Source organism: Modestobacter muralis, from assembly GCF_010682105.1.
Classification (GTDB): Bacteria; Actinomycetota; Actinomycetes; order Mycobacteriales; family Geodermatophilaceae; genus Modestobacter; species Modestobacter muralis.
In genome coordinates this window covers 57,114-112,473 of sequence record NZ_JAAGWH010000007.1, presented here as the reverse complement: position 1 = coordinate 112,473, position 55,360 = coordinate 57,114, and the positions used below count along the sequence as shown (strand labels likewise).

The following is a 55,360-nucleotide window of genomic DNA, read 5'->3' as shown; positions in this document are numbered from 1 at the left end:
GCCCGCCACAATGGCCGCGTGCACAGAGGCAGAAGCGTGGACCCCGGTATCGCTCGTTCCTGGCTGCTGGTCAACGGCGCCCGCACCGAGCTCTTCGACGACGCACACGCGTCGCGGGCCGACCAGATCGTGCTCGACATCGAGGACGCGGTGGACCCGGCGCGCAAGCCCGACGCCCGCGCCGAGGTCGCGGAGTACCTGACCAGCGGTGACAAGCGCGCCTGGGTCCGGATCAACGACCGCTCCACGGAGTTCTGGTCCGGCGACGTCGACGCGCTCAAGGGCCTGCCCGGCCTGGCCGGCGTCATGCTCGCCAAGACCGAGGCCGCCGAGCACGTCACGGAGACCTACGACCGGCTCGGCGGCGACACCCCGGTGCTGGCCCTGGTCGAGTCCGCGCTCGGCATCGAGGAGGCGGTGAACATCGCCCGCGCCCGCGGGGCCTTCCGCCTCGCCTTCGGCAGCGGTGACTACCGCCGCGACACCGGCACCAGCGCCGACGACCTGGCCATGGCCTACCCCCGCTCCCGCCTGGTCGTCGCCAGCCGGGTCGGTGGCCTGCCCGGGCCGATCGACGGCCCCACGGTGGGCACCAGCCACCCGATCCTGCGCGAGCAGTCGGCGCTGACGGTCTCCCTGGGCCTCACCGGCAAGCTGTGCCTCCAGCTCGACCAGCTGCCGGTCATCAACGAGGTCATCAGCCCGGCCCCGTCCGACGTGGCCTGGGCCCGCGACTTCCTGGCCGACTTCGACGCCCGCGGCCAGGTCATCCGGGACGGCAGCGACCTGCCCCGCCTGGGCCGCGCCCGCAAGATCGAGAAGCTCGCCACGGCGTTCGGCGTCCAGCCCTCCTAGGCGTCCACCACGACGACCCGTTCCCCTCGGGGGAACGGGCCGTCGTCGGTCTCAGGGGTCGAGCCGGCCGATCACGGCGGTGCCGTCGAGGTCGTCGTCGGTGACCACCCGCGCGGCCAGCCCGGCGGCGGCGACCAGCGCCTGCGTCCCCGGTGCCTGCCGGCGGCTGGTCTCGATCAGCAGCGACCCGCCGGGCGCCAGCCAGCGCCGCACCCCCGCGGCGACCCGGCGGTGGACGTCGAGCCCGTCGGCGCCGCCGTCCAGCGCCGCCCGCGCCTCGTGGTCGCGGGCCTCCGGCGGCATCAGCGCGATCGCGTCGGTCGGCACGTAGGGCGCGTTGACCACCAGCACGTCGACCCGGCCGGCCAGCCCGGCCGGCAGCGGCGCGAACAGGTCGCCCTCGTGCACCGTGCCCCGCCCGGCCAGGTTGCGCCGGGCGCAGCGGACGGCGGCCGGGTCGACGTCCGCGGCATGCAGCTCGACCGGCCCCAGCGCGGTGGCGACCGCCGCCCCCACCGCGCCGACGCCGCAGCACAGGTCCAGCACGACGGCGCCCGGCCGGGCTCCCTGCACCGCCGCGCGCACCAGCAGCTCGGTGCGCCGCCGCGGCACGAAGACACCGGGCTCGACGGCGAACCGCTGCCCGCAGAACTCCGCCCACCCGAGCACCTGCTCCAGCGGCTCCCCGGCGACCCGCCGCGCGACCAGCCCGTCGAGCACGGCGGCGGTCGGTGCAGCAGCCAGCAGCAGTTCCGCCTCGTCCTCGGCGAACACGCACCCGGCGGCACGCAGCCGGGCGACGACGGCCGGATCGGGTGGACTCATCACCGTGGAGTGTGCCGCCTCGCCGACGGAACGGTTCCGGACCCCTACAGTGCGGCGACGAGAGCGGGGAGGACGGGCATGGACCGGCGGACCGACGACTTCGCGGCCTTCGTCGCCGACTGCGAGCCGCAGCTGCGGGGCACCGCGCTGCTGCTGACCGGCGACCCCGAGCAGGCCGACGACCTCGTGGTGACGGCGCTGGCCCGCACCCACCGCCGCTGGCGCCGGCTGGGCTCCCCCGCGGACGCCCTGGCCGACACCCGCGGGGCACTCGTGGAGGGCGCGCTGGGCCGCACGGAGCCCTCGGTCGCGGGCGGCTCGATCGGCACCCTGCCGGGCCCGGACGACGACCGGACGGACGGCGGGCGACTCGACCCCGGCGACCGGCGCTGGCTGGCGGCGCTGGCCGCCCTCGGCCCGACGGCCCGGGTGGTCGTCGTCCTGCGGCTGGTCGAGGGACTGGACGAGGAGTCGGTGGCGACGCTGCTGGACCGCTCCCCGCAGACGGTGGCCGACGTGCTCGACGCCGCCGTCGAGCGGCTGGGCGACCTGCTCGAGCCCGAGCCGACGCCGGTCGCCGCACCCACAGCGACCGACACCTGGACGGCCGCCCCGCCGGCGACCGGGGAGGCGGACGCGGTCTTCCGCCGTCCGGGCACCCCGGAGGCACCGGCCCGGCCGGACCCCGCACCGGCCGTCGCACCCGCCGGCCCCGCCCCGGCGGACGACGGCAGCGACCCGGCGGACGACAGCAGCGACCCGTGGGCCATCTACCGGCGGCCGTCGTGACCGGCCCCCGGGCACAGGACGTCGCCGCGCGGCTGCAGCAGCTCGCGATCCGGGTGCCCACTACCGCGGTCGACGGGCCGGCGGACACCGCCGGACGGGCGGTCGAGGTGAACCGCCACCGGCGGCAACGCGCGGTCCGCTGGGTCGCCGGCGCCGTGGCCGTCGTCGTGCTGGGCACCGCCACCACCCTCGCCCGGCCGGACGTGCCCCCGGTGGCGGCGGCCGCGCCGGCTGCCCCGCCCTCCACCCGTCCGCCCGCTCCCCCGCCGGCGGTCTACGAGCAGCCGCCGCGCGGGTCGCTGGCCGACGACCCCGGGTTCCTGGCCGAGGTGGCGGCGCTGTCCTGGTCCCCGGCCCTGGACCAGACGACCGGCACCAGCACGCAGATCGAGCCGGACACCCGCCGGGTGGTGTACGCCGCCGACGTCCCGAACGGCCACCGGTGGGCGCTCGTGATGGCCCGGACACGCCAGTCGTGGGCGGTGAACTGGTTCACCGGGCCGGACGGCGCCGATGCCGCGGACCTCACCGAGGCGTCGTACCCCACCCTCTGGTCACCGACCGAGCCGCTGGCGCTGATGGACGTCTCCGCCGACACCGCCCCGATCATGGTGTTCGGCGACCCCGGCGCCACCTACGAGTACTCGCCCAGCCTCGACCGCGCACCCGACGGCAGCCTCGTCCGCGACTTCCAGCCGCTGCCGACGGTCGACGGCGTGCCGCTGGGTCTCGTGCCCACGCCGGTCGTCTGGAGCGCCGGGGAGCTCCGCGCGGCAGCGGGTGGCACCGACGCCATCTGGGACATCCGCTACAGCTCGCCCGCGCCGTGGGAGCGCTGGTACGGCGGCGCCGGTGGTCCGCCGGACATGGCGGTGCTGGTCCCCTGCCTGACCGCGCTGGGCTACACGGTGGACGTCGGCCCGGGCGAGGGCCAGTTCGGCTACAGCGAGACGGGGACACCGGACCGCACCAGCGCCGAGGAGGCGGTCCACGAGCAGGCGACCGCGGAGTGCCACACCGCGGCCAGCAGCGGGTGACCGACGTGCGCCAGGACGTGCGCGCCCGGCTCACCCGGCTGGCCGGACACGCCCTCCCCCCGGCCGACGGCAGCACCCTCGACCGCGTCCTCGACATGAACCGCTCCCGCCGGCTGCGCGCCGTCCGCTGGGTCGCCGCCGTCGTCGCCGTCCTGGTGCTGGGCACCGCCGCCACGCTCGCCCGTCCGGATGCCGCCCCCGCCGTCCAGGCGGCGCCGGTCACCCGGGCGGGCTCCCCGCCGCCGGCCGCCTACGACCAGCCCCCGCGCGGGTCGCTCGCCGGTGACGCAGCCCTGCTGGCCGAGCTGGCGGCGCTGCCCTGGTCGCCGCCGCCCAGCGGCAGCGGGTACGCCCGCCCCTTCGACCCCGCCACCCGCCGGGTCGTCTACGCCGCCGACGTCCCGGGCGGGCACCGCTGGGCCGTGGTGATGGCCAGCAACGGGCCCCAGTGGGTGCTGAACTGGTTCGCGGGGCCGAGCGGGGCCGCGCCGGCGGAGCTGACCGAGGCCTTCGGGCCCGTGCAGGTCTCGGCCGACGAGCCGGTCGCCCTGATGGACGTCTCCGCGGACACCGGCCCGCTGGTGGTGCTCACCGACCCCGGGGTGGCCGCCGAGTACTCCGCCACCCTCGACCGCGCCCCCGACGGCACCCTGGTCCGCACCGCCGTCACCCTGCCCGAGGTCGACGGCGTGCCGCTCGGCCTCGTGCGCGCACCGGTCGCCTACGGCCCCGACACGTCACCGGAGCTGTACGTGCGCCGGGACGGGGTGCGGACACCGGTGGAGTCCTTCCTGATGACGGGCACCCCGCCGTGGACCAGGACCCAGTACCCCACCCGTCCCCCCGACCCGGCCGAGGTCGCCGAGTGCCTCGTCGCGAACGGCTTCACCGTCGAGGCGGCCCCGCCGAGCGCGGGCGTCTACTTCGAGGACCCCCGGACCGGCGACCTGTCCAGCACCGAACAGGCCGACCGGGAACGGGCGAGCGAGGACTGCTTCATCGGCGCCGCCCAGGAGTGAGCCCTCGCGACCAGGGGCACCCCGGGACCTGGAGAGGGGTGGGATGACCGACGTCGAGCAGCACCTGCAGGACCGGCTCACCCGGCTCGCCCGGCAGGCACCCCGTCCCGCCGACACGGCCGCGCGCGTCCTCGCCCTGCGCACCCGGCGCCGCCGGCTCGGTGCGGCGCGCGTCGCCGGTGCCGCCGCGGTCGGGGCCGCCGTCGTCCTGGCCGTCGTGCCCGGGCGCCCGGCGGACCCACCGCCGGCGCCCGCCGTGACCGCGGAGGTGGCCGCCGGGCCCACCGGTCCCTCGCTCTACGACGTCCCCACCCGCGGGTCGCTGGCCGGGGACGCGGCGTTCCTGGCCGGCGTGCAGGCCATCGAGTGGGCCAGCCCGCCGAACGCGGCGCTGGGCGTGCTGTCGCCGCCGGCCGACACCCGCCGGGTGCTGTTCGCCGGCGACGTCCCCGGGGGACACCGCTGGGCGCTGGTCATGGGCCGGGTCGGCGACCAGCTGCGGACCGCGTGGTTCGCCGGCCGCACCGGTGCCCCGCCCGAGCGGCTGACGCTGTGGCTGGGCACCGGCGACGCGGCGCCCGGCGTGCCGATCACGCTGCAGGACGCCGGCGCCGCCACCGGGCCGCTGGTGGTGGTCGGCCTGCCCGGCGACCGGGTCGAGTACTCCCCCGGCCAGGACCGCGACGCCTCGGGCCGGCTGGCCCGCTCCTACGCCGAGCTGCCCGTGGTGGACGGGGTGTCACTGGGCGAGGTGACCACCCCGCTGGTCGACCACGCCGGCATCGCGATCGCCTACCGGGGCGAGCACATCGTGGCCGCCGGCGCGCCGCGGACGCTCAACGCCCCGCTGCGCGGTGTGCCGCTGCACCCCGACCAGGACGCCGCCTACTGGCTGCGGCTGCGGGACTGCCTGACGCCGCAGGGCTTCCGGGTGACCCTGGCGCCCTCGGGCCGGGACCTGAGCTGGACCGGCGGCCCGGTCACCGCCCCGGACGGCGGCGACCTCAGCAGCGCCGAGCGGGCGCAGAACACCGCGACCTTCGAACGCTGCGCCGAGGACGTCCGGCAGGGCTGACCTACGGCTGGCGGTACACCGCGTCCGGGACGTCGGTGACGAACATGTGCCCCGGGGCGTGGGTGATCGCGAACGGGGGCCGGGAGGCCATCAGCGCCGCCTGCGGGGTGACCCCGCACGCCCAGAACACCGGGACGTCGCCGTCGGCCAGCTCCACCGGGTCGCCGAAGTCCGGCCGCGCGAGGTCGGCGATGCCCAGCCCGGCCGGGGCACCGACGTGCACCGGCGCACCGTGCACCTGCGGCATCCGGCCGGTCACCTGCACCGCGGTGGCCACCAGGGAGCCGGGCACCGGGCGCATCGAGACGACCAGCGGGCCCGACAGCCGCCCGGCGGGCCGGCACTCCCGGTCGGTGCGGTACATCGACACGTTGCGGCCCTGCTCGATGTTGCGCACCGGCACCCCGGCGTCCAGCAGCGCGGTCTCGAAGCTGAAGCTGCAGCCGATCAGGAAGGCGACCAGGTCCGGACCCCACAGGTCGGTGACGTCGGTCGGCTCGTCGACGCACTCGCCGTCCCGCCAGACCCGGTAGCGCGGCAGGTCGGTGCGCAGGTCGGCGTCCGGGGCCAGGACGGTGCGGTGGGACCCGGCGTCGGTCACGTCCAGCAGCGGCACCGGCTGCGGGTTGCGCTGGCCGAACAGCAGCATGTCGTACGCCCAGTCCCGCGGGAGGACGACGAGGTTGGCCTGCGTGTACCCGGGCGCCCAACCCGAGGAGGGCACGGTCAGGCCCGCCCGGAACTGCGCGCGGGCGGCGGAGGGGTCGGCAGCCGGCAGGGTGGTGGTCATGGGTTCCTCCGGGGGGAGTCGCGGTGGACGGTGCGCAGCTGGGTCTCGGAGTCGTACAGGTAGGCGTCGAGCTCCTCCGCCGCCCGCACGGTCTCCCCGGCGGCCAGCAGGTCCAGCAGGGCCCGGTTGCGCTGGACGTAGGGCTCGTGCAGCGGCCGCGGGGCGTCCACGGTGTGGAACAGCAGCCGCAGCTCGGCGAACAGCCGCGCCGCCGTCTCGTCCAGCCGGCGGCTGCGGCCGAGGGCGACCAGGGCGAGGTGGAAGCGCATGTTCGCCGTCCCGACGGCCGGCCAGTCACCGCGCCGGGCGGCGTCCTCGGCGGCGGCGACCGCGTCGTGCAGCGGCCGCAGCCGGACGGCGTCGGTGCCCTCCAGGCGCGCGACGACGCCGCACTCGATGGCCCGGCGGGCGCGGTACAGGTCGACCAGGTCGTCCTCGTCGAGCTCGGGGACGAACACGCCGCGGTGCAGCCGGTGCACCAGCAGGCCCTCGTGGGTGAGCAGCCGGAACGCCTCGCGCAGCGTGTTCCGGGAGACGTGCAGCACCTCGACCAGCTGCTCCTCGCTCAGCCGGGTGCCCGGCGGCAGGTCGCCCTCGATGACCCGGGCGCGCAGCAGCTCAGCGACCCGCTCGGCGGTGCTGGACCGGTCGAAGCTGCGCACCTCGTGGGCGACGGTGCGCAGCCAGCCCTGGTCCGCGGCGTCGGTCATGCGGCCATCCTGCCCCGTCGGCGTGTGTCGTCGCAGTTAATTGTCCGCCCATCCCCTTGTCGGATTGTTGAACAACTCCCTAGGTTCACCCGGCAAGGGGCACAGCCCCGACGGACGCCGCCCGCGCGGCACCGACCGACCCGACCGGGGAGCACCCATGGCACACGAGGCGCACGGCACGGACAGCGCGGCACCGACCGGCGGGCGACTGGCGACCAGCACCCGGTCGACGCTGCTGGGCGCGATGTTCCTGATGGCCACCTCGGCCATCGGGCCCGGCTTCATCACCCAGACCACCACCTTCACCGTGCGGCTGGGCGCGGCCTTCGCCTTCGCGATCGTCATCTCGATCCTGGTCGACATCGCGCTGCAGCTCAACGTCTGGCGGGTGATCGGGGTCAGCGGCCGCCGCGCTCAGGAGCTGGGCAACCTGGTGCTGCCCGGCCTCGGCTGGGTGATGGCCGCGTTCCTGCTCGTCGGCGGGCTGGTGTTCAACATCGGCAACGTCGCCGGCTCCGGGCTGGGCCTGGACGCGATGCTGGGCCTGGACCCCAAGCTCGGCGGCGCGCTGTCCGCGCTGATCGCCATCGGCATCTTCCTGAGCAAGAAGGCCGGGCTCGCCGTCGACCGGATCGTCGTCGTCCTCGGGCTGGTGATGATCGTGCTGACCACCTACGTGGCGTTCACCTCCGGCCCGCCCGTCGGTGAGGCGCTGAAGAACGTCGTCCTGCCCGAGCAGGTCGACGTCCTGGCGATCACCACGCTGGTCGGCGGCACGATCGGCGGCTACATCGTCTACGCCGGCGCGCACCGGCTGCTCGACTCCGGCGTCAGCGGCGCCGGCCACGTCCGGGACATCACCCGCGGATCGATCACCGGCATCCTGATCACCGCCGTCATGCGGGTCGTGCTCTTCCTGGCCATCCTCGGCGTCGTCGCCGGTGGTGCGGCCCTGGACCCGGCCAGCCCGGCCGCCTCGGCCTTCCAGCAGGCCGCCGGCGAGGTCGGCCTGCGGGTGTTCGGCATCGTGCTGTGGGCCGCGGCCATCACCAGCGTCATCGGCGCCAGCTACACCTCGGTGTCCTTCGTGACCTCCCGGACGACGTCGGACCGCACCCGCACGCTGCTGGTCGTCGGGTTCATCGCGGTCACCACGGCCGTCTACCTGCTCATCGGCACCGCGCCGACCACGCTGCTGGTGTTCGCCGGGGCGTTCAACGGGCTGCTGCTGCCCATCGGCATCGCCGTCCTGCTCTGGGTGGCGACGCGGCGGGCCGACCTGCTCAACGGCTACCGCTACCCGCGCTGGCTGCTGGTCGTCGGCTGGGTCGCCTGGCTGCTGACGCTGGTGCTGGCCGTCCGGTCGGTGCAGCCGGTCATCGACCTGTTCCGCTGAGCGCCGGACCGGGCAAGGAGGAGCACATGGACCTCAACAGCGACCTCGGCGAGGGCTTCGGTCAGTGGACCCTCGGCGACGACGACGCGCTGCTCGGCGTGGTCACCAGCGCCAACGTCGCCTGCGGCTTCCACGCCAGCGACGCGGCGATCATGGCGCGGGTGTGCGACAAGGCGGTGGCGTCCGGCGTCGCCATCGGCGCCCAGGTCGGCTACCGGGACCTGCCCGGCTTCGGCCGCCGGTTCATCGACATGGAGCCCGAGGCGCTCACCGCCGACGTGGTCTACCAGGTCGGCGCGCTGCAGGCCTTCGCCCGGATCGCCGGCGACCGGGTGCGCTACGTGAAGCCGCACGGCGCGCTCTACAACGCGATCGTGCACCACGAGGAGCAGGCCGCGGCGGTGGTGGCCGCGGTCGTGGCGCTGGACCCGACGCTGCCGGTGCTCGGGCTCCCCGGCTCGGCCTGGCTGCGCCTGGCCGCCGAGGCCGGGCTGACCGTGGTGCACGAGGCCTTCGCCGACCGGGCCTACACGCCGGAGGGCACGCTGGTGTCCCGCCGGCTGCCCGGCGCGGTGCTGCACGACCCGGCCGAGATCGCCGCGCGCTGCGTGGCCATGGCGGCCGGCGAGCCGGTCCGGGACGTCGAGGGCGGCGAGCTGACCCTCACGCCGGGCTCCATCTGCGTGCACGGCGACACCCCGGGCGCGGTGGGGATCGCCCGGCAGGTGCGGGCGGCGCTGACCGCGGCCGGGGTCACCCTGACCCCGTTCGCCACCGCCTGATGCGACTGCTGCCCAGCGGCAGCACCGCGCTGCTGGTCGAGGTCGACGGGCTGGACGACGTGCTGGCGCTCTACGCCGCGCTGGCCGACGCCCCACCGGAGGGCGTCGTCGACATCGTGCCGGCCGGCCGCACGGTGCTGCTGGTGACCGACCCGGCGCGGACCACCCTCGCCGCGGTGGCCGCGGCGGTGCGGACGACGACCCCGCGCCCCGGCGCCCAGCGGTCCGGGGACGCCGTCGAGCTGCCGGTGCACTACGACGGCGCCGACCTCGCCGACGCCGCCGGGCTGCTGGGGCTGACGCCCGACCAGCTGGTCGAGCGGCACACCGGCGAGCCGTGGACCGTGGCCTTCTGCGGGTTCGCGCCCGGGTTCGGCTACCTCGTCCAGCCCGGGGGTGCGTGGGACGTCCCGCGCCGGGCCACCCCGCGGACCAGGGTGCCGCCGGGCTCGGTGGCACTGGCCGGGGAGTTCAGCGGCGTCTACCCGCGGGAGTCCCCCGGCGGCTGGCAGCTCATCGGCCGCACCGACGTCGCCGTCTTCGACCTCGCCCGCGACCCGGCGGCACTGCTGCAGCCAGGCACCCGGGTGCGCTTCGTGGCCGTCCCGTGAGCCTCACCGTGCTGGCCCCGGGCCCGCTGACCACCGTGCAGGACGAGGGCCGCCCCGGCCAGGCCGCGCTGGGCATCGGCCGCTCCGGGGTCGCCGACCGCGCCTCGGCCCGGCTGGCCAACCGGCTGGTGGGCAACCCGCCCGACGCCGCGGTGCTGGAGGTGACCCTCGGCGGGCTGGCCGTGCGCGCGAGGACCGACCTGCTCGTGGTCACCACCGGCGCCCGCTGCCCCGGCTCCCCGCACGACGCCCCGACCCTGCTGCGCGCCGGTGCGGAGCTGCGGCTCGGCGTCCCCGCCGCCGGGCTGCGCACCTACCTGGCGGTGCGCGGCGGGATCGCCGTCCCGCCGGTGCTGGGCTCGCGCGCCACCGACGTCCTGGCCGGGCTGGGCCCGGCCGTCGTCGCCGCCGGGGACGTGCTGCCGGTCGGTGTGCCGGCCGCGCCGCTGCCCGGGGTGGACCTCGCCGCGGTGCCCGACCCGAGCGGCGACGACCTGACCGTCGCGCTGCTGCCCGGCCCGCGCGCGGACTGGTTCGGCGAGGCCGGCTGGACTGCGTTGACCGGACAGCGGTGGACGGTCACCAGCGAGAGCAACCGGGTCGGCCTGCGCCTGGACGGCGTCCCGCTGGAACGGTTGCGCGCCGGTGAGCTGCCCAGCGAGGGCATGGTCCGCGGGGCGCTGCAGGTGCCGCCGTCGGGCACGCCGGTGCTCTTCCTCGCCGACCACCCGGTCACCGGCGGCTACCCGGTGATCGGCTACGTGACCGACGCCGACGTCGACCGCTGCGCCCAGCTGCGCCCCGGCCAGGGGCTGGTGCTGCGGGGGTCGGCCGGTCAGTCCAAGGGGTAGGCCGAGCCGCCCCGGAGCCGGGCGCGGGCGGCGGTCACCAGCGGGGCGAGGACGACGCCGTCGCGGGCGAGCCGGGCGCGCAGCTGGCGGCGGTGGGTGAGCACCCCGACCAGGCCGATCGCCCAGAAGACGTACTGCACCGCGAAGGCCGCCCGGAAGGCGTCCAGGGAGTAGGCGGTGGAGCTGCCCGGGGTCATCGCGTCGAGCACGGAGCCGATGGCCAGCACGGTGAGCAGCGAGGCGACGAACCCGCCGACGTTGACCACACCGCTGGCGCTGCCGGAGCGCTCGACCGGGTTCTCGGTGCGGGCGAAGTCGAAGCCGATCATCGACCCCGGCCCGTTCGTGCCCAGCACCAGCACCAGGACGACGAGCAGCCACAGCGGCGCCCGGCCCGGCCACAGCAGGACGACGGTCCAGGTGGCCGCGGTCAGACCGAGGATGCCGAACACCAGGTTGGACCGGCGCAGCGGCCACCGGGCGACGAGCCGGCCCAGCAACGGCCCGAAGCCCATGCCGACGACGACCAGCAGGCTCAACAGCGTGGCCGCGACCCCGTCGGACAGCCCCTGGCCGGTGGTGAGGAAGGGGTACCCCCAGAGCAGGGCGAACACGGTGCCGGAGAACTGGGTGACCAGGTGGGTGAACAAGCCGATCCGGGTGCCCGGCTCCCGCCACGTGTCGACCAGGTTCTGCCGGACCTGGCCCAGCCCGAGCGGTGGGGCCAGCACGGTGCCGGGCGGGGCGTCGCGCAGCGCCACCAGCACCAGGACCGCTGCCAGCACGCCCATGCCCGCAGCCCCCAGGAAGGTGGGCTCCCAGCCGGCGGAGTGCAGCAGCCGCACCAGCGGGTAGGCCGCCGCGATCTGGCCGACCTGGCCGAGGATGCCGGTCAGCTGGGTGACGACCGGGACCACCCGGCCGGGGAACCACAGCGCGACCAGCCGCAGCACGCTGATGAAGGTCATCGCGTCCCCGGCGCCGACCAGCACCCGGGCCACCACCGCGGTCGGCACGTCGTCGGCCAGCGCCAGCACGAGCTGGCCCACCGACATGGTCAGCGCCCCGGCCAGGATCATCCGGCGGGAGCCGAACCGGTCCAGCGCGACCCCGACCGGCACCTGCAGCCCGGCGTAGACGGCCAGCTGCAGCACCAGGAACAGCGAGATCGCCGACGCCCCCGCGGAGAACCGCTCCTGCGCCTCGATCCCGGCCACCCCGAGCGAGGCCCGGTGGAAGATCGCGATCGCGTAGGCGACCAGCGCGATCCCCCAGATCACGTAGGCGCGGCGGGGGGTGCGGGCCGACGTCACGCTGGGGGTGGACACGTACACAGAGGACAACACGACCCGCGCGGAGCTTCCACCCGGGGCCGGTGAGCTGCCTCACCGGCCCCTCCGGCGGGCTCACTCGAAGACGACGGTCCGGCTCCCGCTGACGATGATCCGGTTCTCGGTGTGCCAGCGGACGGCGCGGGCCAGCGCCCGGGTCTCGGCCTCCCGGCCACGGGCGGCGAGCTGCTCGGGGGTCAGCGCGTGGTCGACCCGCAGCATCTCCTGCTCGATGATCGGGCCCTCGTCGAGGTCGGCGGTGACGTAGTGCGCGGTCGCGCCGATGAACTTGACCCCGCGGGCGTGCGCCTGGTGGTAGGGCCGCGCGCCCTTGAAGCTGGGCAGCATCGAGTGGTGGATGTTGATGGCCCGGCCCTCGAGCCGGCGGCACAGGTCCTCGGAGAGGATCTGCATGTAGCGGGCCAGCACCACCAGCTCGACCTGCTCGGCGCGGACGACCTCCAGCAGCGCCGCCTCGGCCTCGGGCTTGGTGTCGCGGGTGACCGGCACGTGGTGGAAGGGCACGCCGTAGAACTCCGCGGTGCCGGCCAGGGTGGCGTGGTTGGACACGACCGCGACCACGTCGAGGTTGAGCTCGCCGATGGAGTTGCGGAACAGCAGGTCGTTGAGGCAGTGCGCGTACTGGCTCACCATGATCAGCACCCGCTGCCGGGCCGCGGCGTCGGTCATCCGCCAGTTCATCCCGAAGGTGGCGGCGATCGGCTCGAACGTCCGGCGCAGGCCGTCGAGGTCCAGCGGCGCACCGTCGGTGTGCGCGAACTCCACGCGCATGAAGAACATCCCGCTCACCGGGCTGTCGAACTGGTGGCTCTCCACGATGGTGCAGCGCTCGGTCACGAGCAGCCCGGACACCGCGTGGACGATGCCGGGGGCGTCCTGGCAGCTCAGTACCAGGACGCCGTGCTGGGCGTCGGCGGGCCGCGTCATCGCGCCTCCTCCGGTCAGGTGCCGGAGGCCGGTCGACCGGCCTCGGCTGGGTGGTCCCGCCGCTCCCGTGGTCGACGAGCCGACCACGGCGAGGGAGACGGTGCCGTGAACCTACGCAGCCCGGCGACGGGCCGAACACGGCAGATGACGACTCCGCGGCGGCGGGGAGTGCGAGCGCGCCCGCGACAATCGACGTAGCCGGGCGGGGCCGCCCCGTGCCGGTGCGGCCGGGCCACCGGGGACGACGCGGCGCACCCGCGCGCCGCGCGCCGACCGGACCTCGGCGACCTGTTGCCCCGCGCCCGGGAGAGCAGGCAGGCTGTGACCGGCGCCACGATCGACGGAGACCGTGCCCGCCGCACGCACCAGGAGGACCGATGCCCCCGAGGTACGCCCGATCCACCACGATCCACGGCGATCCGCGGTCGGTGGCCACCGCGACCGCCTTCGTCCGCGACGAGGTCGTGCCCGAGGTCGCCGCGATGGCGGGGTGCACCGGGCTGTCCCTGCTGGCCGACAGCGACTCGGGCACCTGCATCGTGACGACGTCCTGGCTCGACGAGGCCGCGATGCACGCGAGCCAGGAGGGCGTCGCCGCCTCCGCGGCACGCACCGCCGAGGTCCTCGGTGGCCGGCCGGAGCTGCAGGAGTGGGAGGTCGCCGCGATGCACCGGGTCCCCGAGGCCGGGCACGGCGCCCGGTCGCGCGTCACCTGGCTGCGCACCGGGCCCGACGCCGTCGACCGGGCCGTCGACGCCGTCCGCCTGTCGCTGATGCCCAAGCTCGACGACCTGCCCGGGTTCTGCAGCGTGAGCGTCATGGTGCGGCGGGCGGAGGGGCTCACGGTCGCGGCGGTCTCCTACGACAGCTCCGCGGACCTCGAGCAGGCGCGGGAGGGCGCCCGGGAGTTCCGGGAGGCCTTTGCCCCCGCCCTGGGCATCGAGGTCCTCGACTCCGCCGAGTTCGACGTCCCGATCGCCCACCTCCGAGTCCCGGAGACGACCTGAGCGCGCCCGCGGGGGCCTCCCACGACCGCCGGGCACCCATCTCGACACCGGAGAGACCATGACGTCCACCGACCTGCGCGGCGAGGTCGCGCCCGGCACCGTCGTGCTGGTCACCGGCGGCGCGCGCGGCATCGGCGCGGAACTGAGCCGGCACCTGGCTGCGCAGGGAGCGGCCGTGGTCACCGCCGACGTCGTCGAGGCGACCGAGGAGACCGGCGGGCTGGACATCACGCACGTGCGGGCGGACGTGAGCGACGAGGCGTCCTGGCGGGAGCTCGTGGCGGCGACCCTCGACCGGCACGGCCGCATCGACGCGCTCGTCAACAACGCCGCGATCTACCAGGGGCTGGGGGTCAAGCAGCCGTTCACCGACATCCCGGTCGAGGAGTGGGACCGGGTCATGGCGGTCAACACCCGCGGGGTGTGGCTGGGCATGCGGGCCGTCCACCCGGTCATGAAGGCGCAGGGGCGGGGCCGGGTGGTGAACATCGCCTCGTCCACGGTGCACACGGGGGTGCCGTACTTCGCCCACTACACGGCGTCCAAGGGCGCGGTGATCGCACTCACCCGCAGCGTGGCCCGGGAGGTCGGCGCGGACGGCATCACGGTGAACGCCGTCGCGCCCGGGCTGGTCGAGACCGAGGCCACCCGGTCCCTCAACGACGCGGACTACCTGGCCGCCTCGGCCGGCCGCCGGGCCGTCCCGCGCGCGATGGAGCCCGGGGACCTGGCGCCGGTGGTGTCCTTCCTGTGCTCGGAGGGCAGCGGCTTCCTCACCGGGCAGACGCTCATCGTGGACGGCGGGGTCGCCTTCAGCTGACGCCTCCGGCGCGGGCCGTGCCGGCCGCTCCCGGCGCCAGGGCACTGCGCAGGAAGGCCGCGACCGCCGCCAGGCTCGCGGGGGTCTCGAACGCCGGGTCCTCGTGGTTCGCCCCGGCCAGCAGCCAGAGCGACGAGTCCACGCCCTGGGCCCGCAGCGCCCGGTGCAGGGCGCGGCTGTGCTCGGCGGGCACCATGCCGTCCCGGTCCCCGTGCACGAGGAGGAAGGGCGGGGCCCCGCGGTGCACGTGCGTGACCGGGCTGGCCGCCCGCGCCTCGGCCATCACGTGCTGCAGGGACGCAGCGCCCAGCAGCAGCGCCTCCGGCGACGGGTCGGTCCGCGGCCCGGTCATGAACGGTGGCGGCGGCCCCGCCGGCACGTCGGTGTCCCGCAGCGTGAGGTCGGTGACGGGGAACCAGCACACGGCGGCCTGCACCGAGCTGTCCCCGAGGTCGGGATCGCGGTCGTCGGGGCACAGCGCCAGCAGGGCAGCCAGGTGCCCACCCGCCGACGCCCCCCAGACGCCGACCCGCTCCGCGTCCACGCCCAGGTCCGCGGCGTTGCGGCGCAGCCACCGGACCGCCGCCCGGACGTCGTCCAGCGGCGCCGGGAACGTCGCGGCACCGCTGAGCCGGTACTGCACGGCGGCGACCGCCACCCCGCTCGCGGCCACGGGCAGCAGCCGTTCCGCGGCCCGGGCCGTGCGCGACCCGCGCGCCCAGCCGCCTCCGTGCAGCCACAGGCACAGCGGCGCCGGTGGGCCCGCCGGCAGGTACAGGTCCAGCTGCAGCTCCACCCCCTGCGGTGAGCTGTGGACCAGGTCCGAGCGCACCGTCACACCCGCAGGCCCTCCGGTCACGCCAGCACCCGACCGCGAGCGCTGCCGGCGTGGACCGCCGGGATCACCTCGTCGCGGAACAGCTGCACCGAGCGCAGCGAGGTGTCCAGGTCCAGCGACCCCCAGGCGAAGGAGCCCGCCACGTAGTTCACCTCGCCCACGGCCACGGCCTCGGCCACCTGCCGGGCGACCGTCTCCGGCGAACCGACGTAGAGCTTGCCCTCGGCGAGGAGCTGGTCGACGTCGACCGGCCGGGTGTGCCGCTCGTCGCCGTGCAGCCGCCACAGGTGGGTGAAGCTGGCGTGGTGGTCGGCGAAGGCCGGCCGCAGCAGGGCCATCGCCTCCTCGTCGGTCGGCGCGACGAGGACGTGCCGCATCAGCCCGAACCGCGGTGTCACGCCGGGCAGGCCATACCGGACCTCGCCCCGCCCGCTCGCCTCGCGGAAGCGGTCGAAGAAGACCCTGCTCTGCTCCCGGACCACCTCCAGCGGCGGGGAGACGAAGCCGAACCCGAAGACGACGTTGTAGCCCTCCTGCCCCAGCCGCGGGATCGAGGCGGCGTTGGACGTCGGGTACCACAGCGGCGGGTGCGGCCGCTGGAGCACCGGCACGTGCAGCTCGATCGGTTCCCCGTCCGGGCCCGGACGCCGGAAGACCCCGGTCTCCAGCGCCTCGAGGACGGCCGGCATCAGCTCCTCGAACCGGGCAGCGGCCTGCGCCGGCGTCAGCCCGTACATCGCGGCCTCGTGCGGGGAGGACCCCTTGCCGACCCCGATCTCCAGCCGCCCGCCGCTGAGCTGGTCGAGCATCCCGATCTCCTGCACGAGCCGCAGCGGGTCGTACAGCGGCACGATGAACGTCGTCGGTGCGAGCCGGATCCGTTCGGTGACCTGGGCGGCCGCGGCCATGAACAGCGCCGGGGACGGCGCCAGTCCCAGCGGGGTGCCGTGGTGCTCCGCGAGGTGGTAGACGTCGAACCCGCCTCGGTCGGCCTCGGCCAGCAGCCGCAGCCGGTCGGCGTAGACGGCGCCCGGCGTCCTCCCCGGCGTGGCGTCGATCCAGTCGAAGACGCCGAAGGTGACGTCCTGCCCGGCGTCTGCTGCTGCACCGTTCACTGCGCTGCCCGCTCCAGTGCCGCCCCGAGCCTCGGGTAGACCCGCCGCACGTTGCCCTCGAAGACCGCCGCGCGGGCCTCGTCGTCCAGGGACGAGGCCTCGACGTAGCGGCGGGTGTCGTCGTAGTACTGGCCGGTCCGCGGGTCCTTGCCGCGGACCGCGCCGACCATCTCCGACCCGAACAGCACGTTGGCGGTGTCGACCACCTCCAGCAGCAGGTCGATCCCCGGCTGGTGGTAAACGCAGGTGTCGAAGAAGACGTTGCCCATCACGTTGGTCTCCACCGGTGGCTGCCCGAGCATGTCGGCCAGCCCGCGGTAGCGGCCCCAGTGGTAGGGCACCGCTCCCCCACCGTGCGGGACCACCAGCCGCAGGTCGGGCAGGTCGGTGAACAGCGAGCCCTGGACCAGCTGCATGAACGCGGTCGTGTCGGCGTTGATGTAGTACGCCCCGGTCGCGTGGAACACCGGGGTGGCCGACGCCGAGACGTGCACCATCGCCGGGACGTCGAGGTCGGTCATCGCCTCGTAGAAGGGGTACCAGCTGCGGTCGGTCAGCGCCGGGGAGGTCCAGAACCCGCCGCTGGGGTCGGGGTTGAGGTTGCAGCCGACGAAGCCCAGCTGCTCCACGCACCGGCGCAGCTCGGCGATCGAGTCCTCGATCGGCGCGCCGGGTGACTGCGGCAGCTGGCAGACGCCGACGAACCGGTCCGGGTACAGGGCGGTGACCCGGGCGACGAGGTCGTTGCAGCGGCGGGTCCACTCCTGGCTGACCGCGGAGTCGCCGACGTGGTGGGCCATCGCCGACGCCCGCGGGGAGAACAGCGTGACGTCGATGCCGCGCTCGTCCATCAGCCGCAGCTGGCTGCCCTCGATCGTCTCCCGGATCTCGTCGTCGCTGATCTGCGGGTAGGCCGGGGTGCTGTCCCCCGCCTCCCACGCGGCGACCTGCGCCTGGCGCCAGGCGGTGTGCGCGGCGGGCGCGGTCGTGTAGTGCCCGTGGCAGTCGATGATCACGGTGTCGCCTCCCGGGCGTCGCGGGGGTGGGTGTCGCTGGGCCGGCTGTCCTGGGGGTCGGCGTCCCGGAGCTGGACGAGGAGGTCGCGGGCGGCGGCGGCGATCCGCGGTTCCACGCCCAGGTCGCGCAGCTGCTCGGTGGCCGCGGTCATCTCGTCGGCCCGGCGGCGGGCGTGCCGGTGGGTGCCGTCGACGAGCCGGTCGATCGCGTGCGCGTCGAAGCCGGCGAGCTCGGCGCCGATGTCGCCGCGCAGCCAGTCGCCGCAGCCGGCCCGTTCTGCCCCGGCCAGCGCCTCGACGACCGCCGCGGCCAGGCCCTTGTAGAAGACGCTGCGCAGCAGCTTGCGGGAGATGGCCTCCCCGACCGCCCCGGGCTGCACGGTCACCTGCGCGCCCAACGCCGACAGCTCCGCCGCGTACCACTCCGCCGCCGGTCCCGACACCAGCATCGGCGTGCGCAGCCCCTTCCCCGGCACCGGCGCCATCAGGGCGACGTCGACGACCGGCACCGCTTCCCCCGCCGCCTGCGCCAGGGCCACCTTGAGGGCGGGGGCGGCGGTGTTGAGGTCGGCCCAGACCGTGCCCGGTCGCAGCGCGGGCAGCGCGGCGGTCAGCGCGGGCCGCGCGTCGTGGGAGCTGTTGACGCTGAGCACCAGGTCGGCGTCGGCGACCGCGGCCGCCTCGCCGTCCCGGGGGTCGACGCCGGCCACGGAGATCCCCTTCGGGTCGTACCCGCGCACGTCGGCCCCCGCCGCGACCAGGTCCCGGGCGATCTCCGACCCGGCCTCGCCCAGGCCGAGCACCGCGATCCGGGTGCTCACGCCTGCTGCTCCCCCACCGGTGGCGTGCCGTGGGTGTGGAAGGTGGAGATGGTCTGCAGGCCCCACGCCTGGCCCTTGGCGCGCTCGGCCGCCGACCAGTCGACCGGCTGCCAGTCCGGCGCGAGCACCAGCCGGGCGCCGGGGTTGTCCAGCTCGATCCGGTTGCCGGCCGGGTCCCAGACGTAGAGGAAGAAGCTCTGCTGGATGGTGTGCTTGTGCGGCCCCGTCTCGATGTGGATGCCGTGCTCGAGCGCCAGGTCCGCGGCCCGGAGCACGTCGTCGCGGCTGTCGACGGCGAAGGCCAGGTGGTGCAGCCGGCCGGCGGTCCCGGTGTTGTCCCGGGTCCACACGGCGTCGTAGCCCTTGTTGGTGAACGTCGTCCAGCTGCCGGCGACCCCGTCGTCCAGCACGATCTGCTCGGTGATCATCCCGCCGAGGACGTCGACGGCGAAGTCCCGGTTGGCGACGGGGTCGACCCCGAGGTAGTTGATGTGGTCGATGCGCCGCACGCTGACGCCGCGGCCGGGGTAGGCCTGCGCCTGGTTCTTCAGCGCCGGCACGAGGTCGCCCTCCGGCCGGTACCACTCGGTCTCGTGGTAGACGCCCATCTCGTGGCCGTCGGGGTCGGTGAAGACGTAGACCGGGCCGTAGCCGGGGTCGCCGTCCTGCCAGCCCCGCCCGAGGCCGGTCGCCTCGATCGCGGCCACCCGGCGCTGCAGCGCCTCCGGCGTGCTGGCCCGGAAGTTGGTCCGGCCCACCCCCGGTTGGGCGGCGGCGGTGAGCTTGATGGTGGTGTTCTCGTAGTCGTCCCAGGCGCGCAAGAGGACCGAGTCGCCGGTCCGGCCGGTCTCCGTCATCCCGAGGTAGCGGACGTAGAAGTCCAGGCACTCCTCCGGCTTGTCGGTGAGCAGCTCGACGTGGGCGAGGTGGGCGATGTCGTGCAGCGGGGGCACAGCACTCTCCTTTGAGCACGTGGTCCTGCGTGGATGGGGGTGACCGTCAGCGGGGGAAGGCCGTGCCGTCGAACAGCTTGCGGGCGGTGCGGACGACGCCGGAGCGGACCACCCGTGGCGGTGTCACGGCCGCGTCGACGACGACGTCGACGAGCAGGTGCCCGGTCGGGTGCTCGACGTCGACCTGCGAGGTGCCGGCCGGCCAGTCGGCGGTGAGCTCGTGCCCGACCGCGCCGGGCAGCAGCATCCCGGTGACGACGCTGACCGCGCCGAGCACGCCGATCGAGCTGTGCGGCTGCACCGGGATGAAGGAGCGGGTGCTCACCTGCCCACCGTCCCGCGGGGCGGCGAGCAGCACCGTCTTGGGCACCGAGGACGAGGACACGTCACCCATCCCCATCAGCCCGGCGGCCTCGCGGCGGAAGGCGTCGACCCGTGCCAGCAGCGCGGCGTCGGCGGCGAGCTCCTCGTGCGGTTCGTACCCGGTGAGGCCGAACGCCTCGGCCGTCGCCAGGACGACGGGCATGCCGTTGTCGACGCAGGTGACCTCGATGCCGGCGACGGTGTCCCGGACGCGCCCGGTCGGCAGCAGCGCCCCGGTGGCCGAGCCCTCGGTGTCGGTGAAGGCGAGCACCACCGGCGCGGCGGTCCCGGGGACGCCGGCGATCGCCACGTCGCCGCGGTACTCGACCCGCCCGCCGGGGGTGGGGAAGGTGGCCACGGCGACGCTGTCGGAGTTGACCATCCGGATCCGCACGCTGGTCTCCGCCTCGGCCGCCGGCACCAGGCCGCGCTCGACGGCGAACGGCCCGACGCCGGCCAGCACGTTGCCGCAGTTCTGCCGGTCGCTGACCGTCGCCTCGTCCACACCCAGTTGCAGGAACAGGTAGTCGACGTCGACGTCGGGGCGCTGCGACGGCGAGACCACCGCGACCTTGCTGGTCAGCGTCGTGGCACCACCCAGCCCGTCGATCTGCCGCGGGTCCGGGGTGCCCATCAGGCGCAGCAGGAGGTCGTCGCGCTCGGCGGGGTCGGCGGGCAGGTCGCGGGCCTCGAAGAACAGCCCCCGCGAGGTGCCACCGCGCAGCATCGTGCAGCGGACGCCGGTCTCGGCGTACGTCACTGCTCGGCCACCCACTGCGCGTGCGGCACGTACTCGATGCCGAACCCGGGCAGCTCCGCGCGCAGGCCGTAGCGGTCCAGGCCTAGCTCGCCGCGCTGGAAGGCCTCGCGGCTGGCGGCCTCCTTGTCCAGCCGGGCCTGGGAGGCGGTCAGCGCCCGCGGGACGTCGCCGCGCGGCACGACCATCACCCCGTCGTCGTCGGCGACGACCACGTCACCGGGGCAGATCTGCTGGCCGCCCAGGACGACGGGCACGTTGACGGCACCGGCGGTGGCCTTGACCGAGCCCTGCGCGCTGACCGCCGTGGACCAGGCGGGGAAGCCCATCTCCCGGAGCTCGGCGACGTCGCGGACGCCGCTGCCCAGCACCACGCCGCGGACCCCGCGCTGGGCCAGCGCGGTGGCGAACAGCTCCCCGAACAGCCCGTCGGTGGACGGGGAGTTCGTGGCGACCACGAGCACGTCGCCGGGCCGGCACTGCTCGACGGCGACATGGATCATCAGGTTGTCGCCGGGCCAGCACAGCGCCGTGACGGCGGTGCCGCCGATGCGGGCCCCGGCCCAGGCCGGCCGGAACGTCGGGCCCAGGTAGCCGACCCGGCCCAGCGCCTCGTGCACGGTGGCGGTGCCGAAGCCGCCGAGGGTCTCGGCGTCGCCCGGGTCGGCGCGGGGCGGATCGGTGACGACGACGTTCCTCATGCGGGGCCTCCGGGGGCGGTGGGCGTCTGGGTCAGGGCCGCGATGACGCTGCGGAAGTGGGCGACCGCAGCGGCCTCGGCCCGGTCGGGGTCGCGGTCGCTGATCGCGGCCACCAGCTCGGTCAGTTCGGCGAGGCTGACCCGCGGGCGGCCGGGGCGGAGCGAGAGCTGGAACTGGTGGCGGACCAGCTGGGCCTGGAGCTTCCCGACGAGGTCGGCGGCCACCGCGTGCCGGGCCACCTCGGCGACCAGGCCGTGCAGCTGCTGGATCAGCTCGCCGTACTTGAGCACGTCACCGGCGGCGACGGCGCCGGTCATCGTCTCCAGGTGCGCGCTCAGCCGGTCGGCCTCGGCGTCGGTGACGCGCTCGGCGGCCTTGCGGGCGAGCAGCGCCTCCAGCGGCATGCGGCACTCGGTGATCTCGACGGCCTCGGCCGTGGACACCACCCGCACCCGCGCCCCCCGGTGGGGCACCCGCTCGACCAGGCGCTCGGCGACGAGCGCGTCCAGCGCCAGCCGGACGCTGCCCCGGCTGACCCCGAGCTGCTGGACCAGGTCGGCCTCCACCAGGCGCAGGCCGGGCGGCAGGTCCCCGCGGGAGATCGCTGCGCGCAGGCCCCGGGCCGCGTGCTCGTGCGGTGCGCTCACCGTCGCCTCCTCGCTCCAGGAGGCCGACGCTAGCGCGCGCTCACATGGATCGTCAACAATCCTGTCCGACGATCGCAGGTCGCTCTCCCGCGGTCAGCCGACGGTCAGCCGGACCGGGAGGGTCTCCCAGGCGCGCAGGGTGTTGTTGTGGTGCCGCCGGGTCGGACCGGCGAGCTCGATCGTCCGCACCCGGCGGGCCAGCGCGGTCAACACCGCCTCGGCCTCGAGGCGGGCGACGTGCTGGCCGACGCACTGGTGCAGGCCCATGCCGAAGCCGACGTGGCCGGAGGGGTCGCGGCCGAGGTCGTACCGGTCCGGCTCCGTCCAGCGCCGCGGGTCGCGGTTGGCCGCGGCGAGGAACATCAGCACCTTCCGGCCCTCCGGGACGACGGTGGAACCGATCCGCACGTCGGTGGTCGTGGTCCGGAAGAAGGTCTGCACCGGCGACTCCCAGCGGATCGCCTCGTCGAAGGCCACCCGGGCCAGCGACGGGTCGGCGACCAGCCGGGCCCACTGGTCGGGGTGCGTGGCGAAGCCGTACAGGATCGCCGAGATCGCGTGCACCGTGGTGTCGACGCCGGCGGTCAGCAGCGACCGGACCACCAGCGGTGCCTGCTGTGGGGTGATCTCACCGCGGTCGGCGGCCGCCCAGATCGCGGCCCCGAACCCGTCGCCGGTGAGCGCTTCCCGGGCGCACTGCTCCCCCACCCAGCCCGACAACTGCGCCACCCGGTGCTCGCCCTTCTGCACCAGGTCGTTGGGCGGGCCGAAGGCGTTGAACGCGTGGTCACCGTAGGGCAGCAGGTGCTCCCGCCCGTCGCGGCCGATGCCGACGGCGTCGGGGAACACCCGCAGTGGGAAGGCCTCGGCCAGCGCCGGCACGGCGTCGAACTCGGTGCCCGCGGCGAGCACCTGGTCGACGAGCTGCTCGGCGTCGGCGGTCCACCGCTCGCGCAGCGTGCGCAACGCCCGCTGGCCGAGCACGCTGGTCAGCACCCGGCGGGGCGCGTCGTGCCGCGGCGGATCGGCCTCCAGCAGCAGGCTCGGCGGCCGCCACGGCTCCTCGGTGCGGAAGTTCGACAGCCCCACCCCGGCCGCGGACTGGAAGCGCTGCCAGTCCACGAGCGCGGCGCGCACCTGCTCGTACCGGCCGACCGCGTGGACGTCGTAGCGGCTGAGGTAGACCACCGGCCCGGCCTCCCGCAGGGCGGTGTGGAACGGCAACGGGTCCTCGAGGACCTCGTGCGAGAAGGGGTCGGTGTCGTCCACCGGCACGTCGGCGACGGGGCTGGGAGCAAGGGTCATCGGGTTCTCCGGGTCACAGGTCGAGGACGAGGCGGTCGCTGCAGGAGCGGGAGACGCAGGGGTACATGCAGTCGCCGGCGGCCCGCTCGTCGTCGTCCAGCAGCGAGTCGCGGTGGTCGGGCACACCGGCGAGGACGGTCGTCTCGCAGGTGCCGCAGGTGCCCTGCCGACAGGAGGACAGCACCTCCACCCCGACCGCGGACAGCGCCTCGAGCACCGAGGTGTCCGGGGCGACGGTCACGGTGCGGCCGGAGCGGCGCAGCTCGACGTCGAAGGCGCCTGCGCGCACCGGGGCGCCCTGCTCGGCCGCGACGAACCGCTCGGTCCGCAGCGCGCGGGCCGGCCACCCGGCGCACGCCCGCTCCATCGCGGTGAGCAGCGGGCCGGGTCCGCACGCGTAGACCGGGGTGTCCGGCCGCGGGTGGCCGAGGAAGCCGGCCAGGTCGAGCAGCCCGTGCTCGTCCTGCGGTCGCACCTGCACCCGGTCGCCGTGGGCCGACAGCTCGTCGAGGAAGGCCATCGAGCCGCGGGTCCGGCCGCCGTAGAGCAGTCGCCACTCCGCGCCCAGCAGGTCGGCCTGCGCGATCATCGGCAGGATCGGCGTGATGCCGATGCCGCCGGCCACGAACAGGTAGGACCCCGCGGGCACCAGCGGGAAGTGGTTCCGCGGGCCACCGAGGCCGACCACGTGCCCGGGCGCGAGCTGCTCGTGCACGTAGCTCGACCCGCCGCGGCCGGCCGGCTCCAGCAGCACGCCGACCCGGTAGCTGTACGCGTCCCAGCGGTCCCCGCACAGCGAGTACTGGCGGGTGAGTCCGTTGTCCAGCGTGAGGTCGACGTGTGCGCCCGGCGTCCAGTCCGGCAGCCGCCCGCCGTCCGGGGCCGCGAGCGTCAGCGTCACGACACCGTCGGCCACCCGGACCTTGTCATGCACCTGCACCTGCGCGCGGTCCGTGCCGCTGCGCCAGCGGGCGCCCACCTGCTCCACACCGAGCACGCCGACCTCCTCGTCGTTGCCGTCCAGCGTGCGGGGCGGGGTCGGCGGGCAGAAGTGCCTTCTCAATGGGTGAGAGACTTGTGTCACACTCCGACCGTGGCGCGGACCCCGACCGGCGAGTCGGTGCTGGCCCGTGCGATCCGGGTGCTGGACGCCTTCACCGCGGACGAGCCGAGCCTGACCGTCGGCGAGGTCGCCCGGCGCAGCGGCCTGCACGTCGCGACGGCGTCCCGGCTGGTCGGCGAGCTCACCGCCCACGGGCTGCTGGAGCGCACGGCCGACCGGAGGGTGCGCGTCGGCGTCCGGCTCTGGGAGCTCGGCGCCCGCGCCTCACCGACGCTGGGCCTGCGGGAGGCGGCGATGCCGTTCCTGGAGGACGTGCACGCGGTGGTGGGCCACCACGTGCAGCTCGGGGTGCTCGACGGTGCCGACGTGCTGTTCCTCGAGCGGCTCACCGCCCGGGACGCCGTCATCAACTTCTCCCGGATCGCCGGCCGGCTGCCGCTGGCCACCTCGTCCTCCGGTGTGGTGCTGCTCGCGCACGCGCCGCACGAGCTCCAGGAGCAGGTCCTCGCCGCACCCCTGCGCCCGGTCACGCCGGCCGGGTTCGGCTCCCCCGCACAGCTGCGGGCCGCACTGGCCGAGGTGCGCCGTGGTCACGCCGCCGTGCTCGAGGGCCACCAGCACCCGGACGCGACCGGGGTCGCCGTCCCGGTGCGCGACGGCGACGGCCGGGTGGTCGCCTCGCTGTCGGTGATCGTGCCCAACGACGGGCGCGGCGCCGCCCTGGTCCCCCTGCTGCTGGCCACCGCCCTGGGCATCACCCGGGTGCTCCGGCGGCCGGCCGGAGGGGGGACCCGGACGGAGGGTGGCCCGTCCGGGGACGGGCCACCCCCGGGTCAGGCCGGGGTCACTCGAAGGCCTCGACCGTGTCGTAGCCCTTGCCGTTGAACTTCTGCACGACCACCGACGACACCGCCGGCTGACCGGCCTGGGTGGCGTCCACCGACGTGCCCGGCAGCATGAGCGGCGCCTCGAAGCCGGAGATCCCGCGCAGCGCCGTCATGAAGGCGTCCCGGGTCGGCTCGGTCATCTCCCCGAACGCCTGCTCCAGCGTCGCGCCGACCATCCAGCTCCACTGGCAGTGCGGGAACGCCGGCGGGTCCGGGTAGTTGCCGTACTGCTTCAGCGCCGCCAGGTACTCCACGACGTCCGGGTCGCCGGCGGCCGGGCCGGCCGGCGCCTTGGAGAACGCCACGGAGTACACGCCGGGGAACGCCGCGCCGCCGCCGGGCTGGAGGACCCCGCCGGGGCTGGAGGTGTTCGAGGGCAGGAACCAGCTGGGCTTCCAGTTCAGCTGCTGGGCCTTCTGCAGCGAGGAGACCGCGAGCGGGACCAGCGACATCGCGTTGAACATGACGTCGGCGCCGGTGGCGGCCAGCTGGGTCAGCTGCGCGTCGACCGAGGTGTCGGTCGCCTCGTAGGTGAGCTCCTCGACGATCTCGATGTTGCTCGCGCCCTCGACGGCGGACTTGAAGCCCTCGACGTAGCCCGCGCCGTAGTCGTCGTTCTGCGACAGGATCGCGACCTTGTGGGGCGCGCCCGAGGCCGCCAGCAGCTCGCCGAAGGCCTGGCCCTCGTTCTGGTAGACCGGCACGAAGCCGAGCTGCCAGGGGCTCTCCTCGGGGTCGCTGAACAGCGGGTCGCCGGTCATGATCAGCGCCTGGGGCACCTCGTCGGCGATCGCCGCGTCGCGCCAGGCGCGGTTCGTCGGGGTGCCCAGCCCCGCGGTCATCGCGAAGACGTCGTCCTTGAGCTGGTCGTAGTTCGCCTTGGCCTGCTGCGGGTCGTACGTGTCGTCCAGCGCCTCAATCTCGACCGTGCGCTTCTTCCCGTCACCGAACTGGACGCCGCCCTCGGCGTTCTTCGCACCGAAGTAGGCGGTGACGCCGGCGACCGTGCAGGTCCCCGGTCCTGCCGTGGCGCCGCTGAGCGGGGTGGTGATGCCGAGCCGGACCGTCGTGTCGGTGATGCCGGGGCTGGCCGCCCCCTCGGCACGACTCCCGCCCCCGCCGCCGCCCGCGGCGTCCCCCTCGCGGCCACAGCCCGAGACGGTCAGCGCCAGCGCCGTCGCCAGGGCGATGCCGACGGCCCTCCGCGATCGAGAGTGCATGTTCATGCGTGTCCTCGCCTCTCTGTTCCTGGTTCCTCCGTCGCGGTGGCCGACCCTGCGGTCGACAACGGAGTGGTCGGTGACGCACCGGGGCCGGGCTCGGCGCGCAGGCGCCGTCGGCCACGGCCCAGCCTGCGGACGAGCGACGCGAGGCCGCCGGGGAGGACGAAGAGCACGGCCAGCAGGACCACGCCCTGGAGCAGGGCCGTGAGGCTGGAGTCCACCTGGTTCGTCAGCTCCGGGACCAGCACGTAGTACGCGCCACCCAGGAGCGAGCCCACGATGCTGCCCGCACCGCCGATCACCATCGCGGCGACCAGCTCGATGGAGTGCCCGAAGCTCATCGTCTCCGGCGACGTGTACTGGATGACGAACATGTAGAGGAACCCGCTCACCCCGCCGATGAGCGAGGCGATCGTGAAGGCCAGCACCTTGTACCGGTACGGCGAGATGCCCATGGACGCCGCCACGGCCTCGTTGCCCTTGACGATGGCGAACGCCCGACCGAACTTGCCGCGGACGAGGCTGCGGGTCAGCAGGAAGACGATGCCGCCGATGACCAGCACGACGTAGAGCTGCCACTGGTCGTCGTAGAGCCCGGTCGCCTCGGGCGCGTCGGCGAAGCGCGCGGACAGGCCCTGCGAGCCGCCCGTGTAGTCGCTGAGCCGCTTGGCCAGCGGCACGCCGACGATGGGCAGCGCGATGGTGACCATGGCGATCGCGAGTCCGCCCAGGCGTGCCGCCGCCAGGGCCACGACCAGACCCGCGAGCGCGGCGCCCAGGCAGGCGAGGAGGAAGACCAGCACGACGTTCCAGTCCTGCTGGACCCCGTAGCCGGTGATGTAGGCACCCAGCCCGAGGAAGAAGATCTGACCGAGGGAGACCTGTCCGGTGTAGCCCATCACCACGTTGAGCCCCAGCACGGCGACGGCGAAGACGCCGATCCGGGCCAGCGTCTCGTTGGTGGACTCCGGGAGCACGAGGGGCAGCACGGCGAGCAGGACGACGAGCAGCAGCGGGGCTGCCCGTCGCACCCACGGGCGCTGCCGGAGGGAGGGGGCGGGGACGTCCACGGCGCGGGCCATCAGACGCGCACCACGGTCTTCCGGCCGAACAGGCCCTGGGGCCGGACGAGCAGCACGACGAAGATCAGGATGAACGGCACAGCCACCTTCAGGTCGTAGCCGATGAACGGGACGTACACGGCGGCGAGGTTCTCCAGCACGCCGATGAGCCACGCCGCGACGACGACGCCGACGGGGCTGGTGAGCCCGCCGAGGATGACGGCGGCCAGCGCGTAGACCAGGGCGTTGTCGAGCATCCCGGGGGTCAGCGTGAGCTGCGGGGCGACGAGGGCGCCGGCGACGGCGCCGAGTGCTGCGGCCAGGCCCCAGCCGACCATGAGCAGACGGCCGACGGGGAGCCCGGAGAACGCCGCGGACTCCGGGTTGTTCGCGACCGCACGCAGCGCCAGGCCGAGCTTCGTGCCGATGAACAGCGCCTGCAGCGCGACCATGACCACGACGATCACGGCCGTCGTCCCGAGCGAGCGCTGGCTGACCGAGACGCCCAGGAAGGACACCGTGTCCAGGGAGAACAGCGACGGGAACTGCTGGTTGTTGTAGGTCCACAGCCACCCGGCGACACCGGTGATCAGGGTCAGCAGGCCGATCGTGACGACCACGGCGGTGTCGGGGTCACCGCGCTCGAAGCGCCGCATCAGGAACCGCTCGACGAGAGCGCCGAAGACGATCGAGAAGACGATCGACACCAGGAGGGCCACGATCAGCGGCACGCCGCGGGTCGTCAGCCACCAGGCGATGTAGACCGACAGCACGGCCATCCCGCCCTGGGCGAAGTTGATCAGGCCGGTCGCCGAGTGGACGAGCACGATCGCCAGGGCGATCGCGGCGTAGACGGAGCCGGCCGACAGACCGTCGACGACGAGTTGGACGAAGGTGCCCATGTCACCCTCCCAGGTAGGCGCGACGGATCTCGTCCATGCCCTTGAGCTCGGCGGACGTGCCGGTGAGCACGCTCCGGCCGGTCTCCAGGACGGTGGCGCTGTCGACGAGGGTGAAGGCGAGGTTGGCGTTCTGCTCGACCACGACCATGGCGATGCCCAGCGTCAGGCGCAGGTGCCGGATCGCGTCGTAGACGTTCTTCGCGGTGCTCGGCGCGAGGCCCAGCGACGCCTCGTCCAGCAGCAGCAGGCGCGGCTTGGACATGATCGCCCGGGCCACCGCGAGCATCTGCTGCTCGCCACCGGACAGGGCCGAGGCGTTCGAGGTGATGCGGTCCTGCAGGTTGGGGAACAGCTCGAGGCAGAAGTCGATGTCGGCGGCGATGCCCTTGCGGTCTCGGCGGAGGTAGGCACCGACCCGCAGGTTGTCCCGGACACTCAGGTCGCCCAGCGTGCCGCGCCCCTCCGGCACGTGCGCGATGCCGAGGGCGGCGACCTGGTCCGGCCGCAGGCCGCGGATGTCCTTGCCGTCGAAGACGATGCGGCCACCGGCGCGCACGGTGCCGCTGATCGCCCGCAGCGTGGTGGTCTTGCCGGCCCCGTTCGCGCCGAGGATGCCCACCGCGCCGTTGTCCGGGACGCTCAGCGACACGCCCTCCAGCACCTGCACGGGGCCGTAGGACGCGGTCAGCCCCTCCAGCTCAAGCAGCGTCATCCGCGGCGTCCTTCCCGATGTAGGCCTCGATGACCCGGGGGTCGGACTGCGCCTCGGCGGCCGACCCCTCCATGAGCGTGCGGCCGTGGTCGAGCACGACGACGCGGTCGGTGAGCGCGGCGATGAGGCCCATGTGGTGCTCGACGATGACCACGGTGACGTCGTCCTCCGCGCGCAGCCGCCGGACCGTGGCGATCAGCGTCTCCACCTCGGCGTGCGGGAGTCCGGCGGCGGGTTCGTCGAGGAGCAGCAGCTTGGGCTTCATGAGCAGCGCGCGGCACAGCTCGACGCCCTTGTGGAGGCCGTGCGACAGCTCGTCGGCCGGCAGGTGCGCCGCCCACGCCAGGCCGTTGCGCTCCAGCAGGTCCAGCGCCTCGGTACGCATCGCCTTCTCCGCGCGGCGGGTGCCCGGGGTCCGCAGGGCCCACCCCAGTGGGCTGCCCGGGAGCCGGGAGTGCCCACCGAGCAGCACGTTCTCCAGGACCGTCTCGTGCAGCTGCAGAGCGGGGTGCTGGAAGGTCCGGGCCAGGCCGTGACCGGCGAGCGTCGCCGGGCGCGCGCCCTGCACCTCGGCGTCGTCGATGCGCACCGTGCCGGAGGTCGGCTTGTAGTGCCCGCTGATGCAGTTGAACAGGGAGGTCTTGCCCGCACCGTTGGGCCCGACGAGCCCGAAGATCTGGCCCGGCTCGACGACGAACCCCACGTCCTGCAGGACCTTGATGCCCCCGAACTGCAGGCTCACGTCCCGGAGGGTCAGCTCAGCCGCCACGGACTGCCTCACCCGTCCCGGCCGCGGGGGCGGTGTCCCGCCGGTCCGTACCGGTCACGGACGCCGCCCGTGACCGCCCAGGACGGACGCCGGCGCTCCGCCGCCGCGATCCCGCGGCACTGCCGACACGTGGCACGTCGGCCCCCTTCCTCACTCGGTGGTCCCGTGGTGTCCCCGCCGTCGCGGACACCCTGTGACGGTCGCTGCGGAGCTGGCGCCCGAGGCGGTGCGTCCGGTGTCGGACCGGCCTGTCCCGGTGGGCGTGCCGCCTCCGACGGGGAGCAGGCTACGAGAGGTTAGCTGTGGCCGCGGTCACGTCAACGTCACGATCGGCCGTTGCGCGAGAGTCAGGACAATTGACCCATCCCGCACCGTCCGAGGCGGCGAGGACCCGTCACCGCGCCTGCCGAGGACCGTGGCCGGGAGCCACGTCCGGCGTCCGGACGACAGCCGTGGGGTGCCCCCGGCCGGGCGCCGGGTCGCCAGCCCCGGGGCGGTCCCGCCGGCGTCCGCGAGGACACCGGGGACCTGCCGCCGACGACCGGACGCGACATCTGACGTACGCCGGGACCGCCGATGCGGCTGCCCGTCGCCCGCCATCCTGATGTGTCCGGCGCCACTCGACGCCCCTAGCGTTCACGCGGGGACCGCGCCTCACCGCGCAGGCGCACCGGTCACCGTCGCCCACGGCGACCCGGCCCTCCGGCACGGCCACGGCCGGCCACCGGGCCGCAGGCCGCCTCCCCGAGGCGGTGTCCACGACAGACCACACGAGGACGGATGCACATGACCGCGAAGAACCTGCAGGAGCTCCTCGACCAGACCGGCGACACGGTCGGGATGCTGCGCAACTCCCAGATCGGCACCTACATCTACCCGGTGGTCCCCTCGGAGTTCACCAACTGGCGGCGGGAGCAGAAGGCCTGGCGGGACACCGCCGTGCTCTTCGACCAGTCGCACCACATGTACAACACCTGGATCACCGGCCCGGACGCGCTGAAGCTGATCTCCGACACCGGGATCAACAGCGTCGCCAACTTCCCGGTGAACATGGCCAAGCAGTTCGTCCCGGTCTCACCCGAGGGCGGGGTCATCGGGGACGGGATCCTCTTCCACCTCTCCGAGGACTCCTACGTCTTCGTCGGCCGGGCCCCGGTCGCCAACTGGCTGGAGTTCCAGGGGTCGAAGGGCTACGACGTCGAGGTCCGCAACGACCCGCGCTCGTCGTCCCGGCCCTACGGCAACGCCGTGACCCGCGACGTGTGGCGCTTCCAGATCCAGGGCCCCAACGCCTGGCCGGTGATCGAGAAGCTGCACGGCGGCGACCTCGAGCAGCTGAAGTTCTTCCGCATGTCGGAGATGAACATCGGCGGCGAGAAGGTCCGCACCCTGCGGCACGGCATGGCCGGCGCCCCGGGCCTGGAGATCTGGGGCCCGTACGAGTCCTACGAGAAGGTCCGCGACACCATCCTCGAGGCGGGGGCCGAGTTCGGCATCGAGCCCTGCGGCTCGCGCGCCTACTCCTCCAACACGCTGGAGTCCGGCTGGATCCCCTCGCCGCTGCCGGCGATCTACACCGCCGAGGACCTGCGCGCCTACCGCGAGTGGCTCCCGGCCACCGGCTACGAGGCGACCGCCGCGCTGGCCGGCAGCTTCGTCTCGGACAAGATCGAGGACTACTACCTCAACCCCTGGGAGCTCGGCTACGGCTCCTTCGTGAAGTTCGACCACGACTTCATCGGCCGGGACGCCCTGGAGGCCATCGACCCGGCCACCCAGCGGCGCAAGGTCACCCTGGCCTGGGACGACGAGGACCTGACGAAGGTGCTGGGCGGGATCGTGTCCCCCGCGCCGGGCTACCAGGTGTTCGACCTGCCCAACGCCAACTACGGGTCGTCGAACTTCGACTCGGTCGTCGACGCCGACGGCACGGTCGTGGGTGCGTCGCTGTTCACCGGCTACAGCGCCAACGAGCGCAAGGGCCTGTCGCTGGCCACGGTCGACCCGAACGTGCCGATCGGCGCCGAGGTCAAGGTGGTCTGGGGCGAGCCGGACGGCGGCAGCAAGAAGTCCAACGTCGAGCCGCACGAGCAGTTCGAGGTGCGCGCCATCGTGAGCCCGGCACCGTACGCGGAGACCGCGCGGACCGAGTACCAGGGCGGCTGGCGGAGCGCGTCCGCCTCCTGACCTCCGACCGGGTCCGTGGCCGGGCGGCGACCCCCTCGCCGCCCGGCCACGTCCGCACGACCGCCGGCCACCCCAGCGGTGCTCTCCCGGGCAGGTCCCTCCTGCCCTCCCGACGACGAGAGGCCCACCCCGAGATGACCGCCGAGAGCCTGGCCACCGCCCTCGTCCGCGCCGGGGGGCCGGTCGAGCTGATGCGCGACCTCGCGTTCCCGCCGAGCACCTTCCCCGTGCAGCCGGAGTTCACCAACTGGCGCAGCGAGCAGCGGTCGTGGGTGGAGAGCTGCGCCCTGCTGGACCAGTCGCACCACATGACCGACCTGTTCCTGTCCGGTCCCGGGGCGCTCCCGCTGCTCAGCCACGTCGCGGTCAACTCCTTCGCGACGTTCGGCGTGGGCCGGGCCAAGCAGCTGGTGGCCGTCTCCCCCGACGGGCACCTGATCGGCGACGCCATCCTCTTCCACCTCGAGGAGGACCTGTTCGACCTGGTCGGGCACCCGATGGTCATCGACTGGGTCACCTTCCACCTCGAGCGGGGCGCCTTCGAGGCCACCGTCGAGCGCGACGACAACTCCGCCGTCCGCGCGTCCGGCCCGCCGCGGCTCTACCGCTACGAGCTGCAGGGGCCCACCGCCGCCGCGCTGATGGAGGAGGTGACCGGCGGACCGCTGCCGGACGTGGCGTTCTTCCGGATGGCCGAGTTCACCATCGCCGGCCGTCGCGTCCGCGCCCTGCGGCACGGCATGGCCGGTCAGCCTGGCTACGAGCTCTTCGGCCCCTGGGAGGACGGCGAGGCCGTCCTCGGCGCCCTGCTCGGCGCCGACGCCCGGCACGGTCTGGTGCGGGTCGGGGCCAAGGCCTACTCCACGGCCAACCTGGAGTCCGGGTGGGCGCCCGCGCCGATGACCGCCCTGTTCGGCGACGACCCGCTCATGCAGGAGTACCGCGAGTGGCTGCCGGCCACGAAGGTGGGCTCCCTGGGCGGCAGCCACCACCCCGGCGACATCAGCGGCCACTACCTGACGCCCTACGACGTCGGGTACGGCAAGCACGTCGCCTTCGACCACGACTTCATCGGCCGGGCGGCCCTCGAGCGGCTGGCCGATGGGCCGCCGCGGACGAAGGTGACCCTGGTCTGGGACGCCGACGACGTCGCCGCGGCGGTCGGCTCCGCCTTCCGCCCCGGCCCGGGCGCGAAGTACATGGACCTGCCGAAGATCCGCTACGCGACCCACCACGAGGACGTCGTCCTCGCCGGCGGCCGCCAGGTCGGCATCTCCCTGGACTGCGGCTACCTGGCCAACGAGCGGGCCCTGGTCTCCCTCGCCACCGTGGAGAACGAGTTCGCCGCGCCCGGCACCGAGGTCACGGTGGTCTGGGGCGAGGACCCGGTCTCCGCCAAGCCGGCGGTCGAGGAGCACCGGCAGGTGCAGATCCGGGCGACCGTCGCCCCCGTGCCGTTCGTCGACTTCGCCCGGGAGGGGTACCGGTCGCGGTGACGCCGTCGAGCAGGAGCGAGGTGCGGCGCAGCGCGCCGGTCGACGGGTTCTCCCTCGCCTACGACCGCACCGGGGAGGGCCCGCCGGTGGTGCTCCTGCACGGCTGGCCCGGCGACCGGACCGACCACCGGCTGGTCGTGCCGCTGCTGGCCGACGCCGCCGACGTCGTCGTCCCGGACCTGCGGGGCTTCGGGGACTCCGACCGGCACCCGGTGGTCCCCGGGGACGGCTACTCGGCGGGCGCCCAGGCGCGCAGCGTGCTGGGGCTGCTGGACGAGCTGGGTATGGACCGGGTCGTCCTCGCCGGCTACGACATCGGCAGCCGCATCGCCCAGACCATCGCCCGGCAGTCCCCGGAGCGCGTGCACGCCCTGGTGGTGACCCCGCCCGTGCCGGGCGCCGGGCAGCGCCTGCTCGCCCCCGACGTGCTGGCCGAGTTCTGGTACCAGGACCTCCACCGGCTCGACCTCGCCGTCCGGCTCCTCGACGGTTCCCGGGACGCCCTGCGCAGCTACCTCGCGCACTTCTGGACCCACTGGTCGGGCCCCTCGTACGTGCCGGCCGACGAGGCACTCGACCGGCTCGCCGACGCCTACGCCCGGCCGGGGGCCTTCACCGCCTCGATCGGCTGGTACCGCGCAGGACCGCCCCTGCTCTCCCGCGGGCTGGCCGAGCAGGCCCCACCGCCGGCCGAGCGGCTCACCGTCCCGACCTCCGTCCTCTGGCCGGCCGAGGACCCCCTGTTCCCCGCCGCCTGGGCCGACCGCCTCGGCGAGTTCTTCACCGACGTCACCGTGACGCCGCTGCCCGGGACGGGGCACTTCGTGCCGCTGGAGGCCCCCGACGCCCTCGCCGCCGCCGTGCGGTCGGCGCTCCGGCCGGCCTGACCGCCGGCGGGAGCACCTCGGCCGGCGCGCTCAGGCCTCCGGCGCCCGGTTGTCGAACAGCGCGATGCCCGCGGCGGTGTTGGACGCCGGCACGAAGTAGTCGGAGTGCACCTTCGTCACCTGCTCGTCCAGCGCCCCGCGCATGACCAGCCACATGATCAGCTCGATGCCCTCCGAGCCGGCCTGGCGGATCAGCTCCTCCCGGGACAGCGCGGCCAGCCGGGCCGGGTCCTTCTCGACCGCCTCCATCCACATGGCGTCGAAGTCGGGGTTGATGAACCCCGCGCGGGTGCCGGCCAGCTGGTGGGACATGCCGCCGGTCCCGAGGACGCCGACCGTGAGGTCGCCGGGGAAGCTCCTGATCGCCCGGCCCAGGGCCTGGCCCAGCGCGTAGCAGCGCGCGGCCGTGGGCTGCGGGTACTGGATGACGTTGACCAGCAGCGGGATCACCGGGCAGGGCCAGGCGTCCCCCGGGTCCGGCGTCCAGACCGACAGGGGCACGGTGAAGCCGTGGTCGACGGCGAGCTCCTGGAAGACCGTGAGGTCGAAGCCCTCGTCGACCAGGCTCTCCACCAGGTGGAAGGAGAGCTCCGGGTGGCCGAGCACGTCGGGCACCGGGCGCCGGCCGTAGCCCTCGTCGGCGACCTCGTACCGCTCGGCCGTGCCGAGGCCGAAGGTCGGGATGAAGTCCAGGTCGATGCCGTTGGCGTGGTCGTTGTAGACCAGGACGGCGACGTCGGGCCGGTGCTCGGCCAGCCACGCCCGCGCCGGGGCGTAGCCGTCGAAGAGCGCCTGCCAGGCCGGGTCCTCGGTCTTGCCGCGGTCCATCGCCGCGCCGATCGAGGGCACGTGCGAGGTCGCCAGGCCCCAGATGACCTCAGCCATCGCGGCGGCCCCCTGCGCGCATCGCGGCCAGGAAGTCGTCCTCGCCCATGCCGGTGAACACCCCGCCCAGGTACTGCATCGAGCGGCCGTCCATCATCGCCAGCTTGTACACGTAGAAGATGCTCCCTCCCAGGTCGATCATGGCCTGCCAGTCGCGGGCGAGCACGGCCTGCTCCTGCTCGGCGCTCAGCCGGAACTCCCGGCAGTAGGCGGCCTCGTCGGCGAGGAACCGCTCGCGGGCCGCGGCGTCCCGCAGGCTCATGAAGAGCTTGTTCATCCGGAACCCGCGGCGGCTGGTGTCCCCGTCGAAGATCGGCGTGCCCGGCAGGTCGAGGCGACCGGCCCCGGTCGGTGTGCTCATGCCCTGTCCTCTCTGCCGGACCGGCCGGGCCGCGGGCCGGTCCTCATGCCTGCTCCTGCGGGTGGGTGGCCAGCGCCTCGACGTGGACGTCGAGCCACAGGGCCATCGGCAGCGACATCAGCGCGTCGTGCAGCGCGGCCGGGTCGGCGGCCTCGTACAGGCCGATGGTCGCGTTGCGCCCGGGCACCCGCCACAGCCGCTTGAGCACCCCGTCGGCGCGCAGCTCCATCGCCCGGGCGCGCTCGCCGGCCCGCAGCTCCGCGCGCCGCTCGGCCGGGGTGTCGGGCGGCAGCCGGTTCTCCGACCGGACCAGGAACTCCACGTCAGGCCTCCTCTCGTGCCGACGGGGCCGGCAGGGCGCCGGCGATGTCGGCCAGCACACGGGCGAGCTCGTCGGGGGCGGTGACCATCGCCTCGTGACCGGTCGCGAGCTCGTGGACCGGCCAGCCCAGCGCGCGCGCCCGGTCGGCCTGGCCGGCGAAGACGCGCATCCAGTCGACGCACTCCACGAACGCGGCGGGCACGGCCTCGACCGCGCCGGTCAGCCGCAGCGGGTCGGTGTAGGTCCGCCACGGGTGCGGGGTGAGCTTCGGGAGCAGCCAGTCGACGTCGGCGGGGTCGGTCACGCCGAGCACGGACAGCTTCCGCACCGCCACGAGCCAGCCGAACCCCTGCTCGGCCGCGGACTGCGCCCAGTGGTGCTCGACGGTCTCCGGCAGCAGGTCGCGGGCGGACTCCCCGTCGGAGCCCACGAAGGCGTCCAGGTACACCCGCTGGGCGATCGCGGCGGGGCGGCGGTCGGCGACCGCGGTCACCACCTGCCCGGCGTAGCTGTGCCCGACCAGGACGACGTCGGTCAGCCCCAGCACGTCGACCAGCCGGACGACGTCCTCGACGTGGGTCTCCAGCCCGACCAGCGGGGACAGCAGGTGGGCGCGCTCGGACAGCCCGGTGAGCGTCGGCGCGTGCACGACGTGGCCGACCGCGCGCAGCAGCGGGGCCACCCGGTCCCAGCACCACCCGCCGTGCCACGCCCCGTGCACCAGGACGAACGTGCTCATCGTCGACGCCTCCTCGCAGGCAGCCACCGGACCCGGGCCGGACGCACGTGCACCCGCCGGTCCACGGTAGGGACGGCCGTGGGGAGTGCGGAACGGCCCGATGTCATGCCCGGTCCACCGTCGCGGCAGGACCGGCCTACGTCATCCGTCGTGGTGCCGTCCCGGGGTGCGACCGGTCAGAGGTCCAGGACCAGCCGGGGGCCCGCCGCCCGGGAGACGCAGATCATCATGGTCTCGCCGACCGTGCGCTCCTCCGCCGTCAGCACCTCGTCCCGGTGGTCGGGCGTGCCCTCCAGGACCCGGGTCTCGCACAGGCCGCAGCGCCCGTCGGCGCAGGCGGTCGGCACCTCCAGGCCGGCCGCGCGCACCGCCTCGAGCACCGAGCAGGCCGGCGGGACGGCGAGGGAGATGCCCGCGGCGGCGCAGACGACGTGCAGCGGGGCGAGGTCCCGGGCGCTCCCGGCAGCGGCGGTCATGCGCGCCTCCTCCGTCGGGCGGCGGGGCTCCGCGACGAGGTCCTGGGCTGCCCGGCCGAGGGGAACGCTAGGCGGCCGGGCCGGCCGGTGGATCGCCCGCTTGACGGTCACCGGCGACGGTCGGTGTCGCGCTGTGCATGCGACATCTGACGCAGGGTCTCCTCACCGCGGCTGGACCAGCCCCTCCTTCACGGCGAGCAGCGCAGCCTGCGTGCGCGAGGTGAGCCCGATCTTGGCGAGCAGGTGGCTGACGTGCGTGCGGGCCGTCCGCTCGCTGATCACCAGGTGCTCGGCGATGTCCTTGTTGGACCGACCCTCCGCGACCAGGATCAGCACCTCCTTCTCCCGGGCGGTCAGCACGCCCAGGCCGGTCCGCGGCGCGCGGATCTCCTGGGTCAGCCGGCGGGTGACCGCGGCGTCGAGGAAGACCTCGTCCCGGACGGCCGCCCGCAGCGCCGCGTCGACCTCGGCCGGCCCGGCGTCCTTGAGCAGGTACCCCGACGCCCCGCTCGCCAGCGCCGCGTGCACCCGCTCGGTCTCGCCGAAGCTGGTCAGGATGACCACCTTCAGCTGGGGGTACCGCCGCAGCACCTCCGCGGTGGCGGTCACCCCGTCCATGCCGGGCATCTGCAGGTCCATCAGGACGACGTCGGGCAGCTCCCCGTGCGCGGACGCCCGGGCCAGGCGGTCCAGCGCCTCCTGCCCGTCCGAGGCCTCGTCGGCCACCTCGACGTCGGCGAGGGCCTCGAGGTAGGCGATGACGCCGCGGCGCACGACCGAGTGGTCGTCCACCACCAGGACCCGGATCGGGTGCGGGCCGGTCACGGCGCGACCTCCGGGTCCACCGGCGTGACCAGGAGAGTGGTCGGGAACGGCAGGCTCAGCAGCACGCTCGTCCCGCCGGATGCCGGTTGCCGCACCCGGACGGCGCCGCCCCAGCGGGCCGCGCGCTCGCGCATCACCGTCATCCCGAAGCCGCTGGACGCGCAGTTCCCGGCCCAGGCCGGGCCGGCCGGACCGTCCGGGGTGCCGAGCCCGCGGCCGTCGTCGGTCACCTCGGCGATGAGCCGGCGACGACGGCCGTGCGGTGCGACCGCGAGCCGCACCTGGACGGTGGAGGCGTCGGCGTGCTTGACGGTGTTGTGCAGCGCCTCGGCGATCACGCGGTAGACGTCCTCCAGCAGCGCGGGGTCCAGCCCGGCCAGCTCGCCGGCGGGGTCGTCGAGGGTCAGGGTGACCGGCAGGCCGGTGCGGGCCGCGGTGGTGTCGACCAGGGACCGGACCGCCGGGGCGAGCCCACCGGCCGTGGCGGCCGCCGGCCGCAGCTCCACGACCATGCCGCGCAGGTCGGCCAGCACGTCCTGGGCGGCGCTGCTCAGGTCGTCGGCCACCTGCGCCACCTCCGCAGGCGTGGGCGGCAGCCCGCGCGCGACGAGGACCTCCAGCGAGCGCGCCTGCATCATCATCGAGAAGACCTGCTGGACCACCGAGTCGTGCAGGTCACGGGCCAGCTTCTGGCGCTCCTCGCGGCGGGCGACGTCGCGCTCCCACTCCAGCAGCGCGGCGTGGTCGACGGCCATCGCGGCCTGCTCGGCCATCGCCAGCAGGAAGTCCAGCTCGGTGTCCCCGACGACGCGGCCGGGGGCGAAGAAGGCGTTGAGGATGCCGACCGGCTCACCGCGCGCGAGCAGGGGGACGCTGACGAACCAGTCCCAGCGCGGGTGGCGCATCAGCTGCTGCAGCGGCGCCCACGCCGGGTCGGCCATGATGGCGTCGTACCGGTTCGCGGCGACGACCGGCTGCCGGGACTCCAGCGCCTCGAGCATCATCAGCCGGGCGCCCAGGGCACGGCACTCCATGAGCTTGTCGAAGAAGTCGGGAGAGCGCCGGAAGCCGGCGGCCCCCACCACGTGCAGCCGGTCCCCCGTCGCGTTGACCGTCAGCACCTGGACGGCGGCGATCGCGTCCGACCGCGCCACCTCCTGGGCGAGCACCTCCAGGGTGCCGACCAGGGAGCGCTTGGACGCGACGCTGGAGGCGGCCGCGGCGATCGCGGCCAGCCGCCGCTCGCGCAGCCGGCTCAGCGTCACGTCCCGGAAGGAGACGATCCACCGCTGCTGGCCGGGGACGGCGGACAGGACGTAGGCGAACTCGCGCCGGTGCCCGGGCACCGGCTCCCAGGCGACGGTCAGCTCGCCGGACCGCCCGGTGCCCGCCGCGTCCTGCGGTGCGGCGAACGGCGAGGGCGCACCCGCCACCCGGTCCGGGTGCAGCTCGCACAGGAGGACCGCGGCGGCGTTGGCGTCGACGAAGCGGGCGTCGGCGTCGATGACCGCCAGCCCGTCCGGGGCGTGCCGCACCACGTCCTCGGCCGCGACGACCGGACCGGTCCCCGTGCCGACGGTCAGCTGCCCTGCTGTCTCCATGCGCCCCACCTCTCCACGCGGCTCCGTTGCCGCGAGATCCGGGCGGTGGCCCGGGCCACCCCCGGTGCGATCCTGACACCCTCGCACCCCGGTGCCCAGTCGCCGGGGTCCCGGCGCCCACCCTCGGGAGGACGACCCGGCCGACCGCGACCATTGACGTACGCCCGGCGACCGAACCGGTGCCGCAGGTGCCGTCATGTCACCGTCCCGTCCTCGAGGTGGCGCAGGTCACCATGGTCCTCGGGGTGGACGACGTCCCGGCAGCGCCGCCGGCGACGTCGTCCCCACCCCGCGACCACCCCACAGGGCAGAGGGAGACACCACGTGAAGCGCGTGCTGACCGTCCGTGACGGAGCCACGCGGGAGGCGCTGAGGCGGGCGGTCACCGACGTCGGCTTCGAGGTGATCCCGTTCAAGAAGACCGAGCAGGCCGTGCTCGACCACGTGCCCAGGGACGTCGCCCTGACGGTGACCGCGTCGCCGGCCAAGGGGCAGGACGCCACCGTCGACCTGGCCGTCGCCCTGGCCGGCCACGGGTACGCGGTGTCCCCGCACCTGTCGGCTCGCCAGGTCCGTGACCGCGCCCACCTGACCGACGTCCTGGCCCGCTGCCGGGAGGCGGGCATCACCGGCGTCTTCGTCGTCGGCGGGGACCCGAGCGAGGAGGACACCGGCTTCGCCGACGCGCACGCGCTGCTGGTCGCCATGCACGAGATCGGCCACTCCTTCACCGACATCGGCATCGGCGGGCACCCCGAGGGGCACCCGAACGCCCCGGACGAGCTGCTCTTCGGGGCGCTGGTGGCCAAGGCGCCGCTGGCCACCCACATCACCACCCAGATCGTGTTCGACCCGAAGGTGATCCTCACGTGGGCGCGCGAGCTGGTCGCCCGCGGGATCGACCTGCCGGTGCACGTGGGCGTGCCCGGCGCGGTGCACCGGCAGAAGCTGATGCGCGTCTCCGGTGGGCTGGGCATCGGGGAGTCGGCGAAGTTCCTCAAGAAGCAGCAGAACCTGCTGTGGCGGTTCTTCATCCCCGGCGGCTACAGCCCGGACAAGATCATCCGTGGGCTGGCCCCGCACATCGGCAAGCCGGACAACCACCTGCACGGCTTCCACGTCTTCACCTTCAACGACCTGGAGCCCACCGAGGCCTGGCGTCAGCAGCTGCTGCGTGACCTCGCCTGACCCCCGCGGCGGGCACGCCGCCCGCCCCGACCGGTGGAGGGAGACCCGGTGACCGCACGGCTGATCGACGGCACCGCCGTGGCGCGCGCGGTGCGGGCCGACGTCGGACGCCGGGTGGCCGAGCTCGTGGCCGGCGGCGGGACCGCCCCGGGGCTGGCCACGGTGCTCATCGGCGACGACCCCGCCTCGGAGGTATACGTCCGCAACAAGCGCCGGCTGTGCACCGAGGCGGGGATGGCCGACCTGCACCGGCACCTGCCCGGGGACGTCGACCAGGCCACCGTCGCCGCGCTGCTCGACGAGCTCGCCGCCGACCCGGAGGTGTCGGGCATCCTGCTGCAGCTGCCCGTTCCCGCTCACCTGGACTCCGAGGCGCTGCTGAGCCACATCCCGGCGGAGAAGGACGTCGACGGGCTGAGCACGGCCAACGCCGGGCTGCTCGCCCAGGGCCGGCCGGGGCTGCGGCCGTGCACCCCGGCCGGCGTCATGGCGCTGCTGGCCGACCAGGACGTCGCGCTGTCCGGCGCGGAGGCGGTGGTGGTCGGCCGTTCGGTGCTGGTCGGCCGGCCGATGGCGCAGCTGCTGCTGGCCGCGGACGCCACGGTGACCATCGCCCACTCCCGCACCCGCGACCTGGCCGCGGTCTGCCGGCGCGCCGACGTGCTCGTGGTCGCCGCCGGCATCCCGGGGCTGGTCGGGGCCGACGCGGTCAAGCCCGGCGCGACCGTCATCGACGTCGGCATCCACCGCACCGAGCAGGGCCTGCGCGGGGACGTCGACCTCGACGCGGTCGCCGCGGTGGCGGGGGCGGTCACGCCGGTGCCCGGCGGGGTCGGGCCGATGACGATCGCCATGCTGCTGGCCAACACCCTCACCGCCGCCACGGTCCAGCAGGGCCGCCCGAGCCGATGACCGCCCCGTGGGCGCGGTTCGACGACCTGTCCACGGGGGTGTCGCTGCGCTGCCCACCGCCGTCCCGGGTGCTCACCGCGGTGGACCCGGCCGGGGTCGTCGGCGTCCTGCAGGAGGTCCACGACGCGACCGAGGCCGGCAGCTGGGCCTTCGGCTACGTCGGCTACGAGGCGGCGTCCGGGCTGGACCCGCTGCTGCCCGGCGCCCCGGCCGGACCCGGGGAGCTGCCGCTGGTGTGGTTCGGGCTGTGCGGCGCGCCTGCCCCGGTCGCGCCGCCGGCCCCGCCGGCGGGCACCGGACCGCAGCCCGGGCCGTGGCGCCCGGACTGGACCGACGCCGAGCACGCCCGGGCGGTGGGCGTCGTCCGGGCGCACATCGCCGCCGGCGAGACCTACCAGTGCAACCTCACCGACCGGTTGCGCTCCACCGTCCCCGGCGACGTCGAGCAGCTGTACGCCCGGCTCGCCCTGGCCCAGCAGGGCGCCCACAACGCCTACCTCGACCTCGGCCGGCACGTCGTGGCCAGCGCCAGCCCGGAGCTGCTCTTCGAGTGGACCGGCGACGTGGTGCGGACCCGGCCGATGAAGGGCACCGCACCCCGCGGCCGCACGCCCGCCGAGGACCAGGAGCACAGCCGCCGGCTGCTCGCCAGCGAGAAGGAGCGGGCCGAGAACCTGATGATCGTCGACCTGCTGCGCAACGACCTGGGCCGGGTGGCCGAGGTCGGCAGCGTCGTGGTCGACGAGCTGTTCACCCTGGAGCGCTACCCGACCGTCTGGCAGCTGACCTCGCAGGTGAGCGCCCGCACCCGGCCGGGCACCGGGCTGCTGGAGCTGTTCGGCGCGCTCTTCCCGTGCGGGTCGGTCACCGGCGCACCCAAGCGCCGCACCATGCAGCTGATCGGGGAGCTGGAGCCCACGCCGCGGGGCGTCTACTGCGGTGCCGTGGGCCTGGTCGGGCCCCCGACGGCGCCCGTCCGCGCCCGATTCTCCGTCGCCATCCGGACCGCCGTGGTCGACCGCAGCACCGGCGCGGCCGTGTACGGAGCCGGCGGCGGGATCACCTGGGGGTCGCAGGCCCCGGCGGAGCGGGCCGAGCTGCTGACTAAGGCCGCCGTGCTGACCCACGACGTGACCGGGCACCGGGAGCCCGCCCCGGTGGGGGGCCGGTGACCGCGCGCGGCAGGGCCGAGCTCGCCCGGCCCGGCCGCTGCGTGGTGATGGGGGTCCTCAACGTCACGCCGGACTCGTTCTCCGACGGCGGCCGGCACGACACCGTCGACGCCGCCGTCGCGCACGGCCTGGGCATGGTCGCCGCCGGGGCCGACTACGTCGACGTCGGTGGGGAGTCCACCCGCCCCGGGGCCGACCGGGTGGCCGCCGAGGAAGAGCTCCACCGGGTGCTGCCCGTGGTGACCGAGCTGGCCCGCACCGGGGTCGCCGTCAGCGTCGACACCACCCGGTCGCAGGTGGCCGCCGCCGCCCTGGCCGCCGGTGCGGTGCTGGTCAACGACGTCAGCGGTGGCCTGGCGGACCCGGCGATGGCCGCGGTCGTCGCCGACGCCGGCGTCCCCTGGGTGCTCATGCACCGCCGGGGCGACAGCCGCGACATGGACGCCCGGGCGGGCTACCGGGACGTGGTCGCCGACGTGCGGCACGCGCTGTGCCGGCGGGTCGACGCGGCCCTCGCGGCGGGGGTGGACGCCGGGCGCGTGGTCGTCGACCCCGGCCTGGGGTTCGCCAAGCGGCCCGAGCACGACCTCGCGCTGCTGGCCGGCCTGGAGGCGGTCACCGGCCTGGGCCTGCCGGTGCTGGTGGGTGCCTCCCGCAAGCGCTTCCTCGGCGCGGTGCTCACCGCCGCGGACGGGCGCACCCGCACCCCGCTGGAGCGCGACAGCGCCACGCTGGCCACCACGGTGCTCGCCGCCTCGGCCGGCGCCTGGGGCGTCCGCGTGCACGACGTGGCCGGCAGCGCCGACGCGGTCCGGGTCCTCGCCGCGGTCGCCGCCGCGGCCCCGCAGTCGGAACTCACCCCGTACCGAGACCTGGCGCACGAGCGCCGACCCGGGGAGCCTCGTGTCCCCCGGACGAGCACGGACGACACAGAGAGGTGGCGATCCGCATGACGGACACGCTGAGCACGACGGCCCCGGTGACGACAGGGCTCTACATCGGAGGACGGTCGCGGTCCACGGACGACGTGCTCGAGGTCGTCGACCCGGCCCGCCCGGGCGTCGTCGTCGGCACCGCGGCCGCGGCGACCGCACAGGACGTCGACGACGCCGTCGCGGCGGCCTCGGCGGCCTTCCCCGCCTGGTCGGCGCTGCCCGCCACCGAGCGCGCGGCGGCCATGGCCGCCGCCATCGCCGGGATCGCCGACGAGCGCGACGAGGACGCCCGGGTGCTGTCGCTGGAGAACGGCAAGATCGTGCACGAGGCCTGGGTCGACGCGCTGGTGTTCGAGATCCGCTGGCAGCTCGCGCTGTCCCTGGCCGAGGAGGTGGAGCAGGCCACCGTGCTCGCCCCGGCCCCGGGCATCCCGGTGGAGACCACCGTGACCCACCAGCCGCTCGGCGTGGTGACGCTCATCGTGCCGTTCAACTGGCCGATCGCGATCCTGGGCGCGGCGCTCCCGCACGCGCTGCTGGCGGGCAACACCGCCATCGTCAAGCCCCCGCCGTCGACCCCGCTGGCGACGACGCGGCTGGTGCAGCGGGTCGCCGAGCAGCTGCCCCCGGGCGTGCTCAACGTCGTCACCGGCCGGGACAGCGAGATGGCCGGGCTGATCGACAACCCGCAGGTGGCCAAGATCTGCTTCACCGGCAGCGTCAACGGCGGCAAGAAGATGATGGAGATGGCCTCCCGCAACCTCACCCGGGTCACCCTGGAGCTGGGCGGCAACGACGCGGCGATCATCCGCGCGGACGCCGTCCTCGACGACGAGCACCTCGACCGGCTGTACGCCGGGATCTTCGACACGACCGGCCAGATCTGCATGGCCGCCAAGCGGCTGTACGTGCACCGCTCGCGGATGGAGGAGCTGGTGGCCGGGCTGTCGGCGCGGCTGGAGCGGGTCGTCCTGGGTCACGGGCTGGCCGAGGGGACGACGATGGGGCCGCTGCACCAGCCCGCGCAGAAGGCGTTCGTCGCCGAGATCATCGAGGAGGCCCGGGCCTCCGGCGCGACGGTGCTGGAGTTCGGCGAGCTGCCCGCCGGCGAGTTCGCCGAGGGCAACTTCCTGCGCCCGGCGATCGTGGTCGACCCCGACCCGTCGCTGCGGGTCGTCACCCTGGAGCAGTTCGGCCCGGTGATCCCGGTGCTCCCCTACGACGACGACGACGAGGCGGTCCGGCTGGCCAACGACACCTGGGGCGGGCTGTGCGGCTCGGTGTGGTCGGCCGACACCGCCGCAGCCGCCCGGCTCGGCGGGCAGCTGCAGTGCGGGTACGTCTGGGTCAACGACCACGGCGCCACCCGGCTGGACCTGCGCGCGCCCTTCGGCGGCATGAAGCAGTCGGGCATGGGCCGCGAGCAGGGCATCCAGGGAGTTCGCGCCTTCCAGGACACCCGGTCGATCGCGCACCTGACGCCGGCCGGGCCGACGGCCTGATCCCGGTGCCCGGGGGGCGGGAGCCAGCCCCCCGGGGCTCAGCCGGCCAGGACCGCCCAGCCGTGGGCGTCCAGCCGGACGGCGTCGCGCTGCACCGTGCCGGCGCCGGCGAGCACCTCACCGGCGCCGACGGCGGGCAGCGTGGCCGGGGTGTCGGCCAGGTTGAGCGCCACCACCAGCCGCTCGCCGTCGCCGGTCACCTCGTAGCTGAGCTGCCGGTTGTCCCGGTGGAGCACCGTCGTGCGGGCGGTGTGCAGCCAGCGGTGCCGGCGGCGCAGCCCGATCAGCTCCTGGTGCAGCCGGAACGTCGGCTCCCCGAACGGGGCGAGCCCGGCCGGGGTCTCCGGGAAGGGCGGCCGCACCGCGTCGTCCCCGCCGGCCCGGTCCTCCTTGACGCCGGTGAAGGCCTGCTCGTCACCGGCGTAGACCGACGGCGTGCCGCCCACGGTGAACAGCACGGCGAGAGCGTGCGGCAGGTGTCGGAGATCGGTGAGCCGGCTGGCGATCCGGGTGACGTCGTGGTTGCCGAGGAAGGTCAGCGGCACGAACGTGTCGAGGAAGCCGTCGTGCCGGCCGAGGGCGTGCGCCAGCTCGTGCAGGTTGCCGTCGTTGAGCGAGCTCCAGACGGCCTTCCACAGCTCGTACTGGGTGACCGCGTCCATCCCCGACTCGGTGACGATGCGGGCGTAGTCGCCGTGGATGACCTCGCCGACGACGTAGGCCTCGGGGTGGGCCTCGCGCACCCGCGGCAGCACGGTCGCCCAGAACGACGGCGGGACGGCGTAGGCGGCGTCCAGGCGCCACCCGTCGGCGCCGCGGTCGAGCCAGTGGGTCATCACCTCCGCGACCCAGTCGGCGACCACGGGTGCGGAGTGGTCGAGTGCGACGAGCTGGTCGTGGCCCTCGAAGGTGTCGTAGCCGGGCACCACGCCGGGCTGCCAGTCCGCGGGCCAGCGCAGCCGGAACCACGCGGCGGACGGGGCGTCGGACCCGCGCTCGACGACGGCCCGGAACGCCGGGTGCTCGCGGCCGACGTGGTTGAAGACGCCGTCGAGCAGCACCCGCAGGCCGCGGTCGTGCGCCTCGTCGACCAGCTCGTCGAAGTCCGCGTCGTCCCCGAGCCGCGGGTCGATCCGGCCGTGGTCGACGGTGTCGTAGCCGTGCGTGCTGGAGGCGAACACCGGGCCGAGCGCCAGGCCGTTGGCGCCCAGCTCGACGGCGTAGTCCAGCCAGTCGGTGATCCGGTGCAGCCGGGAGGTCACCTCCTCGGTGGCCTCCTTCTCCGCCCCGACGAAGCCCAGCGGGTAGACGTGCCACCACACCGCGTCCTGCACCCAGTCCGGCATCCACGTCTCCTGCGATCGAGGCCCAGCAGAGCGGCTGACGCTACGTCACCGGACTCCCTCCCCCGTCCCCGGAGGACCGCCGCCGGTGACCTCGCGGACATCGGTCGGCACCCGGCACGACGCGGGTTAGCGTCGTGGGCGTGACACCGGTCGATGCACAGCGCAACCTCTCCCCCGGGCCGCCGACCGCGCTGGTCCCGGTGCTGGTCTTCCTGGCGATGTTGGTGGCGGTCATCAGCAGCCTGGGCGCACCGCTGGTCCCCGCGATCGCCGAGGCCAACGGCGTCTCGGTGACCGATGCCCAGTGGTCGCTGACGATCGCGCTGCTGGTCGGCGCGGTGGCCACCCCGGTGATCGGCCGGCTCGGCGACGGCCGGCACCGGCGCACCGTGGTGCTCGTCGTCCTGGCCGTGGTGCTGGCCGGCAGCGTGCTCGCCGCGCTGCCGCTCGGGCTCGGCTGGCTGATCGCCGGGCGCGGGCTGCAGGGCGTCGGGATGGGGCTCACCCCGCTGGCCATCGCCACCGCCCGGACGGCGCTGAGTGTTGAGCGCTCCCGGACCACCGTCGCCGCGCTGTCGGTCACCGTCGCCGCCGGGGTGGGCCTGGGCTACCCGCTGACCGGGGCGATCGCCGAGCTCGGCGGGATCCACGCCGCCTTCTGGTTCGGCGCCGCTGCGAGCGCGGTCGCGCTCGTGGCGGCGGCGGTGGTCTACCCGCCGTCGGGCGACGTCCCGCCGCGCCGGCTCGACCTCCTGGGTGCCGCACTGCTCGGCACGGGGCTGGCCACCGCACTGCTCGCGCTGGCCGAGGGGGAGAGCTGGGGCTGGACGTCGCCGGCGGTGCTCGGCCTGGCCGCGGTGGCGGCGGTCGCGCTGGCCTGCTGGGTGGTCTGGCAGCTGCGCGCGCCGGCTCCGCTGGTCGACCTGCGGCTGGCCCGCGGCCGCGACGCCGCCAGCGCGCACGGCACGGCGCTGCTGGCCGGACTGTCCAACTACCTGCTGCTGTCCTCGGTGCCACGGCTGGCTCAGGAGCCGGTGGCCGCCGGCGGCTTCGGCACCTCGATCGTGGTCGCCGGGCTGGTCCTGCTGCCGTTCTCCCTGGCCAGCTTCTCCGCCAGCCGGATCGCGGCGCGGCTGGACCGGTCGCACGGACCGCGTGTGGTGCTGCCCCTGGCCGCGCTGGTGCTCGGCGCGGGGCAGCTGCTGTTCGCCCTGCTGCGCGACGAGCTGTGGCAGCTGTTCCTGGCGAGCACCGTCGTGGGCCTGGGGGTCGGCACCATGTTCGCCGCGCTGCCCGGGCTGATCGTGCGCGCCGTGCCGAAGAGCGAGACCGGCAGCGCGATGAGCCTCAACCAGGTGCTGCGCTACGTCGGTTTCTCCCTCGGCAGCGCGCTCAGCGCCACCGTGCTGGAGGCCGCCACCCCCGACGGGTCCGCGTTCCCGGCCGGCAGCGGCTACACCACCATCGGCTGGATCGGCGTCGGGGCCTGCGTCGCGGTCGGCCTGCTCACCGCGGTGCTGCCCACCACCGCACGGCGACCGGCGCAGCCGGAGGTCCCGGCGTCCGCGTCGGCCGATGCGGCCGCCGCACCGCACGGCCCGGCCGCCCGCTGACCCTCCGGTCAGGCCGGGTGGCCCTCCAGCAGGGCGGTCATCACCGGCAGGTCGAAGAAGGCGGCCGTCGCACGGGCGCTGGGCTGGCCGGCGTCGGGGTCGGCCCCGGCGGCCAACAGCGCGCGCACGGAGTCGGCGGACTGCTTGAAGACCGCGGCCGCCAGCGGCGTCTGGCCGCGGTCGTTGTACCGGCCGTGGTCCGCGCCGCGCTCGAGCAGCGCGGTGACCGTCCCCGCGTGACCGTGGTAGGCGGCCAGGATCAGCAGGGTGTCGCCCTTCTCGTTGGTCAGGTCTGCCGGCACCCCGGCGTCGACGTAGGCGGCCAGCTCCTCGGCCTCTCCGGCCCGGGCCAGCCCGAACACCCGGACGGCGAGGTCGAGCACGCCCTGCTCGATGGGCTCCTGCTGCCCGGCGGGTCCCTGCCCCTGCTGCTCGCTCACGCCGACCAGCCTAGGTGCGCCCGGGCGGCCCGCCCCCACCCGTGCGGACGGGGGCGGGCGGCGGTCAGCGGACGGCGACCCGGTCGGTGAGCGCGAGCACGTGGCGCCAGGCGTCGTCGCAGGCCTCGGCCCACTCGCCGAACGCGCGGTCGAAGAAGGAGTGCGGCGCCCCGTCGTAGACGACGTCGTCGACCTCGGCGCCGGCGGCGCGCATGGTGGCCGCCAGCTCCAGCTGGTCGGCGACCGGGGTGGCGGTGTCGGCACCGGCGATCAGCATCACGACCGGCCGGCGTGCCGCGCTCGCGGCGTCCCCGACCAGGCTCGGCCGGCCGTAGAACCCGGCGCTGCCGGCCAGGTCCAGGTCGGCGCCGGACTGCCGCCAGGCGTGGCTGCCGCCGAAGCAGAAGCCCACCGTGACCACCGGCAGGTCCGGGCGGGTGCGGCTGCGCAGGTACTCGATGCCGGCGGCGGTGTCGGCGTCGATGCCCTCGGGCGTGGTCTGCGGGATGTGCGCCTGCCAGTCGAAGTCGTCCTCGCGGGTGCCGGTCTCGGCCAGGCCCGCGGTGCGGCCGAAGTAGTCCAGCGCCACCGCGGGGACGCCGGCCTGGGCGAACCGCTCGGCCAGCGCCACGTAGTAGGGGTGCAGCCCGCGGATGTCGGGCAGGATCACGACCCCGGCGGTCGCCGGGGCCGCCGGGGCGGCGTAGGCGGCGGACAGCTGGGTGCCGTCGGCGGCGGTCAGCTCGAGGGTGCCGCGCTCGGCGACGTCCCCGGTGCGGGGCGGTGCGGGCGGGCGGCTGTCGTGGTCGTGGCACATGGACAGGTGTCTACCTGCGGACCGCGCCGTCCGCGCGGCCGGGCACCGGGTGGGTAGGCTCCGGGCCGGCCCCGGGTCAGGCCTCGGTGGTGTCGGCGACGACGTCGGGGTCGCCGCCGAAGATGCCGGCGGCCACCTCGCGGCGGGCCTCGGTCAGCCACAGGTACTGCCGGTGCGCCTGGTTGATCAGCGACTCGACGAGCACCGGGTCGATCCGGGGGTCGACGGTCGCGGCGATCCGCAGGGTCTCGAAGCCGCTGCGCTTGCCGCGCACCGCCGAGGCGAGGAACTCGAACTCGACCAGCCCGGACAGCGGCGACCGGGTCAGCACGTGGCCGTTGAGCTTGAGCCGGCTGGCCTTCTCCGCGATCCACACCGCGACCTGCTTGTACTGCCGCACCGGCAGGGCGAGGGCGGCGGCGATCGTCGCCAGGTCGGTCTTCTCCTGGCGCAGCTCGTCCAGCAGCTGCCGCAGGCCCGCCTCGTGCTGGTTGCCCCGGTTGGCCCCGATCATCCGGGTGACCAGCTCGATCCCGCCGGCTGCGGAGGCGATGTGGTCGTTGAGGTACACGGCCAGCAGCTCGGGGTGGGCGACGGCGCCGGTCGGTGCCGGGGTCTGGGACATCAGGGGCTCCTCGCGGGTGGTGCCGGAGTCGGCCGGGACATCATCCCCTGCACGCCTGCAGGGGGCACCGGGAGATCATCTGCGCTGGTTGCGCCGGCTCCAGCTGGTCCAGGAGCTGTCACTGGAGCACGGGTTCATGGCATCGACGTCCCGGCGGCTCTCCCGCACCTCGTACCAGAGGTCGGAGTGGTGGGACGCCCGCGAACCGCGGCGCTGCACCGCCCGGTCCATCCGCCAGGCTCCGACCAGGACCAGCAGGACCACCACCCCGACGACCGCCCAGACGATGCCCATGCCGCATGGTGCCCGTACGCAGTCGTCTCCGCGCAGCCCGTGTTGATCTCATCTGTGAGATATCCTTCGCCGCGATGACGATCACCGAAGAAGCGACCGGTCAGTCCCTGCGCCAGATCGGCACCTTGGTCCGCGACGCGCGGCGCCACCACGGCCTGACCCAGTCCCAGCTCGCCGAGCGCCTCGGCACCAGCCAGAGCGCCATCGCCCGGATCGAGCAGGGCAACCAGAACCTGACCCTGGAGCTGCTCGGCCGGCTGTCGGCGGCGCTGGACAGCGAGCTGATCACCGTGGGCCGCTCCGGCCCGACCCACCTGCGGGTCAGCGGCGGCCTGCCGCTGTCGGGCAGCGTGACGGTGAAGTCGTCGAAGAACGCCGCGGTCGCCCTGCTGTGCGCCTCGCTGCTCAACCGCGGCCGCACCACGCTGCGCAACGTCTCCCGGATCGTCGAGGTCGACCGCATCCTCGACGTCCTCACCTCGATCGGGGTCTCCGCCACCTGGGACGCCGCCGGCCGCGACCTGACCCTCGTCGTCCCCGAGCAGCTGGACCTGACCGCCATCGACGCCGACGCCGCCCGCCGGACCCGCAGCATCATCATGTTCCTGGGCCCGCTGCTGCACCGCGCCGAGCACTTCGAGCTGCCCTACGCCGGCGGCTGCGACCTGGGCACCCGCACGATCGAGCCGCACATGATCGCGCTGCGGCACTTCGGTCTGCAGATCGAGGCGCACGCCGGGGAGTACCACGCGACGGTGCACCGCCCGGAGTCCCGCGACCGCTCCATCGTGCTGACCGAGCGCGGCGACACGGTCACCGAGAACGCGCTGCTGGCCGCCGCCCGCCACGACGGGACGACCACCATCCGCAACGCCAGCCCGAACTACATGGTCCAGGACCTGTGCCTGTACCTGGAGAAGCTGGGCGTGGGCATCTCCGGCTTCGGGACGACGACCCTGGTGGTCACCGGCTCACCGGTGCTCGACGCCGACGTCGACTACACGATCTCCGAGGACCCGGTCGAGGCGATGAGCCTGCTGACCGCCGGCATCGTGACCGGCTCGGAGCTGACCGTGCGCCGGGCGCCGATCGAGTTCCTGGAGATCGAGCTGGCCACGCTCACCGAGATGGGGCTGCAGTACGACCTGTCCGCGGAGTACGCCGCCGACAACGGCCGCACCCGGCTCGTCGACGTCACCATCCACCCCTCGCAGCTGCGGGCGCCGATCGACAAGATCCACCCGATGCCGTTCCCGGGGCTGAACATCGACAACCTGCCGTTCTTCGCCGTCATCGCGGCCACCGCGACCGGCGAGACCGTCATCCACGACTGGGTCTACGACAACCGGGCCATCCACCTGTCCGACCTGACCCGCCTCGGCGCCGACGTCCGGCTGCTCGACCCGCACCGCGTGCTGGTCAACGGGCCCACCCGCTGGTCGGGGGCGGAGATCGTCTGCCCGCCGGCGCTGCGGCCCGCGGTGGTCATCCTGCTGGCGATGCTGGCCGCCAAGGGCGACTCGGTGCTGCGCAACGTCGACATCATCGCCCGCGGCTACGAACAGCTCTACGAGCGCCTCGTCGAGATGGGCGCCCAAATCGAGGTCTTCACCGACTGACCCCTGGGGGGCCATGTTGGCGAACATGGCCCCCGGGAGGTCACCGGACGAGCGCTGCACGCACGCGCGCGACCACGCCGTCCAGGTCGCGCAGATCGGCGGCGCTGAGCCGGACCACCAGCCAGCCGGCGCTCTCCAGACCGGCGATGCGGACGTCGTCCCGCTCGATCTGGGTCCCCTCGAAGTGGTGGGCGCCCTCGTACTCCACGGCCACCCGCGCCCCCGGGAAGGCGAGGTCGACCCGGCCCAGGAAGCGCCCGCCGGCCCGGACCTCGAACTGCGGGACGGGCACCAGCCCGGCCATCGTCAGTGCGACCCGGACCCGGGACTCGGGTGCCGACTCGGCGCGCGGGTCCACCAGCGTCAGCACCCTGCGGAACCGGACGACGCCCTTGCGCGCCGCCCCCCGGTCGACCCGCGCGGTCAGCTCGGCGAAGGTGACGCTCCCGCTGCGCACCATCGCATCGACGGCCGCGACGGCGGTCCCCAGCGACTCCTGGGCGGCGACGTCCCAGGCGGTCCGAGACGCACACGTGACCGGCACGTCGTCGCGCCACTCCACGTCCTCTGGCGCGAGGTCGGCCTGGTGCACCCGTGTCCCCTGTGGTCCGGCCCAGGGCGTGGACGGCGGCCGGAGCACCGTGACCGGGTCGTGGGCGCCGGCGAACGGGGCGCCGGGCCAGGCGGCGGCGGAGTGACCGCCCAGGACGCACCCGGCCGGCAACAGCAGGGCCACCCCCCGGCAGCGGAGCCGGTGGTCGTGCACGAGTCCCGGATCGGCGTAGACGCCGTGGACCAGTCGCCGGTAGCTCCGGGCGCGCAACTGCCGGCGGGTGATCAGCCCCTCGGCGATCGCCTGGCTGCCGATGAACACCCCGGGGAGCAGTCGCGCGGACACCCGGGCGAGCCTGCCGGAACCGGCGCCGACCGCACCGCCGCCGTCCACAGGCAGGAGGGCCATGTTCGCGAACATGGCCCCGGCCAGGGGCCATGTTCGCGAACATGGCCCCGGCTGGAGCGGTCAGGAGTGGAGGAGGACGCTGACGCCGACGCAGGCGAGGGCCCAGAGGCCGCTGGCGAGGGTGCCGATGATGAAGCGCTCGGCGGCGACCGGGGCCTTGAGCTCGTTGAAGCGGCCCAGGCCCTTGACCGCGACCAGCACCGGCAGGCCCTCCTTGTACTGGGCCAGCACGACCGCGGCCACGGCCGTGCGCTCGAGGACGCCGATCCAGGTGCCCCCGCGCAGCACCTCGGGGTCCGAGGCCCGCCGCCGGTCCGGCCCACGGTCGGGGTCGGCGGCGCGCAGCACCGCGGTGGTGACCGGCCCGCCACCGAGGGCGGCCGCGGTGACCGCGAGCACCACGCCGGCGGTCTCGACAGCGTCGCTGAGCCGGCCGGTGCGCCACGCCAGCGCGGCGGCCACCGCCAGCACCGACACCAGGAACAGCGCCCCGGCCGGGCTGCGCCGGCGGTCGCTGCGCGGGGTCAGCACCGCACCCGCGACGGTGACCACGGCGAGCAGGACGAGCACGGCGATGCTCACCGGCCGCTCACCCCGCTGCCCGGGCGAGCAGCCGGGTGGCCACCGGCCGCAGGTCGCGCTCGATCTCCCAGCTCCCCGCGGCCAGCCGCTGGCCGACCGCCTGCCGGGTGACCCCGAGCTCGGCCGCGGCCTCGACCTGGGTCCGGCCGGCCTCGACGTGCGCGATGGCCTCCCAGGCCTGGACGCTGCGCCGCTCGAGCAGGGCGGCCAGCGCGGTCAGCACCGCCTGGGCGTCGCCGGCGGGCTCACCGACCACCCCCCGGACGGCGATCCGCACCGGACGCTTCTTGGCCGCCTCCACCGCCGCCCGGGCGGCGAGGAAGGCCGGACCGGCGCCGGCCCGGGTGCTGCTGGGCAGCGGCGTCTGCACCGGGCCGGCGCCGATGCCGATGCTCCAGTCACCGTCCCGGACCAGCCGTCGGACAGCCTCGACGACCGCCGCGGCGTCGTCCAGCACGCCCTGGAACTCATCGCCCGCGGTGCGCTCGAAGCGCAGCACCGTGGGCACGCCGGAGAGCACGGCGAGCGCACCGGGCACCCGGTCGGGGGCACGGCGACTCCCCCGCTGGTCGATCGTCAGCACGAAGGGCACCCCGCAAGTCCAGCAGCTTGCAACGCGGAATGCAAGGACCTGGCCTTGGCGGGTCGCGGTCAGGCGCCGGTGAGCTGGGGCGGAAAGCCACCGGTGGCGACCGGCCCCCAGCGCTCGATGGTCACCCGCAGCAGCGACTTGCCCTGGCGGACCATCGCCGCCCGGTACTCGTCCCAGTCGGGGTGTTCACCGCTGATGGCCCGGAAGTAGTCGACCAGCGGCTCGACGGAGTCGGGCAGGTCGAGCACCTCGGCCGTGCCGTCGACCTGCACCCAGGGGCCGTCGAAGTCGTCGGACAGCACGCACATCGACACCCGCGGGTCGCGCCGGGCGTTGACCACCTTGGCCCGCTGCGGGTACGTCGAGACGACCACCCGGCCGGCCTCGTCGACACCACAGGTCACCGGGGACAGCTGCGGGGTCCCGTCGCCGCGACGGGTCATCAGCAGGGCCTTGTGCCGGGGGCGGAGGAAGGCGAGCAGCTCGTCGCGCTCGACGCGGTCGGCGGTGGCGGTCTTCGGCATGGGGGCAACCTACGACGCGGGTACGACAGCGGCCTCGCGGGTGTGACCTCGCCCGATCGACGAGTGCGCGGGCGCGGGATGTGTTGGGATCTGTCCATGCCCGACGACCGTTCCGCCGACCCCACCGACACCACCGGTACCGGGGGCAGCGGAGCGACGAGCACCGGCCCCGCCGGCGACGACCCGAACTCGGTCGGCACGAGGGCCCCCGCGCCGGGCCCCGACCGCACCCGCCGCCTGCAGGCGGCCACCCGCGGCGTGGCCATCGGCTCGGCCCAGCTGATCCTGATCGTCATCGCCCTGGTGATCCTGGGCCGGGTCTTCAGCATCATGTGGGTCGTCCTGCTCCCCGTGGTCCTGGGGCTGTTGTTCACCACCGTGCTGTGGCCGCTCACCCGGTTCCTGCGCTCGCACTCCTGGCCGCCGGCGCTCGCCGCCGCGACCGTGCTGCTGGGCTTCCTCGCCGTCATCGGCGGCATC

58 protein-coding genes and 1 pseudogene (1 of these 59 running past the window's edge) are annotated in these 55,360 nt (G+C 74.8%); 23 read left to right on the top strand and 36 right to left on the bottom strand.

From position 1 onward, the window contains the following. Positions 1-36 precede the first annotated feature (36 nt). Positions 37-855 carry an HpcH/HpaI aldolase/citrate lyase family protein gene (locus GCU67_RS02590; RefSeq protein ID WP_338104717.1) on the top strand — a complete coding sequence of 273 codons (819 nt, stop codon included), beginning with the start codon at positions 37-39 and terminating at the stop codon, positions 853-855. Positions 856-906: 51 nt separating this feature from the next. On the opposite strand, the gene GCU67_RS02585 is transcribed toward GCU67_RS02590, so the two are convergent. Next, on the bottom strand, positions 907-1,680 hold the full coding sequence (locus tag GCU67_RS02585; protein ID WP_163609520.1) for a putative protein N(5)-glutamine methyltransferase: 774 nt from the start codon (positions 1,678-1,680) through the stop codon (positions 907-909). A gap of 78 nt (positions 1,681-1,758) precedes the next feature. Between GCU67_RS02585 and GCU67_RS02580 the strand changes: the two genes are divergently transcribed. Genes GCU67_RS02580 through GCU67_RS02565 form a run of 4 tightly spaced genes read left to right on the top strand, consistent with a single transcriptional unit; the run spans position 1,759 to position 5,600 of the window. After that, on the top strand, positions 1,759-2,469 hold the full coding sequence (locus GCU67_RS02580; protein ID WP_163609519.1) for a SigE family RNA polymerase sigma factor: 711 nt from the start codon (positions 1,759-1,761) through the stop codon (positions 2,467-2,469). After that, on the top strand, positions 2,466-3,506 hold the full coding sequence (locus GCU67_RS02575) for a hypothetical protein (protein WP_163609518.1): 1,041 nt from the start codon (positions 2,466-2,468) through the stop codon (positions 3,504-3,506). Before GCU67_RS02580 ends, GCU67_RS02575 begins: the two co-directional genes overlap by 4 nt. Continuing rightward, entirely contained in the window at positions 3,503-4,525 is a 1,023-nt protein-coding gene (locus tag GCU67_RS02570; RefSeq protein ID WP_163609517.1) for a hypothetical protein, read from the top strand. Before GCU67_RS02575 ends, GCU67_RS02570 begins: the two co-directional genes overlap by 4 nt. A 43-nt stretch (positions 4,526-4,568) precedes the next feature. Further along, positions 4,569-5,600, top strand: a complete 1,032-nt coding sequence (locus GCU67_RS02565) for a hypothetical protein (protein ID WP_163609516.1) — start codon at positions 4,569-4,571, stop codon at positions 5,598-5,600. Between the two features lies 1 nt (position 5,601). Here the strand turns inward: GCU67_RS02565 and GCU67_RS02560 are convergent, their stop codons facing one another. Continuing rightward, a complete protein-coding gene (locus tag GCU67_RS02560) occupies positions 5,602-6,390 on the bottom strand; it encodes a putative hydro-lyase (protein WP_163609515.1) in 789 nt (262 codons plus the stop codon). Next, on the bottom strand, positions 6,387-7,100 hold the full coding sequence (locus tag GCU67_RS02555; RefSeq protein WP_163609514.1) for a GntR family transcriptional regulator: 714 nt from the start codon (positions 7,098-7,100) through the stop codon (positions 6,387-6,389). Before GCU67_RS02555 ends, GCU67_RS02560 begins: the two co-directional genes overlap by 4 nt. Positions 7,101-7,257: 157 nt before the next feature. On the opposite strand from GCU67_RS02555, the gene GCU67_RS02550 reads away from it, so the two are divergent. The 4 genes from GCU67_RS02550 to GCU67_RS02535 are packed head-to-tail and all read left to right on the top strand — an operon-like array spanning position 7,258 to position 10,740. Beyond that, positions 7,258-8,496, top strand: a complete 1,239-nt coding sequence (locus GCU67_RS02550) for an NRAMP family divalent metal transporter (RefSeq protein WP_163609513.1) — start codon at positions 7,258-7,260, stop codon at positions 8,494-8,496. 26 nt (positions 8,497-8,522) lie between these two features. Next, positions 8,523-9,278 carry a LamB/YcsF family protein gene (locus tag GCU67_RS02545; protein ID WP_163609512.1) on the top strand — a complete coding sequence of 252 codons (756 nt, stop codon included), beginning with the start codon at positions 8,523-8,525 and terminating at the stop codon, positions 9,276-9,278. Further along, entirely contained in the window at positions 9,278-9,889 is a 612-nt protein-coding gene (locus tag GCU67_RS02540) for a 5-oxoprolinase subunit B family protein (RefSeq protein ID WP_163609511.1), read from the top strand. The genes GCU67_RS02545 and GCU67_RS02540 overlap by 1 nt, the downstream gene beginning before the upstream one ends. Beyond that, entirely contained in the window at positions 9,886-10,740 is an 855-nt protein-coding gene (locus GCU67_RS02535; protein ID WP_163609510.1) for a 5-oxoprolinase/urea amidolyase family protein, read from the top strand. The genes GCU67_RS02540 and GCU67_RS02535 overlap by 4 nt, the downstream gene beginning before the upstream one ends. Here the strand turns inward: GCU67_RS02535 and GCU67_RS02530 are convergent. Continuing rightward, the gene (locus tag GCU67_RS02530; RefSeq protein ID WP_338104716.1) at positions 10,725-12,068 is read right to left on the bottom strand and encodes an MFS transporter; all 1,344 of its coding nucleotides are present in this window, start codon (positions 12,066-12,068) and stop codon (positions 10,725-10,727) included. The genes GCU67_RS02535 and GCU67_RS02530 overlap by 16 nt on opposite strands. A gap of 78 nt (positions 12,069-12,146) precedes the next feature. Beyond that, positions 12,147-13,019, bottom strand: a complete 873-nt coding sequence (gene purU, locus GCU67_RS02525; RefSeq protein WP_163609509.1) for a formyltetrahydrofolate deformylase — start codon at positions 13,017-13,019, stop codon at positions 12,147-12,149. Between the two features lie 377 nt (positions 13,020-13,396). Here purU and GCU67_RS02520 point away from each other — a divergent pair, with 377 nt between their 5' ends. Both GCU67_RS02520 and GCU67_RS02515 read left to right on the top strand, forming a co-directional pair. Continuing rightward, entirely contained in the window at positions 13,397-14,026 is a 630-nt protein-coding gene (locus GCU67_RS02520) for a hypothetical protein (protein ID WP_163609508.1), read from the top strand. Positions 14,027-14,084: 58 nt separating this feature from the next. Further along, complete coding sequence (locus GCU67_RS02515; RefSeq protein ID WP_163609507.1) at positions 14,085-14,846, top strand: SDR family NAD(P)-dependent oxidoreductase; 762 nt, start codon at positions 14,085-14,087, stop codon at positions 14,844-14,846. Here the strand turns inward: GCU67_RS02515 and GCU67_RS02510 are convergent. The 10 genes and pseudogenes from GCU67_RS02510 to GCU67_RS02465 all read right to left on the bottom strand — a co-directional run. Continuing rightward, positions 14,839-15,678: an alpha/beta hydrolase fold domain-containing protein gene (locus GCU67_RS02510; RefSeq protein ID WP_338104715.1), complete on the bottom strand. Its 840-nt coding sequence runs from the start codon at positions 15,676-15,678 to the stop codon at positions 14,839-14,841. The two genes, GCU67_RS02515 and GCU67_RS02510, sit on opposite strands and share 8 nt — an antisense overlap. Before the next feature lie 23 nt (positions 15,679-15,701). After that, positions 15,702-16,799: an LLM class flavin-dependent oxidoreductase gene (locus tag GCU67_RS02505; protein WP_163609506.1), complete on the bottom strand. Its 1,098-nt coding sequence runs from the start codon at positions 16,797-16,799 to the stop codon at positions 15,702-15,704. Further along, positions 16,796-17,815: an amidohydrolase family protein gene (locus GCU67_RS02500; RefSeq protein ID WP_163609505.1), complete on the bottom strand. Its 1,020-nt coding sequence runs from the start codon at positions 17,813-17,815 to the stop codon at positions 16,796-16,798. The genes GCU67_RS02505 and GCU67_RS02500 overlap by 4 nt, the downstream gene beginning before the upstream one ends. Further along, positions 17,812-18,636 carry a DUF1932 domain-containing protein gene (locus GCU67_RS02495; protein WP_163609504.1) on the bottom strand — a complete coding sequence of 275 codons (825 nt, stop codon included), beginning with the start codon at positions 18,634-18,636 and terminating at the stop codon, positions 17,812-17,814. Before GCU67_RS02495 ends, GCU67_RS02500 begins: the two co-directional genes overlap by 4 nt. Next, positions 18,633-19,589 (bottom strand): VOC family protein, encoded by a 957-nt coding sequence (locus GCU67_RS02490; protein WP_163609503.1) that lies wholly within the window; start codon positions 19,587-19,589, stop codon positions 18,633-18,635. The genes GCU67_RS02495 and GCU67_RS02490 overlap by 4 nt, the downstream gene beginning before the upstream one ends. A gap of 46 nt (positions 19,590-19,635) precedes the next feature. Further along, on the bottom strand, positions 19,636-20,712 hold the full coding sequence (locus tag GCU67_RS02485; protein ID WP_163609502.1) for a 4-oxalomesaconate tautomerase: 1,077 nt from the start codon (positions 20,710-20,712) through the stop codon (positions 19,636-19,638). Next, positions 20,709-21,410, bottom strand: coding sequence for a 4-carboxy-4-hydroxy-2-oxoadipate aldolase/oxaloacetate decarboxylase (locus GCU67_RS02480; RefSeq protein WP_163609501.1), 702 nt, complete (start codon positions 21,408-21,410; stop codon positions 20,709-20,711). Before GCU67_RS02480 ends, GCU67_RS02485 begins: the two co-directional genes overlap by 4 nt. Beyond that, on the bottom strand, positions 21,407-22,057 hold the full coding sequence (locus GCU67_RS02475; protein WP_163609500.1) for an FCD domain-containing protein: 651 nt from the start codon (positions 22,055-22,057) through the stop codon (positions 21,407-21,409). Before GCU67_RS02475 ends, GCU67_RS02480 begins: the two co-directional genes overlap by 4 nt. A gap of 93 nt (positions 22,058-22,150) precedes the next feature. Then, positions 22,151-23,362, bottom strand: a complete 1,212-nt coding sequence (locus tag GCU67_RS02470; protein WP_163609499.1) for a cytochrome P450 — start codon at positions 23,360-23,362, stop codon at positions 22,151-22,153. A gap of 13 nt (positions 23,363-23,375) precedes the next feature. Continuing rightward, positions 23,376-24,308: pseudogene (locus GCU67_RS02465) on the bottom strand (PDR/VanB family oxidoreductase); the annotation flags it as partial. A 147-nt stretch (positions 24,309-24,455) separates the two neighbouring features. Here GCU67_RS02465 and GCU67_RS02460 point away from each other — a divergent pair. Then, positions 24,456-25,310: an IclR family transcriptional regulator domain-containing protein gene (locus tag GCU67_RS02460; protein WP_163609498.1), complete on the top strand. Its 855-nt coding sequence runs from the start codon at positions 24,456-24,458 to the stop codon at positions 25,308-25,310. Here GCU67_RS02460 and GCU67_RS02455 read toward each other — a convergent pair. The 5 genes from GCU67_RS02455 to GCU67_RS02435 are packed head-to-tail and all read right to left on the bottom strand — an operon-like array spanning position 25,270 to position 29,952. Continuing rightward, positions 25,270-26,538, bottom strand: a complete 1,269-nt coding sequence (locus GCU67_RS02455; RefSeq protein ID WP_211660619.1) for an ABC transporter substrate-binding protein — start codon at positions 26,536-26,538, stop codon at positions 25,270-25,272. The genes GCU67_RS02460 and GCU67_RS02455 overlap by 41 nt on opposite strands. Beyond that, complete coding sequence (locus tag GCU67_RS02450; protein ID WP_163609497.1) at positions 26,535-27,617, bottom strand: branched-chain amino acid ABC transporter permease; 1,083 nt, start codon at positions 27,615-27,617, stop codon at positions 26,535-26,537. Before GCU67_RS02450 ends, GCU67_RS02455 begins: the two co-directional genes overlap by 4 nt. After that, complete coding sequence (locus GCU67_RS02445) at positions 27,617-28,498, bottom strand: branched-chain amino acid ABC transporter permease (protein ID WP_163609496.1); 882 nt, start codon at positions 28,496-28,498, stop codon at positions 27,617-27,619. The genes GCU67_RS02450 and GCU67_RS02445 overlap by 1 nt, the downstream gene beginning before the upstream one ends. A 1-nt stretch (position 28,499) precedes the next feature. Further along, the gene (locus GCU67_RS02440) at positions 28,500-29,210 is read right to left on the bottom strand and encodes an ABC transporter ATP-binding protein (RefSeq protein ID WP_163609495.1); all 711 of its coding nucleotides are present in this window, start codon (positions 29,208-29,210) and stop codon (positions 28,500-28,502) included. Next, the gene (locus tag GCU67_RS02435; protein ID WP_338104713.1) at positions 29,197-29,952 is read right to left on the bottom strand and encodes an ABC transporter ATP-binding protein; all 756 of its coding nucleotides are present in this window, start codon (positions 29,950-29,952) and stop codon (positions 29,197-29,199) included. Before GCU67_RS02435 ends, GCU67_RS02440 begins: the two co-directional genes overlap by 14 nt. Positions 29,953-30,765: 813 nt before the next feature. Between GCU67_RS02435 and ligM the strand changes: the two genes are divergently transcribed. The 3 genes from ligM (at position 30,766) to GCU67_RS02420 (ending at position 34,549) form a co-directional block, all read left to right on the top strand. Then, positions 30,766-32,166 carry a vanillate/3-O-methylgallate O-demethylase gene (ligM, locus tag GCU67_RS02430; RefSeq protein ID WP_163609493.1) on the top strand — a complete coding sequence of 467 codons (1,401 nt, stop codon included), beginning with the start codon at positions 30,766-30,768 and terminating at the stop codon, positions 32,164-32,166. 134 nt (positions 32,167-32,300) lie between these two features. Beyond that, positions 32,301-33,662, top strand: coding sequence for an aminomethyl transferase family protein (locus tag GCU67_RS02425; protein ID WP_163609492.1), 1,362 nt, complete (start codon positions 32,301-32,303; stop codon positions 33,660-33,662). Positions 33,663-33,682: 20 nt separating this feature from the next. Then, positions 33,683-34,549, top strand: a complete 867-nt coding sequence (locus GCU67_RS02420) for an alpha/beta fold hydrolase (RefSeq protein ID WP_163609491.1) — start codon at positions 33,683-33,685, stop codon at positions 34,547-34,549. 30 nt (positions 34,550-34,579) lie between these two features. Here the strand turns inward: GCU67_RS02420 and GCU67_RS02415 are convergent, their stop codons facing one another. From GCU67_RS02415 to GCU67_RS02385, 7 genes are all read right to left on the bottom strand, one after another. Next, entirely contained in the window at positions 34,580-35,434 is an 855-nt protein-coding gene (locus GCU67_RS02415; RefSeq protein ID WP_163609490.1) for a class III extradiol dioxygenase family protein, read from the bottom strand. Next, positions 35,427-35,795: a protocatechuate 4,5-dioxygenase subunit alpha gene (gene ligA, locus GCU67_RS02410; RefSeq protein WP_163609489.1), complete on the bottom strand. Its 369-nt coding sequence runs from the start codon at positions 35,793-35,795 to the stop codon at positions 35,427-35,429. Before ligA ends, GCU67_RS02415 begins: the two co-directional genes overlap by 8 nt. A 43-nt stretch (positions 35,796-35,838) precedes the next feature. Then, on the bottom strand, positions 35,839-36,117 hold the full coding sequence (locus tag GCU67_RS02405; RefSeq protein WP_163609488.1) for a muconolactone Delta-isomerase family protein: 279 nt from the start codon (positions 36,115-36,117) through the stop codon (positions 35,839-35,841). A 1-nt stretch (position 36,118) separates the two neighbouring features. After that, positions 36,119-36,856 carry an alpha/beta fold hydrolase gene (locus tag GCU67_RS02400; RefSeq protein ID WP_163609487.1) on the bottom strand — a complete coding sequence of 246 codons (738 nt, stop codon included), beginning with the start codon at positions 36,854-36,856 and terminating at the stop codon, positions 36,119-36,121. Between the two features lie 176 nt (positions 36,857-37,032). Beyond that, the gene (locus tag GCU67_RS02395; protein ID WP_163609486.1) at positions 37,033-37,332 is read right to left on the bottom strand and encodes a 2Fe-2S iron-sulfur cluster-binding protein; all 300 of its coding nucleotides are present in this window, start codon (positions 37,330-37,332) and stop codon (positions 37,033-37,035) included. A gap of 162 nt (positions 37,333-37,494) precedes the next feature. Continuing rightward, a complete protein-coding gene (locus GCU67_RS02390; protein WP_163609485.1) occupies positions 37,495-38,157 on the bottom strand; it encodes a response regulator in 663 nt (220 codons plus the stop codon). Beyond that, positions 38,154-39,758, bottom strand: a complete 1,605-nt coding sequence (locus tag GCU67_RS02385) for a sensor histidine kinase (RefSeq protein WP_163609484.1) — start codon at positions 39,756-39,758, stop codon at positions 38,154-38,156. Before GCU67_RS02385 ends, GCU67_RS02390 begins: the two co-directional genes overlap by 4 nt. A gap of 324 nt (positions 39,759-40,082) precedes the next feature. On the opposite strand from GCU67_RS02385, the gene GCU67_RS02380 reads away from it, so the two are divergent. The 5 genes from GCU67_RS02380 to GCU67_RS02360 are packed head-to-tail and all read left to right on the top strand — an operon-like array spanning position 40,083 to position 45,467. Then, positions 40,083-40,946: a methylenetetrahydrofolate reductase gene (locus GCU67_RS02380; RefSeq protein WP_163609483.1), complete on the top strand. Its 864-nt coding sequence runs from the start codon at positions 40,083-40,085 to the stop codon at positions 40,944-40,946. 48 nt (positions 40,947-40,994) lie between these two features. Continuing rightward, the gene (gene folD, locus GCU67_RS02375) at positions 40,995-41,858 is read left to right on the top strand and encodes a bifunctional methylenetetrahydrofolate dehydrogenase/methenyltetrahydrofolate cyclohydrolase FolD (RefSeq protein ID WP_163609482.1); all 864 of its coding nucleotides are present in this window, start codon (positions 40,995-40,997) and stop codon (positions 41,856-41,858) included. Beyond that, positions 41,855-43,030: an aminodeoxychorismate synthase component I gene (pabB, locus tag GCU67_RS02370; protein ID WP_163609481.1), complete on the top strand. Its 1,176-nt coding sequence runs from the start codon at positions 41,855-41,857 to the stop codon at positions 43,028-43,030. The genes folD and pabB overlap by 4 nt, the downstream gene beginning before the upstream one ends. Continuing rightward, positions 43,027-43,983 (top strand): dihydropteroate synthase, encoded by a 957-nt coding sequence (folP, locus tag GCU67_RS02365; protein WP_338104712.1) that lies wholly within the window; start codon positions 43,027-43,029, stop codon positions 43,981-43,983. Before pabB ends, folP begins: the two co-directional genes overlap by 4 nt. After that, entirely contained in the window at positions 43,980-45,467 is a 1,488-nt protein-coding gene (locus tag GCU67_RS02360; RefSeq protein WP_163609480.1) for an aldehyde dehydrogenase family protein, read from the top strand. Before folP ends, GCU67_RS02360 begins: the two co-directional genes overlap by 4 nt. 38 nt (positions 45,468-45,505) lie before the next feature. On the opposite strand, the gene GCU67_RS02355 is transcribed toward GCU67_RS02360, so the two are convergent. Continuing rightward, positions 45,506-46,813: an alpha-amylase family glycosyl hydrolase gene (locus GCU67_RS02355; RefSeq protein WP_163609479.1), complete on the bottom strand. Its 1,308-nt coding sequence runs from the start codon at positions 46,811-46,813 to the stop codon at positions 45,506-45,508. Positions 46,814-46,953: 140 nt separating this feature from the next. Here GCU67_RS02355 and GCU67_RS02350 point away from each other — a divergent pair, with 140 nt between their 5' ends. Further along, positions 46,954-48,426 carry an MFS transporter gene (locus tag GCU67_RS02350; RefSeq protein WP_338104711.1) on the top strand — a complete coding sequence of 491 codons (1,473 nt, stop codon included), beginning with the start codon at positions 46,954-46,956 and terminating at the stop codon, positions 48,424-48,426. Between the two features lie 8 nt (positions 48,427-48,434). On the opposite strand, the gene GCU67_RS02345 is transcribed toward GCU67_RS02350, so the two are convergent. The 4 genes from GCU67_RS02345 to GCU67_RS02330 form a co-directional block, all read right to left on the bottom strand. Next, on the bottom strand, positions 48,435-48,866 hold the full coding sequence (locus GCU67_RS02345; protein ID WP_338104710.1) for an ankyrin repeat domain-containing protein: 432 nt from the start codon (positions 48,864-48,866) through the stop codon (positions 48,435-48,437). Positions 48,867-48,930: 64 nt separating this feature from the next. Beyond that, positions 48,931-49,683: a dienelactone hydrolase family protein gene (locus GCU67_RS02340; protein ID WP_163609478.1), complete on the bottom strand. Its 753-nt coding sequence runs from the start codon at positions 49,681-49,683 to the stop codon at positions 48,931-48,933. 76 nt (positions 49,684-49,759) lie between these two features. Next, positions 49,760-50,308: a hypothetical protein gene (locus GCU67_RS02335; protein ID WP_163609477.1), complete on the bottom strand. Its 549-nt coding sequence runs from the start codon at positions 50,306-50,308 to the stop codon at positions 49,760-49,762. A 75-nt stretch (positions 50,309-50,383) separates the two neighbouring features. Beyond that, a complete protein-coding gene (locus GCU67_RS02330; protein ID WP_163609476.1) occupies positions 50,384-50,602 on the bottom strand; it encodes a hypothetical protein in 219 nt (72 codons plus the stop codon). Between the two features lie 74 nt (positions 50,603-50,676). On the opposite strand from GCU67_RS02330, the gene GCU67_RS02325 reads away from it, so the two are divergent. Next, positions 50,677-52,221, top strand: coding sequence for a helix-turn-helix domain-containing protein (locus GCU67_RS02325; RefSeq protein WP_163609475.1), 1,545 nt, complete (start codon positions 50,677-50,679; stop codon positions 52,219-52,221). A gap of 40 nt (positions 52,222-52,261) precedes the next feature. Here the strand turns inward: GCU67_RS02325 and GCU67_RS02320 are convergent, their stop codons facing one another. Genes GCU67_RS02320 through GCU67_RS02305 form a run of 4 tightly spaced genes read right to left on the bottom strand, consistent with a single transcriptional unit; the run spans position 52,262 to position 54,880 of the window. Next, a complete protein-coding gene (locus tag GCU67_RS02320; protein ID WP_163609474.1) occupies positions 52,262-53,182 on the bottom strand; it encodes an endonuclease domain-containing protein in 921 nt (306 codons plus the stop codon). A 60-nt stretch (positions 53,183-53,242) separates the two neighbouring features. Then, on the bottom strand, positions 53,243-53,764 hold the full coding sequence (locus tag GCU67_RS02315) for a hypothetical protein (RefSeq protein ID WP_163609473.1): 522 nt from the start codon (positions 53,762-53,764) through the stop codon (positions 53,243-53,245). Between the two features lie 7 nt (positions 53,765-53,771). Then, positions 53,772-54,356, bottom strand: a complete 585-nt coding sequence (locus GCU67_RS02310) for a hypothetical protein (RefSeq protein WP_163609472.1) — start codon at positions 54,354-54,356, stop codon at positions 53,772-53,774. Between the two features lie 59 nt (positions 54,357-54,415). Next, positions 54,416-54,880 (bottom strand): PPOX class F420-dependent oxidoreductase, encoded by a 465-nt coding sequence (locus tag GCU67_RS02305; protein ID WP_163609471.1) that lies wholly within the window; start codon positions 54,878-54,880, stop codon positions 54,416-54,418. 96 nt (positions 54,881-54,976) lie between these two features. Between GCU67_RS02305 and GCU67_RS02300 the strand changes: the two genes are divergently transcribed. Then, positions 54,977-55,360 carry the start of an AI-2E family transporter gene (locus GCU67_RS02300; protein WP_170310994.1) on the top strand. It continues 1,002 nt past the right edge of the window, so only the first 384 of its 1,386 coding nucleotides appear in the window; the start codon lies at positions 54,977-54,979; the stop codon falls past the right edge of the window.

Coding starts and splice junctions, on each gene's coding strand:
- GCU67_RS02550 (WP_163609513.1), top strand. CDS start 7,258: ATGGCACACGAGGCGCACGGCACGGACAGCGCGGCACCGACCGGCGGG.
- GCU67_RS02440 (WP_163609495.1), bottom strand. CDS start 29,210: ATGACGCTGCTTGAGCTGGAGGGGCTGACCGCGTCCTACGGCCCCGTG.
- GCU67_RS02400 (WP_163609487.1), bottom strand. CDS start 36,856: ATGAGCACGTTCGTCCTGGTGCACGGGGCGTGGCACGGCGGGTGGTGC.
- GCU67_RS02325 (WP_163609475.1), top strand. CDS start 50,677: ATGACGATCACCGAAGAAGCGACCGGTCAGTCCCTGCGCCAGATCGGC.
- GCU67_RS02340 (WP_163609478.1), bottom strand. CDS start 49,683: ATGTGCCACGACCACGACAGCCGCCCGCCCGCACCGCCCCGCACCGGG.
- GCU67_RS02580 (WP_163609519.1), top strand. CDS start 1,759: ATGGACCGGCGGACCGACGACTTCGCGGCCTTCGTCGCCGACTGCGAG.
- GCU67_RS02455 (WP_211660619.1), bottom strand. CDS start 26,538: ATGAACATGCACTCTCGATCGCGGAGGGCCGTCGGCATCGCCCTGGCG.
- GCU67_RS02450 (WP_163609497.1), bottom strand. CDS start 27,617: ATGGCCCGCGCCGTGGACGTCCCCGCCCCCTCCCTCCGGCAGCGCCCG.
- GCU67_RS02545 (WP_163609512.1), top strand. CDS start 8,523: ATGGACCTCAACAGCGACCTCGGCGAGGGCTTCGGTCAGTGGACCCTC.
- GCU67_RS02395 (WP_163609486.1), bottom strand. CDS start 37,332: ATGACCGCCGCTGCCGGGAGCGCCCGGGACCTCGCCCCGCTGCACGTC.
- GCU67_RS02480 (WP_163609501.1), bottom strand. CDS start 21,410: ATGAGGAACGTCGTCGTCACCGATCCGCCCCGCGCCGACCCGGGCGAC.
- GCU67_RS02555 (WP_163609514.1), bottom strand. CDS start 7,100: ATGACCGACGCCGCGGACCAGGGCTGGCTGCGCACCGTCGCCCACGAG.
- GCU67_RS02470 (WP_163609499.1), bottom strand. CDS start 23,362: ATGACCCTTGCTCCCAGCCCCGTCGCCGACGTGCCGGTGGACGACACC.
- GCU67_RS02585 (WP_163609520.1), bottom strand. CDS start 1,680: ATGAGTCCACCCGATCCGGCCGTCGTCGCCCGGCTGCGTGCCGCCGGG.
- GCU67_RS02560 (WP_163609515.1), bottom strand. CDS start 6,390: ATGACCACCACCCTGCCGGCTGCCGACCCCTCCGCCGCCCGCGCGCAG.
- GCU67_RS02355 (WP_163609479.1), bottom strand. CDS start 46,813: ATGCCGGACTGGGTGCAGGACGCGGTGTGGTGGCACGTCTACCCGCTG.
- GCU67_RS02335 (WP_163609477.1), bottom strand. CDS start 50,308: ATGTCCCAGACCCCGGCACCGACCGGCGCCGTCGCCCACCCCGAGCTG.
- ligM (WP_163609493.1), top strand. CDS start 30,766: ATGACCGCGAAGAACCTGCAGGAGCTCCTCGACCAGACCGGCGACACG.
- GCU67_RS02515 (WP_163609507.1), top strand. CDS start 14,085: ATGACGTCCACCGACCTGCGCGGCGAGGTCGCGCCCGGCACCGTCGTG.
- GCU67_RS02415 (WP_163609490.1), bottom strand. CDS start 35,434: ATGGCTGAGGTCATCTGGGGCCTGGCGACCTCGCACGTGCCCTCGATC.
- GCU67_RS02305 (WP_163609471.1), bottom strand. CDS start 54,880: ATGCCGAAGACCGCCACCGCCGACCGCGTCGAGCGCGACGAGCTGCTC.
- GCU67_RS02330 (WP_163609476.1), bottom strand. CDS start 50,602: ATGGGCATCGTCTGGGCGGTCGTCGGGGTGGTGGTCCTGCTGGTCCTG.
- GCU67_RS02565 (WP_163609516.1), top strand. CDS start 4,569: ATGACCGACGTCGAGCAGCACCTGCAGGACCGGCTCACCCGGCTCGCC.
- GCU67_RS02360 (WP_163609480.1), top strand. CDS start 43,980: ATGACGGACACGCTGAGCACGACGGCCCCGGTGACGACAGGGCTCTAC.
- GCU67_RS02425 (WP_163609492.1), top strand. CDS start 32,301: ATGACCGCCGAGAGCCTGGCCACCGCCCTCGTCCGCGCCGGGGGGCCG.
- GCU67_RS02520 (WP_163609508.1), top strand. CDS start 13,397: ATGCCCCCGAGGTACGCCCGATCCACCACGATCCACGGCGATCCGCGG.
- ligA (WP_163609489.1), bottom strand. CDS start 35,795: ATGAGCACACCGACCGGGGCCGGTCGCCTCGACCTGCCGGGCACGCCG.
- GCU67_RS02540 (WP_163609511.1), top strand. CDS start 9,278: ATGCGACTGCTGCCCAGCGGCAGCACCGCGCTGCTGGTCGAGGTCGAC.
- GCU67_RS02385 (WP_163609484.1), bottom strand. CDS start 39,758: ATGGAGACAGCAGGGCAGCTGACCGTCGGCACGGGGACCGGTCCGGTC.
- GCU67_RS02320 (WP_163609474.1), bottom strand. CDS start 53,182: ATGGCCCTCCTGCCTGTGGACGGCGGCGGTGCGGTCGGCGCCGGTTCC.
- purU (WP_163609509.1), bottom strand. CDS start 13,019: ATGACGCGGCCCGCCGACGCCCAGCACGGCGTCCTGGTACTGAGCTGC.
- pabB (WP_163609481.1), top strand. CDS start 41,855: ATGACCGCCCCGTGGGCGCGGTTCGACGACCTGTCCACGGGGGTGTCG.
- GCU67_RS02445 (WP_163609496.1), bottom strand. CDS start 28,498: ATGGGCACCTTCGTCCAACTCGTCGTCGACGGTCTGTCGGCCGGCTCC.